Annotated in this window: 51 protein-coding genes (1 of these 51 running past the window's edge); 19 read left to right on the top strand and 32 right to left on the bottom strand. The window is 62.2% G+C overall.

Annotation, left to right across the window (positions count from 1 at the left end; all coding sequences use genetic code 11):
• From cas7c to BUB04_RS13525, 9 genes are all read right to left on the bottom strand, one after another.
• Positions 1–625 carry the 5' portion of a type I-C CRISPR-associated protein Cas7/Csd2 gene (gene cas7c, locus BUB04_RS13560; protein WP_073040394.1) on the bottom strand. 239 nt of this gene lie to the left of the window's left edge, so only the first 625 of its 864 coding nucleotides appear in the window; the start codon lies at positions 623–625; its stop codon lies off the left edge, out of view.
• Positions 618–2381: a type I-C CRISPR-associated protein Cas8c/Csd1 gene (gene cas8c / locus BUB04_RS13555; protein WP_073040392.1), complete on the bottom strand. Its 1764-nt coding sequence runs from the start codon at positions 2379–2381 to the stop codon at positions 618–620. The genes cas7c and cas8c overlap by 8 nt, the downstream gene beginning before the upstream one ends.
• Positions 2378–3025 carry a type I-C CRISPR-associated protein Cas5c gene (gene cas5c, locus BUB04_RS13550; RefSeq protein ID WP_073040390.1) on the bottom strand — a complete coding sequence of 216 codons (648 nt, stop codon included), beginning with the start codon at positions 3023–3025 and terminating at the stop codon, positions 2378–2380. The genes cas8c and cas5c overlap by 4 nt, the downstream gene beginning before the upstream one ends.
• A 19-nt stretch (positions 3026–3044) precedes the next feature.
• A complete protein-coding gene (cas3, locus tag BUB04_RS13545; protein ID WP_218588466.1) occupies positions 3045–5282 on the bottom strand; it encodes a CRISPR-associated helicase Cas3' in 2238 nt (745 codons plus the stop codon).
• 44 nt (positions 5283–5326) lie between these two features.
• Positions 5327–5608 (bottom strand): hypothetical protein, encoded by a 282-nt coding sequence (locus BUB04_RS19075; RefSeq protein WP_143156492.1) that lies wholly within the window; start codon positions 5606–5608, stop codon positions 5327–5329.
• Positions 5609–6894: 1286 nt separating this feature from the next.
• Positions 6895–8100, bottom strand: coding sequence for a quaternary amine ABC transporter ATP-binding protein (locus BUB04_RS13540; RefSeq protein WP_073040418.1), 1206 nt, complete (start codon positions 8098–8100; stop codon positions 6895–6897).
• Positions 8101–8111: 11 nt separating this feature from the next.
• Positions 8112–8864 carry a sulfotransferase-like domain-containing protein gene (locus BUB04_RS13535; protein ID WP_084076495.1) on the bottom strand — a complete coding sequence of 251 codons (753 nt, stop codon included), beginning with the start codon at positions 8862–8864 and terminating at the stop codon, positions 8112–8114.
• Between the two features lie 25 nt (positions 8865–8889).
• Positions 8890–9747 (bottom strand): ABC transporter permease, encoded by an 858-nt coding sequence (locus BUB04_RS13530; RefSeq protein WP_073040387.1) that lies wholly within the window; start codon positions 9745–9747, stop codon positions 8890–8892.
• Positions 9748–9827: 80 nt separating this feature from the next.
• Entirely contained in the window at positions 9828–10763 is a 936-nt protein-coding gene (locus BUB04_RS13525) for an ABC transporter substrate-binding protein (RefSeq protein ID WP_073040384.1), read from the bottom strand.
• 208 nt (positions 10764–10971) lie between these two features.
• Here BUB04_RS13525 and BUB04_RS13520 point away from each other — a divergent pair, with 208 nt between their 5' ends.
• Genes BUB04_RS13520 through nifU form a run of 4 tightly spaced genes read left to right on the top strand, consistent with a single transcriptional unit; the run spans position 10972 to position 13381 of the window.
• The gene (locus tag BUB04_RS13520) at positions 10972–11226 is read left to right on the top strand and encodes a sulfurtransferase TusA family protein (protein ID WP_073040382.1); all 255 of its coding nucleotides are present in this window, start codon (positions 10972–10974) and stop codon (positions 11224–11226) included.
• A gap of 11 nt (positions 11227–11237) precedes the next feature.
• The gene (locus BUB04_RS13515; protein ID WP_073040381.1) at positions 11238–12413 is read left to right on the top strand and encodes a cysteine desulfurase family protein; all 1176 of its coding nucleotides are present in this window, start codon (positions 11238–11240) and stop codon (positions 12411–12413) included.
• A 19-nt stretch (positions 12414–12432) separates the two neighbouring features.
• Positions 12433–12927, top strand: a complete 495-nt coding sequence (locus BUB04_RS13510; protein WP_178371992.1) for an RrF2 family transcriptional regulator — start codon at positions 12433–12435, stop codon at positions 12925–12927.
• Positions 12869–13381, top strand: coding sequence for a Fe-S cluster assembly scaffold protein NifU (gene nifU / locus BUB04_RS13505; protein WP_084076493.1), 513 nt, complete (start codon positions 12869–12871; stop codon positions 13379–13381). Before BUB04_RS13510 ends, nifU begins: the two co-directional genes overlap by 59 nt.
• Positions 13382–13491: 110 nt before the next feature.
• On the opposite strand, the gene BUB04_RS13500 is transcribed toward nifU, so the two are convergent.
• The 5 genes from BUB04_RS13500 to rlmD form a co-directional block, all read right to left on the bottom strand.
• Positions 13492–14649 carry an AI-2E family transporter gene (locus tag BUB04_RS13500; RefSeq protein ID WP_073040379.1) on the bottom strand — a complete coding sequence of 386 codons (1158 nt, stop codon included), beginning with the start codon at positions 14647–14649 and terminating at the stop codon, positions 13492–13494.
• A 96-nt stretch (positions 14650–14745) separates the two neighbouring features.
• Positions 14746–15318, bottom strand: coding sequence for a tetratricopeptide repeat protein (locus tag BUB04_RS13495; RefSeq protein ID WP_073040377.1), 573 nt, complete (start codon positions 15316–15318; stop codon positions 14746–14748).
• 6 nt (positions 15319–15324) lie between these two features.
• Entirely contained in the window at positions 15325–15813 is a 489-nt protein-coding gene (gene tsaA, locus BUB04_RS13490; protein WP_073040376.1) for a tRNA (N6-threonylcarbamoyladenosine(37)-N6)-methyltransferase TrmO, read from the bottom strand.
• 10 nt (positions 15814–15823) lie between these two features.
• A complete protein-coding gene (locus BUB04_RS13485) occupies positions 15824–18094 on the bottom strand; it encodes a transglycosylase domain-containing protein (protein WP_084076492.1) in 2271 nt (756 codons plus the stop codon).
• A gap of 153 nt (positions 18095–18247) precedes the next feature.
• Positions 18248–19678, bottom strand: coding sequence for a 23S rRNA (uracil(1939)-C(5))-methyltransferase RlmD (gene rlmD / locus BUB04_RS13480; protein WP_073040372.1), 1431 nt, complete (start codon positions 19676–19678; stop codon positions 18248–18250).
• 116 nt (positions 19679–19794) lie between these two features.
• Between rlmD and BUB04_RS13475 the strand changes: the two genes are divergently transcribed.
• From BUB04_RS13475 to BUB04_RS13465, 3 genes are all read left to right on the top strand, one after another.
• Complete coding sequence (locus BUB04_RS13475) at positions 19795–20655, top strand: UbiA-like polyprenyltransferase (RefSeq protein ID WP_073040370.1); 861 nt, start codon at positions 19795–19797, stop codon at positions 20653–20655.
• A 12-nt stretch (positions 20656–20667) separates the two neighbouring features.
• Positions 20668–21393, top strand: a complete 726-nt coding sequence (gene ubiE, locus BUB04_RS13470) for a bifunctional demethylmenaquinone methyltransferase/2-methoxy-6-polyprenyl-1,4-benzoquinol methylase UbiE (protein ID WP_084076491.1) — start codon at positions 20668–20670, stop codon at positions 21391–21393.
• Between the two features lie 324 nt (positions 21394–21717).
• Positions 21718–23559: a menaquinone biosynthesis decarboxylase gene (locus BUB04_RS13465; RefSeq protein WP_218588464.1), complete on the top strand. Its 1842-nt coding sequence runs from the start codon at positions 21718–21720 to the stop codon at positions 23557–23559.
• A gap of 465 nt (positions 23560–24024) precedes the next feature.
• Here BUB04_RS13465 and BUB04_RS13460 read toward each other — a convergent pair whose 3' ends face one another.
• Positions 24025–24978 (bottom strand): 2-dehydropantoate 2-reductase, encoded by a 954-nt coding sequence (locus tag BUB04_RS13460; RefSeq protein ID WP_073040368.1) that lies wholly within the window; start codon positions 24976–24978, stop codon positions 24025–24027.
• A 274-nt stretch (positions 24979–25252) separates the two neighbouring features.
• Between BUB04_RS13460 and BUB04_RS13455 the strand changes: the two genes are divergently transcribed.
• Entirely contained in the window at positions 25253–27577 is a 2325-nt protein-coding gene (locus BUB04_RS13455; RefSeq protein ID WP_073040367.1) for a cysteine synthase, read from the top strand.
• Here BUB04_RS13455 and BUB04_RS13450 read toward each other — a convergent pair.
• Both BUB04_RS13450 and BUB04_RS13445 read right to left on the bottom strand, forming a co-directional pair.
• Complete coding sequence (locus BUB04_RS13450; RefSeq protein WP_143156490.1) at positions 27559–28083, bottom strand: hypothetical protein; 525 nt, start codon at positions 28081–28083, stop codon at positions 27559–27561. The genes BUB04_RS13455 and BUB04_RS13450 overlap by 19 nt on opposite strands.
• Before the next feature lie 155 nt (positions 28084–28238).
• Positions 28239–29297 carry a KamA family radical SAM protein gene (locus BUB04_RS13445; RefSeq protein ID WP_073040411.1) on the bottom strand — a complete coding sequence of 353 codons (1059 nt, stop codon included), beginning with the start codon at positions 29295–29297 and terminating at the stop codon, positions 28239–28241.
• Between the two features lie 487 nt (positions 29298–29784).
• On the opposite strand from BUB04_RS13445, the gene BUB04_RS13435 reads away from it, so the two are divergent.
• Positions 29785–31038: an AmpG family muropeptide MFS transporter gene (locus BUB04_RS13435; RefSeq protein WP_073040362.1), complete on the top strand. Its 1254-nt coding sequence runs from the start codon at positions 29785–29787 to the stop codon at positions 31036–31038.
• Positions 31039–31055: 17 nt separating this feature from the next.
• Here the strand turns inward: BUB04_RS13435 and BUB04_RS13430 are convergent, their stop codons facing one another.
• The 9 genes from BUB04_RS13430 to hypA all read right to left on the bottom strand — a co-directional run bounded on the left by BUB04_RS13430 (position 31056) and on the right by hypA (position 41180).
• Positions 31056–31499 (bottom strand): PPC domain-containing DNA-binding protein, encoded by a 444-nt coding sequence (locus BUB04_RS13430; protein WP_073040360.1) that lies wholly within the window; start codon positions 31497–31499, stop codon positions 31056–31058.
• A 169-nt stretch (positions 31500–31668) separates the two neighbouring features.
• Positions 31669–32802 (bottom strand): radical SAM protein, encoded by a 1134-nt coding sequence (locus BUB04_RS13425; protein WP_245795196.1) that lies wholly within the window; start codon positions 32800–32802, stop codon positions 31669–31671.
• Between the two features lie 241 nt (positions 32803–33043).
• Complete coding sequence (gene hypE, locus BUB04_RS13420; RefSeq protein ID WP_073040358.1) at positions 33044–34054, bottom strand: hydrogenase expression/formation protein HypE; 1011 nt, start codon at positions 34052–34054, stop codon at positions 33044–33046.
• Positions 34055–34169: 115 nt separating this feature from the next.
• Positions 34170–34343, bottom strand: coding sequence for a hypothetical protein (locus BUB04_RS19405; RefSeq protein ID WP_178371991.1), 174 nt, complete (start codon positions 34341–34343; stop codon positions 34170–34172).
• Between the two features lie 180 nt (positions 34344–34523).
• Entirely contained in the window at positions 34524–36569 is a 2046-nt protein-coding gene (locus BUB04_RS13415; protein ID WP_073040356.1) for a tyrosine-type recombinase/integrase, read from the bottom strand.
• Positions 36570–36716: 147 nt separating this feature from the next.
• Positions 36717–37817 carry a hydrogenase formation protein HypD gene (gene hypD / locus BUB04_RS13410; RefSeq protein ID WP_073040354.1) on the bottom strand — a complete coding sequence of 367 codons (1101 nt, stop codon included), beginning with the start codon at positions 37815–37817 and terminating at the stop codon, positions 36717–36719.
• Between the two features lie 18 nt (positions 37818–37835).
• Positions 37836–40154: a carbamoyltransferase HypF gene (hypF, locus tag BUB04_RS13405; protein ID WP_218588460.1), complete on the bottom strand. Its 2319-nt coding sequence runs from the start codon at positions 40152–40154 to the stop codon at positions 37836–37838.
• Complete coding sequence (gene hypB / locus BUB04_RS13400; RefSeq protein ID WP_073040405.1) at positions 40151–40810, bottom strand: hydrogenase nickel incorporation protein HypB; 660 nt, start codon at positions 40808–40810, stop codon at positions 40151–40153. The genes hypF and hypB overlap by 4 nt, the downstream gene beginning before the upstream one ends.
• Entirely contained in the window at positions 40806–41180 is a 375-nt protein-coding gene (gene hypA / locus BUB04_RS13395) for a hydrogenase maturation nickel metallochaperone HypA (RefSeq protein WP_143156489.1), read from the bottom strand. Before hypA ends, hypB begins: the two co-directional genes overlap by 5 nt.
• 220 nt (positions 41181–41400) lie before the next feature.
• Between hypA and BUB04_RS13390 the strand changes: the two genes are divergently transcribed.
• Both BUB04_RS13390 and BUB04_RS13385 read left to right on the top strand, forming a co-directional pair.
• The gene (locus BUB04_RS13390; RefSeq protein ID WP_073040351.1) at positions 41401–42396 is read left to right on the top strand and encodes a cation diffusion facilitator family transporter; all 996 of its coding nucleotides are present in this window, start codon (positions 41401–41403) and stop codon (positions 42394–42396) included.
• Positions 42397–42553: 157 nt separating this feature from the next.
• Positions 42554–43087: a bacterioferritin gene (locus BUB04_RS13385; protein ID WP_073040349.1), complete on the top strand. Its 534-nt coding sequence runs from the start codon at positions 42554–42556 to the stop codon at positions 43085–43087.
• A gap of 389 nt (positions 43088–43476) precedes the next feature.
• Here BUB04_RS13385 and BUB04_RS13380 read toward each other — a convergent pair whose 3' ends face one another.
• Both BUB04_RS13380 and BUB04_RS13375 read right to left on the bottom strand, forming a co-directional pair.
• Positions 43477–43869 (bottom strand): thioesterase family protein, encoded by a 393-nt coding sequence (locus tag BUB04_RS13380; RefSeq protein ID WP_073040347.1) that lies wholly within the window; start codon positions 43867–43869, stop codon positions 43477–43479.
• Between the two features lie 48 nt (positions 43870–43917).
• Positions 43918–45213: a helix-turn-helix domain-containing protein gene (locus BUB04_RS13375; protein WP_073040345.1), complete on the bottom strand. Its 1296-nt coding sequence runs from the start codon at positions 45211–45213 to the stop codon at positions 43918–43920.
• A 95-nt stretch (positions 45214–45308) separates the two neighbouring features.
• Between BUB04_RS13375 and BUB04_RS13370 the strand changes: the two genes are divergently transcribed.
• Complete coding sequence (locus BUB04_RS13370) at positions 45309–46385, top strand: enoyl-CoA hydratase/isomerase family protein (protein ID WP_073040343.1); 1077 nt, start codon at positions 45309–45311, stop codon at positions 46383–46385.
• Positions 46386–46455: 70 nt separating this feature from the next.
• Here the strand turns inward: BUB04_RS13370 and galE are convergent, their stop codons facing one another.
• The 4 genes from galE to BUB04_RS13350 are packed head-to-tail and all read right to left on the bottom strand — an operon-like array spanning position 46456 to position 49433.
• Positions 46456–47412, bottom strand: a complete 957-nt coding sequence (galE, locus tag BUB04_RS13365) for a UDP-glucose 4-epimerase GalE (RefSeq protein ID WP_073040341.1) — start codon at positions 47410–47412, stop codon at positions 46456–46458.
• Between the two features lie 28 nt (positions 47413–47440).
• Positions 47441–48016 carry an orotate phosphoribosyltransferase gene (gene pyrE / locus BUB04_RS13360; protein WP_218588458.1) on the bottom strand — a complete coding sequence of 192 codons (576 nt, stop codon included), beginning with the start codon at positions 48014–48016 and terminating at the stop codon, positions 47441–47443.
• A gap of 13 nt (positions 48017–48029) precedes the next feature.
• The gene (locus BUB04_RS13355; protein ID WP_073040339.1) at positions 48030–49178 is read right to left on the bottom strand and encodes a cysteine desulfurase family protein; all 1149 of its coding nucleotides are present in this window, start codon (positions 49176–49178) and stop codon (positions 48030–48032) included.
• Between the two features lie 12 nt (positions 49179–49190).
• Positions 49191–49433 carry a hypothetical protein gene (locus BUB04_RS13350; RefSeq protein WP_073040337.1) on the bottom strand — a complete coding sequence of 81 codons (243 nt, stop codon included), beginning with the start codon at positions 49431–49433 and terminating at the stop codon, positions 49191–49193.
• A gap of 155 nt (positions 49434–49588) precedes the next feature.
• Here BUB04_RS13350 and BUB04_RS13345 point away from each other — a divergent pair, with 155 nt between their 5' ends.
• From BUB04_RS13345 to BUB04_RS13315, 7 genes are all read left to right on the top strand, one after another.
• Positions 49589–50011 (top strand): hypothetical protein, encoded by a 423-nt coding sequence (locus BUB04_RS13345; protein WP_073040335.1) that lies wholly within the window; start codon positions 49589–49591, stop codon positions 50009–50011.
• Between the two features lie 72 nt (positions 50012–50083).
• The gene (locus BUB04_RS13340; protein WP_073040333.1) at positions 50084–50614 is read left to right on the top strand and encodes a metal-dependent transcriptional regulator; all 531 of its coding nucleotides are present in this window, start codon (positions 50084–50086) and stop codon (positions 50612–50614) included.
• Positions 50615–50650: 36 nt separating this feature from the next.
• Positions 50651–50869, top strand: coding sequence for a hypothetical protein (locus BUB04_RS13335; RefSeq protein WP_073040331.1), 219 nt, complete (start codon positions 50651–50653; stop codon positions 50867–50869).
• A 410-nt stretch (positions 50870–51279) separates the two neighbouring features.
• On the top strand, positions 51280–52353 hold the full coding sequence (hrcA, locus tag BUB04_RS13330; RefSeq protein ID WP_073040329.1) for a heat-inducible transcriptional repressor HrcA: 1074 nt from the start codon (positions 51280–51282) through the stop codon (positions 52351–52353).
• A 152-nt stretch (positions 52354–52505) separates the two neighbouring features.
• Entirely contained in the window at positions 52506–53147 is a 642-nt protein-coding gene (grpE, locus tag BUB04_RS13325; protein WP_073040327.1) for a nucleotide exchange factor GrpE, read from the top strand.
• A gap of 72 nt (positions 53148–53219) precedes the next feature.
• A complete protein-coding gene (gene dnaK / locus BUB04_RS13320; protein ID WP_073040325.1) occupies positions 53220–55136 on the top strand; it encodes a molecular chaperone DnaK in 1917 nt (638 codons plus the stop codon).
• A gap of 146 nt (positions 55137–55282) precedes the next feature.
• Positions 55283–57202: a penicillin-binding protein activator gene (locus BUB04_RS13315; RefSeq protein WP_073040323.1), complete on the top strand. Its 1920-nt coding sequence runs from the start codon at positions 55283–55285 to the stop codon at positions 57200–57202.
• Positions 57203–57671: the final 469 nt, after the last annotated feature.

Here is a 57671-nt window from a genome sequence, read left to right as displayed (position 1 = left end):
GAGCCTCCCAGAGCAGATCCAAGTCCTCCTCGGAAAACCCCGTCTGCCCGGCCAGGGCGGCAGACACAAAACCGTGGCACCTGTAAAGTCCGTAGGGTACGGTGAATTTTCGGCCCATGGTTCTGTTCTCCCCCTGCTGCCTCTCAGCCTCCGCTTCCGTGGCCACAGACATTCGGGTGATGGTGTGTTCCAATGGGACGACCGGTTCGACGCTTCTGGCGAAGGTGAGTTGCACGGGACCGCGGACCTGGCCCGCATTCTCTCCCGTCGTCATGACCGCACCGAAGGTCCTCACGTCGTAAAACCTGCGGCACATCACCCCCCGGGCTTCCTCCGTGCGATCAGCACCTTGTTTCTCATCCCCGAGCGCTTGATGAGCTTCCTCGATCAATTTGTTCAATACGGCCTTTTCTTTGATAAACACGTCATAGCCAGGCTGTCCCTGCCTGGTGAGCAGCACGTAGTTTCTTATCTTTCGTTTGAGGCACACGTCGGTCACCAGACCTTGGCCTGTTTCGGGGTCAATCCTGGGAAGATTCCCCGCGTCCGGATCTCCGTTGGGGTTTCCGTCCGTCACATCGAAGAGAAGCACAAACTCATAGCGATTCTCCACAACCTTACTCATCGCGCCCCTCCCTCTTCTCCTCCGTTTCCGGTTTGACGTAGAAGGCCTGCCTTTGATGATAATAGCCCACCGCAAAACGCCCCTGTTCGGCCAAACTCATGTTGGCCGGAAAGCTTTCCAGGCCGTCTATGATTTGCCCGATCAGTCGTTCGAAGTGGGTGACCCGCCTCCGATTTTCCAGTTTGGCCAGGTGATGGTTCTTCAGTTTCATGAGATGGGGAAAAACCGTGACCGGCGTGGCTGAGGCGGCCCCGTAGAACCTTTCCCTAATGGTCGTATTGATGCCGGGGTTCGCTTCCTCCTGGATTTTTTCCAGGACCGCGAAAAGGCGACCCAACCGATAGCCCACATACTCATTGCCTGGATCCAAGGACATACCCACCTCCTTCGTTTCCTTGCCACAAACTCGAGCCTGCCGAACCAAGACGGCCTTGATCAAGGCCGCCCGCGCATAATCCACACCACGCTCTGCACGGGCACGACGCACCGCCGCTTCCAAAAGGCCCTTCGGATAGGGCAGGCCCTGAAGAACCGACCGAAGGAACTCTGCGCCCAAGTTGGGGGGCAGCTTCCCCTTGTCCCGCTGCGGAGCCAAGGAGCCCAGCAGCCGAGACAGACTGGGATAGCGGAGTTCCCCTTTGGGCTGCACCATGGAAATGTCTTCAAAGTATCTGTCCATTTTGGCTGCCAGATCAGCCACGCTCCCCGCATACCAGAATCTCACGATCAAACGGGCGGCGTTCGGGGACAGTCCGAGAACGAAAAAGCGCGTTGCGGGATCCAGATCCGGAGGAATCCCTGTTTGCGGGGACTTGAGAAGCGAGACCAGTTCTCTGCAATCGGCCTCGGAATTTTCCGGTGGGACTTCCCCAAAGAGTTCGAGGAAAGCCTCTTCCATCCTGTGCTTCTTGTCCGCCCAAAAAACGGCCGTAATCTCATCTCCAAGCTGGAATCGCCTGCCAGAATCCTTGGCAAGAAGCGTATTCAGTGCCGTCGTATAGGCAAACTCCGCCCAGCCGCCCACCGGCGCATTAGCCCCTTGTGCTTTCTGATAACTCCAGAAAGCCGGCAGGTTGAACGAAACGATGTTGGTGCCCGATGACTGTCCCCCACGAACTCCCTTGATGGGAGCATGCAGCCGGGCGGGCACATCCAGTTCACCGGTCACGAGACAAGGCTGACGGGGCTCTCCTCCTTGGGAGCAGGTAGCACGGATCGCCTCTTGAACCCGGGGACGTTGGCAGACAAGCCCCCAGTCCCCTTCCAGTTGAAAACTCAGATTCGCCCCGGTTTTTTCGATCTCGGGCCAGCAGGGATCTTGGTAAATGGCCGAGAAGTCCCGCGCTTCCAGGAAACGAAGGACCGCCTGCACCCCCTCGTCATCCAAGACGCTCCGGCATCTTTCTCTGATTTCCTCAACAAAGGCCTCATGCTGCTGCTCGGCTCGCTTCAAGGCTTTGTTGGGATCCTTTCTTTCGTCCTTTTTCGGGCACCCCAGAACATAGGCCGGGTTGTCCCACAAAAGATTGGCGGCAATGCCACTGGTCCTTTTGACAGCTTTGGGAACCATAAAGTTTCGGGCCGTCAAGCCCCGCCCTTCACCCGTGCGCATATCGAGAATTCCACGAAAAACTCCTTCTCGATTCAAAACGATGATGAAGGGGATGGGGTGTTCTTGAAATCCCATCTCCGGAACCCGGATCTCTCCTTCCGACCGCAGTCGTTCATAATACTTGGCGAGAGACTGAAGAATCATCGGCGCACCTCCGGACTGCCGGGGAAAGGGATTCGCATGCGACCGTCCTCGATTCGGGCTCGGAACCAAAGCGGCATGGGGGGCTCACGGGAAAAATCCATGTCATAGAGCATGAAACCCAGGTCCCGGGATTCCGATATGGGCACCGGGTCTGGGGCATTGGGATCCAATAGCTGGAAATGAGCGGCGAACTCGCGGCATCCGAGGTAGGGGCGATGAAAGCATTGGCCCTTGGCGGCCCTTCGAGCAAAGATTTCTTCAAACTTCCGCACATTGTCATCCTGCCCGCTCCGATCCGTAAGCACAAAAGACCCGTGGATGACATAGGCCACGTCTCGAAGAATGAGGCCCGCCCGTTGAACGCGGTTTTCCTCCACAAGCAAGCTGGATCTGCCGGGCGAAATTCGCTCACTGACCTCATTTCTTCTTATGGAGGCCCATCGAATGGGCCGCAAGACGTGGATCTCATGGACTCGCCAGCTCATGGCCGGCTTCCACAAAATGGCTTCCAGGATGCCTCGGGCTGCCGATGGCGTCATCACGTCATAGGAGACTCTTTCCACCTTCATCTCCGGGCGGGTGAAGCAGGCGTTTTCTCCCCAGACCCTGACGCGAAATAGACGGCTCTTTCGTTCGTATTGCATGACAGGCCCCTTCCTTCCATCAAATGATCAGCTCGTCCGGATCGTAAACAGCCGATCCATGCGGATCGAACCCCACGTCCTCACGGTAAAAGGATCCATGTTCAAGTACGTAGACGCCCGGGTGGACTTCGCGGATCACCCCTTCCCGGGTAAGCTCCCGGGCCGTGCGAGGAGCAATGTGAACGACGAAACGTTGAGCTTTCCGGAGGAGTCGCCTATTGGGCTGTTGCGCTTTGAGTTCTTCCACACAGCGTGTCCCTTCCTCACCATAGGGAACCACAACCGGCAGCAAATCTTGATCGATGATCCTGAATCGCTCGGCCGCCGTTCTAAAGGAAAAACGCAGCTCGTCGTCTTTGCCCAAGAGCTTCCCGATGCCTTTGGAGTCCAGCCTCTCATCTCCTTGGATCCAGTAGAGCCGGCGAAAGTATTCTTCAAACGTCTCCGGAGAGGACAGACTGATTTTCCCTTGACTCATCATCATTTGGGCCACATCCGCTGCCTGTCTGAGAATGCCCTGGGGCGGGCGGGACGGGGGGACGAAAACGACCAGCTTTCCTCGCACCAGAAGGCCCTCACGATTACACCGACCCGCCGCTTGAGCAATGGAATCCAAGCCTGCCAAGGCTCGGTAAACAACCGGAAAATCGATGTCCACCCCCGCCTCCACCAACTGAGTGCTGACGACCCGGGTGGGTATTCCATGGCGCAGACGGTCTTTGATCTCGGCGATCCGGCACGAGCGGTGCGCACCACACATGAGCGCCGAAAGATGGTAGGTGTTTTGCGGCAGCAAGGACCACAGTTCCCGGCAGTCGTCTCGTCTATTTACGATGCAGAGAACCGAAGGGTGTTCCATAAGCTCACCGGCGAGATCGGCCCACTCCACCGGAGATGCCGGATGCTCGGGAAGCAAAATGTCCACCCTCTCCATCTCCCTGAAGAGACCCTCCGGATCGGGAATGATCTCCCGTACGTTGCTGAGTCCGTCGAAAGAATAGCCCTCTGCCTTATGGGTCGTCAGGGCAGGTTGGGTCGCCGTGCAAAGAACCAGACTGACCCCGTAATTCTTCACAAGCTCTTTCAGCACCTCCAAGCAAGGACGAAGGAAGGAGACGGGGAGCAATTGGGCCTCATCCAAGATGACCACACTCCCGGCAATGTTATGGAGCTTTCGGCATCTCCCGGGTTTTGCCGCATAGAGCGACTCCAGGAATTGCACGTTGGTGGTCACCACGATTGGAGCATCCCAGTTTTCACAGGCCAGACGCCACAGAGATTTTTCCGACTCGTCATCATCCGGCCCTTCGAAATTGCTGTGATGCTCCACCACCACATCCCCGAAAATTTGCCGAAACTGTTGCGCGGTCTGTTCAATGATACTTGTGTACGGGATTACGTAGATGATTCGTTGGTGGCCGTGTTTAAGAGCATGTTCCAAAGCAAATGCCATGGAAGAAAGGGTTTTTCCTCCGCCTGTAGGCACGGTAAGGCTGAAGAAACCAGGATCATCCAAGGCCTTTTCCCGGCAGCATGCCAGTACCCATCGGCGCAGACGATTAACCGGTGTATCGGGAGCCTGTTCACATTTTTCCCGAATATAACTCGAAAATAGTGGAATCAAATGGGAAAGGGACGGGAATCTGGTACGTCTCCAAGACAGCTCGGGGTCAAAGAATCGCTCCGTATCGAGAAAATCCGCATCCACCAAACAGGAAAAGACCATACGAATCCAGAATGCAGGATCCTTTCCCGTAGGCATTTGGCTTGGGAGTGGTCTAAAAAGAAAGTCCTTCACTTCCCTTTCTTCCCAGATTCCCAAATCCTTAACCCTGCTCAGACGGGCTTTCAATGCCGCCTTGCCCATTTCATCGCCCGACCAATCCGGAAGACCTCCATGGTGCCCGGCTATAATGTAGGCAAGAATTCGGCCGTACATATTGAGCTGACGGACCGCATAGGCGGCACCAGGTGTGGAATGGTCCACTTTCATGGAGAGGGTCAAACCGGCTTTCCCATCCTCCTGGAGCACCGACTGAAGCTTCCGCTGAAAATCGGGCTGCATTTTGCCGAGATCGTGCCAAAGCCCGGCAATTTCGGCCCACTCATTCGATTGAAAAATTCGGGCAAATCTTGCCGCTAAGCGCGCTGTTTCTATCAGGTGATCTCTTAGGAGATGCGTCCGTTTGTCGGACGCTACATGTGCCAAGGCCCGGTCCAGCACCAGTAAAATCCCTCCTGGCTGAATTTGCGCCAAATAGCCCGCTCTTAATAACCATCACGGGTGCATTACCAATTTGCTCATTGCCGAGCCCCGTTGAAACTTCGTTTATGGAGAGCCGCTTCTGACAGACGACTGTCCGGGATCGGCGCGATGCGCAGATTGCTCGCAGATTTCACACTCCAAAGCCCTTTTTCACAGCCAACGGCGTCTTGTTTTGCCAGCGAACGCAAATCGCCGAGGGTCCCATGCTGAGTCGCCCTGATGCCGAGACGGCGCAGATCTCGCGCAACTTGCCTCACAGTGGCCGGTGCCCCACGTTTTTCCAGCACTTGGAGAATCTTTTGTTGAGATTCCGTCATGCCCCCAATTCCCCGTCTTCAAACGACTCGAGAGGTTCCGCCGAAAAGCGCGTCTTGACCGGGAGACTCTAGACGCCCCGCCATGGCTGGCGGTTCAGTACACCGGTGGAAAGTAAGACCTTGGTCCGCTTTCAAGGGATCCCTACCATTTCCGACCCAGCGGCACGCCGTCCGGCACGACTCTCAGAAAAGGCTTGGATTGTTCAATCTCTTCCTGCAGGAGTTCACGAGAGCGTTGGTCCGTCCCCAAAGCCAAGGTATGTGGTGCCCGCTGATGGCCGCATCGCAGTGGCTAGGAAAAGGCCAGATACAATCCCCCCAGCCGACCTTTAAGACCGCAAGATCCAACCACCACAGGAGAACAGCCATTGAAACGACTGGACCGAATTACAAAGAATCTCGTGGTTGGGCGAATTTTCCTATGGAGATCCCGGTCCGGTGGCCCGGCCCCCTGACCTTCCATTGGTTTGTTAAGAATTAAACTACCACGTTGCAGAACCGGGCGCAATGCGGTATCTACCCGTTATTTCATAGCATTATAGTCGAGATTGCCGCCGGATATTTCGGTTCCGATTCGAAAAACGCTTCCGAAAACAACTATTCTTCAAAAAGGGAAGCTTCTTTTGTTCGGTACCGCTCGAACACACGGCGGCAAGCGACACCAGAAACCGGTCCCCAACCACAGTAGGAACGGGCGCCCCTGGGTAAAGGGTGAGTTGGATTTTTTGACGGTCTGGCCCGCTCCGGCCCAGGAACAGTCAGCGGCGACCCGAGAAGACCGGACCGGGGCTTCTTCCGCTTGAGAGTCCATAGTGCGCTCAAAATTCTGGATCCCCGCTTCCGCGAGGATGACGGACGTTTTGAAGAGAGCCGTTCCGAGAACGGAGGAGATGAGCGCCCATTTCGGAGCGCAACCCTTGATATCAACCGCGACCTTGTCCTGTTCATGAGCGCGGCCTGTAGGGGCGAATAATCATTCGCCCCTACAGGGACCTGCTTTCCGACGGTGCGTTTCATCCTTCGTTGTCACGGACTCCCCGTAATGAGGGGTTCGTGTGAAAGAAAACCGCCCACGAGTCTTTTCAATGGCAGAAGCGCCTCGGCCGCAATTCAGATCGCCGGCAGGCCGGTTCCTGTCGAAGAGGACCGCTCAAGGAGGCCTCTTCGATCCATCGGAGATGGCACAAGGACGATCAGGATCGTTCGGGCTGCGAAAGAATCCGACGAGGAGGAGGCCGGAGATTCCCCGGCCTTTGGAAGCGGAAGAGCCATGGTCGGGCAGGATTTTAGGCCTTCAGGCCGTGGGACAGTTCGCGGAGCAGTCGGCTGCGGGAGATGACGCCCAGGATGCGGCCGCTTTCGTCCAACACGGGGATGGGCTTGGACGTGGCGGCCGCCCGCTCCACCACCTCGCTCAGGGGAGCGTCGGGCGGCACGGCCGGCACCCGGACCGAACGGGCGGGAGGCTCGGCATCCCGCGGCGGCCGCCCCTGCCCGGCCAGTTCTTCCCGCGTGAGAACCCCCACCAGTCGGCGGGCGGCGTCGGTGACGAAGACGCACTCCAGGTTGTGCCGGTCCATGTGGCGGAGCAGCTCCCGGGGGTCCCTGTCCTGCGGGGAGATCCAAGGGCGGGGTTCCGCCATGATGTTGCGGGCGGCGATCACGCGGGTGCGGGAAACCGCTCCCACGAACTCCTCCACGTAGTCGTCGGCCGGATCCATCACGATCTGCTCGGGCGTGCCGATCTGAACAATCCGTCCTTCCTTCATGACGGCGATGCGATCGGCCAGTCGCAGGGCCTCGTCCAGGTCGTGGGTGATGAAGACGATGGTCTTCTTGACGATCTCCACCAGCTTGAGGAACTCATCCTGCATCTGGCGGCGGATCAAGGGGTCCAAGGCACTGAAGGCCTCGTCCATGAGCAGGATCTCCGGGTCCACGGCCAGCGCTCGGGCCAGGCCCACCCGCTGCTGCATGCCGCCGCTCAGCTCCGCCGGCAAGTACCTCTCCCAGTCGGCCAGCCCCACCAGATCCAGCACCTCCCGGGCCCGGCGACGCCGCTCCTTCTTGCCCACGCCCTGGAGCTCCAGGCCGAACGCCACATTGTCCAGCACGGAGCGGTAGGGCAGCAGCGCGAAATGCTGGAAGACCATGGCCATCTTCTGCTGGCGAAGGGCCCGGAGGCGCTTGGGCGTCATGGCCCCCACCCCTTCTCCGTCGATGAGCACCTCCCCGCAGGTGGGCTCGATGATGCCGTTGAGGCAACGAAGGAGCGTGGATTTACCGCTTCCCGAAAGGCCCATGATCACGAAGATCTCGCCTTCGTTCACGTGAAAATCCACCGCCCGAACGGCCACCGTGCACCCGTTCAGGGACAGGTCCTCGAGCGCCGCCTCGGGATCGCTCGCCAGCCGCTCCGCCGCCTCGCCGGAAAGGTTTCCGAAAATCTTCCACAGGTTCCTGACCTGGATCTTCACACCGCCGCCCGCCATGGTTTCCACCGTCACACCTTGACCCGCTCGGCATACATGCGCTGGTAGATGGGAAGGGCCTTCTCGTAGGCCTCCGCCAGGTGGGGATGGCCGTCCACGGGCGTGTAGCGCTTGGTCCCGCCCTTCTTGAACCCCGACCGGGACGCGGCCTCATCGTGCCAGCCCTGGGAACTCCACACCTTCCACTCCGGCCGGTCGCCCGGCTGCCATTCCAAAGCCTCCGGCATGAACTCAATGCCCACGAACCGGCAAAACGCCTCCACCAGCTCCTTGGGGTGTTCCAGCAGATCGGCCGCGTCCAGCACCAGGGGAGTCCGGCCGGTGATCTCCGACGCCATGCGAAAGGCGCGGTCCAAGGCCTCGTAGCCCGCCTCCTCCCAGGTGAAATCGGGCCATACGTGAAAAAGGGACGGAAGCGCCCTGGCAGGGTCCCGGATGAGAAAGACGTTGACAAAGCGCCGCAGAAGGTCCTCGTCCAGATGAGGCCCCACGTGGTAGGCCATGTCCTTGAAAAAGACCGGGCCGTCCTGGGCCTTCCGTTCGATGGATTCCAGGACCCGAGCAAAGGCATATTCCGGCCTTCCGGGCTCCTGGTCGAAACGCCGGCTGACACGCTCGGTGCTGTAATAGTAGTAATGGGAAAAAGGCTCGTGGAGGACCGTAAAGTCCCCCCGCTCCATCATCATCCGTTCAAAGGCCGTGGAAACCGACCGGGGTACGGCCCACAGGGCCACGATCTTCGTCTCCGCTCTTGGCAACGTCACCCTTCCTTTCCTTCCGCAGGGCCCCTCACGCCCTGCCGCCCGTTCCTTCCGAACGCACGATCCGGTCCAGCAGCATGGCCAGCACCACGATCCCCAGACCGGATTCGAAGCCCATGCCCACATCCACGATGGCCAAAGAGCGCATGACCGCCCCTCCCAGGCCTTCGGCGCCGATCAGGGCGGCGATGACCACCATGGAGAGGGCCAGCATGATGGTCTGGTTGATCCCCATGAGGATGGACGGCATGGCGCTGGGAAATTCGATCTTGACCAGCAGCTGCCAGGGGCTCGCCCCGAAGGCCTTGCCCGCCTCGATCCGCTCCGTGGGCACCTGCTGAATCCCCAAGCAGGTCAGGCGGATGACCGGAGGCATGGCGAAAACCACCGTAGCGAAAACGCCGGGCACCGCCCCCAAGCCGAAGAACATGAGCGCGGGGATGAGATAGACGAAAGCGGGAATGGTCTGCATCAGGTCCAGGATGGGGCGAGTGATCAGGTGCGCCGTGCGGTTGTGGGCGGTAACGATCCCCCAGGGGATCCCCAGCGCCAGGCACAACACCGTGGCCGTGGCGATCAGGGCCAGGGTCTGGATCATGGCCTCCCACAGGCCCAGGTTCAGAATCAGGGCAAAGCCCGCCAAGCAAAAGACCACCACGGCCTTCGACCGCCTCACCACCCAGGCCAGGACGGCAAAGAGCGCGATCAACACCAGGGGATGCACGGCCCCCAGGCACCACTCCAGAGCCCCGATGGCACTTTCCACCCCCTGGGACAGCGCCCTGAATTCGGAACTGAACCGGGTGGTGAAAAAATCCACCATCCAGGCCACCCCCTCGCCCAAGGGAATCTTAGTGGTGAGGACGTCCAGAAGCGAAGACATCATAGGTCAAACCCTTCCCTCCGCCACCTCACAAAACCCGGGACACCGCCGGCCGATCCGGCGGACGGCCTCCGCCGTCTCCCCTATCGGGCAAAAGCCCGGCGCACCACGTCCCGGGCCCGGCTGCCGTCGGCCGCTTGGACGCCGTAGACCCACTGGTCCACAATCCCCAGGTTGGAGGCGATCCAGCGCCGAGCCACTTCCTCCGGCTTTTCCTTGTCGTGGCTGAACTTCAGGATCCATTCGCTCTGTATTTCGGGCGTGACCCGAAACTGGCGCAGGAACTCCACCACCTCCGGGAAATCCTCGTCCAGGCCGGCCCTCGCCAACGTTTTCACCACCTCAGGCTCCGTTCCCCAGACCCCCAGAGGATCCTCCAAGTACTTCATGTCGTAGACCAGGTTCATCCAATGGGGCATCCAGCCCAACCACACCACCCAGTCGCCCTTCTTGATGGCCGCGTTGACCGCGATCATCATGGCCTCGGCGCTGCCTTCCACCAGTTTCCACGATCCCAGCCCGTACGTGTTGTTGGCGATGGCGTCCAGGACGATCTGGTTGCCGTCGTTGCCCGGCTCGATCCCGATGATCTTCCGGCTGAACCGGTCGCCGAACTTTTCCAGGTCCGCATGAGAACGGACCCCGGCGTCCCACACGTACTTGGGGACCGCCAGGGTGTAGATGGTCTCGTCCAGGTTCGTGGTCACCTCCACCACCTTGCCCTGCTCGATGTAGGGGTTGACCAGGCTTTTCATGGTGGGAACCCAGGCACCCAGGAAGACGTCCAGATCCCGGTTGGCCATGCTTCGGAGCAGAACCGGAAGGGCCACGGACTTCATGTCGCACGGATAGCCCAGGGACTCCAGGATCTGGCGCGCCACGTGCGTCTTGACCGTCACGCCGGGCCAGTTGACGTAGCCGAAGGTGACCTTGGAGGAGGCCGCCCCGGAAACCGACGGAAGAAAAAGGAAGAGAACGACGACCCACACCAGAACACGAAACCGACTCCGAACTCCCACAGTGTCCTCCTTCCGATTCAAGGATGTAAAAGGCGCTGGATTCATCCAACGGTAAAAGGTTCACATGGTGCATTTCGTATACCAACGTTCGGCGTACGTCAAGAACCGGGGCCCATCTTTTTCACCGGCCGCCATTGCCCAGGCGCCGAAGGGTTTCTATACTATAGTAAATTACTAGGGATTAAACCGCGCACCTTAGGAGGCGGCCATGAAGTTCGTGAAAGATTGTCAAGCCGATGCCACGGTGGATTTGGTCTACCGCATGTGCCCCATGCACCTGCTGGAGCCGGTGGAGCTGATCCGGGATCTCCGGGAAGGGCAGGTCCTGGAGATCCTGACCGACTACGACGGCGCCCTGGAGGATATTCCCGCATGGTGCGCCAAGAACGGCCAGGAGTTCATCGGGATCGGCGAGGACGAGGAAAACGACTGTTACCGGCTTTACATACGAAAGCGCCATTAGAGGAGCTTCTGATGAAGAGAGTCTATTTGGACCATGCGTCCGCGACCCCGGTGCGCCGGGAGGCCTTGGAGGCCATGATGCCGTATTTCGCGGAGGCGTTCGAGAACCCGTCCAGCGTCTACGACAGGGGTTTCGCCATCAAGGCGGCGGTGGACGAGGCGCGCGAAAAGGTGGCCTCGCTCATCCACGCGAAACCGAAGGAGGTGCTCTTCACCTCTTCGGGCGCGGAGAGCAACAACCTGGCCGTCAAGGGCGCCGCTTTGGCCAACCTGAGGAAGGGGCGCCACATCATTGTGTCGGCCATCGAGCACCATTCGGTACTCAACGCGGCCCGCTACCTGGAAAGGTTCCACGACTTCGAGGTGACGTTCCTTCCGGTGACCGAGACCGGTCTTGTGGACCCGGAGCGGCTGCGGCGGGCCATCACGGACGACACGGTGCTCGTGTCCATCATGCACGGCAACAACGAGATCGGCACCCTGCAATCCGTGGCGGAGCTCTCGGCCATCTGCCGCGAAAAAGGCGTCCTTTTTCACACGGACGCGGTGGCCACGGTGGGCCAGGTGCCCGTGGACGTGGAAGCGCTGGGGGTGGATCTTTTGAGCCTTTCGGGCCCCGCCCTGGGCGCGCCGAAAGGCACCGGAGCCCTCTTTTTCAGGGATCGTCTCCGCTTTGTGCCCCTCATCCACGGCGGCATCCAGGAAAACGGGCGCCGGGCCGGAACGGAAAACGTTCCGGGCATCGTGGCTTTGGGCAAGGCGGCGGAACTGGCCCAAGGCGAACTGGAAAAGAAGGCGGCGCACCTGCAGACGCTGCGCCATGCGCTGGTGGAAGGCGTTCTGGGAGCCGTCCCACGGGTGCATCACACCGGGCATCCGGAACAGCGCCTGCCGGGCCATGCCAGCTTCTGTTTCGAGGGCGTGGAGGGGGAAGCCCTGATCTTCCTGTTGGCTCAAAACGGGGTGTACGCCAGCACCGGATCGGCGTGCGCCTCCAAGGCCCTGAAGACCTCCCCCGTACTGATCGCCATCGGAATGGACGCCGCCGTGGCCCAGGGGTCGGTGGTCTTTACGCTGGGCCCCGACAACACCCTGGACGAGGCAACTTACACCGTGGATGTGCTCACCAAGGTCGTGGACCGGCTCCGCTCCTTTTCGCCCGTGTGGCGGAAAAAGACCGCGGCCTGAAAGTCGGGGGGAGAAGACGATGGTGAAGATGTCCACCAAGAGCCGCTACGGCACCAGGCTGGTCCTGGACATGGCCCGCCACTACGGCCAGGGTCCCGTTCAGCTGGCCGACATCGCCAGGCGGCAGCAGGTATCGGTCAAGTACCTGGAGCAGTTGGTAATTCCATTGAAACTGGCCGGCCTGATCGAGAGCGTGCGAGGCGTCAAGGGCGGTTACCTGCTGACCATGGAGCCCCGCCTCATCACAGTGGGCCGAGTGGTGGACGTTCTGGAAAGGGGTCAGAACCTGGTGCCCTGCACGGACGACCCCGAAAAGTGCCGGAGGGCCCCCTTCTGCGCCACCCGGTGCGTGTGGGTGGACGTCGAAAGGGCCATCCGGGACACGCTCGATTCCTACACCTACCAGGACCTCCTGGAGATGGAAGATACCCTCATGGGAGGAAAAGGAGAGGACCATGTACAGCCAGATCGTGATGGATCATTTTACGAATCCGAGGAACGCGGGAGTGCTTGAAGACGCCGATGGCGTGGGCGAAGTGGGCAATCCCGTCTGCGGCGACATGATGACCTTCTATATCAAGGTCAGGGACGGGCGCCTGGAGGATGTGAAGTTCAACACTTTCGGGTGCGTGGCGGCCATCGCCGTTTCCAGTATGGTCAGTGAGATGGCGAAAGGGAAAACCCTGGAAGAGGCGAAGAAGATCACCAACAAGGCCGTGGCGGACGCCCTGGAGGGGCTTCCGAAAAACAAGCTCCACTGCTCCAATCTGGGAGCGGAAGCACTGAAGCTGGCCATCCGAAACTACGAGGAGAAGCAGGCGCTCGGGCCTTCGTCCCACCTTCAGAGTGCATCTTCGGCTTCCAAGCCGGACTACTGCACCCATTGCGACACGGAAGAGCCCGTGGGGGCCGCCTTCTGCATGGAGTGCGACAACGACACCGGTTGCGAACTGATCGAGGTGAAATAGGCCATGGGATGCGGAGAAGCTTTCCCCCCGGGCGATGTGATGCGCAGGGTCGGCTCCCCGCACGGCACGCCCCCGAAACGGGACTCGCCGCAAAGAGGCCGCCCCCGCGGTCAGGGCGAAGCGGCCTCTTTTTCTCCAAGTTCTTCGCCTTCAGGCGGCGGCCCGGCGGGCGGGCGTTCCTCCAGAAAGTCCCGATACTCGATCTGGTAGATGTAGAGCATGACCCGGGCAAAGCCCAGAATGAGCGGCCCGTAGATGATCCCCGCCAGGCCGAAGAACTGCACGCCGCCCAGGATGGCCAAAAAGATGTAGAAAGTGGACATATCCGCCTGGCCCCGCATGAAGAAGGGCCGGAGGAAGTTGTCGATGGATCCCACCAGCACCGCACACCAGGTCGCCAGGAAAATTGCGGACTTGATCTTTCCCAAAAGGAGCAGATATCCCACCGCGGGCACCCACACCAGGGCCGTTCCCACCACCGGGATGAAGGAGGTGAAAGCCATGAGCGATCCCCAGAACAGTCCGGGGATCCCCACCAGCATGAGCCCCACGCCGCCCACCAGACCCTGGCTCAGGGCCGTCAGGAAACTTCCCAGGATGGAAGAGCGGGCCACCGCCTTGATCTTTTCCAGGATCCGATCTTCCTGTTCCTCCCGAAGCGGGGAAAGGTATTTGACGGTCTTCACCATCTCGGCCCCGTCCCGCACCAGATAGTACGTGATGAAGATGAGGATGAGAAAGCGCGAAACCAGCGTGGCCGCATCCCCCAGCAGACCCGCCCCCCGGTTGATGAGGAATTGTCCCAGGTTCTTGCTCAGCGCCAGCAGATGGCTTTCGATATCCAGATGGGAGAAGTCGATGAAGTGGAGCCGTTCCCTGACCCACGAGACAGCCGTCACCACCGTGGGATGGGCCGCCACCTTCTGGAGATTCCCCTGCCGGATCCATTCGGTGACCCGGCCCACGGACTCCACCCCCTGGCTCACCAGCTGGGACAGGAAAAAGAAGGTGGGTAGAGCAATGACGAAGACGATGACGCAAAGCACCAGAAAGGCGGCCAGGCTCTTGCGCCCCTTGAACCACCGCACCAGCCGGTCCTGGAGCGGCGAGAAGAGGCTCGCCAGCAGGATGGAAAAGATGATGGTGTGCAGAAAGGGCTGGAGAATGCAGTAGGCCAGATAGAGCGAGAAAAAGAGAAGGACCAGCAGAAAAGGCCGGTAGCCTTCCAGGATGTGTCGAGGTCCGTCGCGACCGCTTTCGCCTTTCATAGGGCCTCCCTCTGCCAAAGGCGTTGGTTCCGTGGGCGTCCACCGGCGCCCCTTCACGGTTCTCCAACCCGGCACACCGCCGCCTTTTCCCCAAACTTACGGGAGTCGCTGGGCCTTGCGCTGGTAGGCCGCCTCCATGGACGCATCCCCCAACCGTCCGTAGAGATCGGCTTCCAGCAGGTAGGTCTCCTTGAGACGCGCCGGATCGTGCTGGAGAAGGATTTCGGCCTTACGGGCGAATTCCAGCGATCGGGCGGCGAATCCCTTGGCCCGCCACGCCTTGGCTAGGCCCAGGAACGCACGCCCGTTGTACCCGTCCACCTGCACCGCCTGCTCGTAGAGGGCCACCGCTCCGTCCACATCCCCCGAACCCAGGGCCCGATCCCCTTCCTCCACCAGCCGAAGAGACGCCAGATACTGAGGACTCGGTTCCGGCGCCTTTTTAAGGGCCGGTCCCTCCGCGGGGGATTCGATATCCTCCTCACGAATTTCGCCCCGTGCCGGCGGTGCCGGAATCGCCTCCCGGGGGGCTTCCACCGCAGGCCCCCGGGGGGCGGGCGTCCAGGGCCCCGGCAGGGACACCATGGTTCGGGGGGCGCATCCGGCAAGCACACTTGCCGTGAAGAGGGTCAGGACCTGCAAACAGACCGTCCTCAGCTGTGGTTTCATGGAAGGTCACTCCTTCAGAAAGCGATCATCGGCGCGCACGTCCCCCACACGCCTTTCCGCCCCCTCCAACCATCCGGCCCGGGCGTTGGCCGGCCGGTCGAAGGCGGGCACATACGGCTTGATGTCCAGAAGCGGCGTGCCGTCCACCACGTCCACGCCCCGCACATGCAAAACGGCCCCCTCCCGGCCCAGCAGTTCCACAATGGAGAGGCCGATGGGATTGGGCCGCGCCGGGGCCCGGGTGGCGAAGACCCCCCGCTCCACCGTGTCCAGAAAGGGCACCACCAAGGGCTTCCACGGAGCGCTCAGGTGGAAATGGTACAGCAGGATCAGATGGGAAAAGCCCTCGATGTCCTTCAATCCTTCGGCGTAGGGTTCGCGCACCTCCACGCGCCCCACCACATCCGCCGCACCGCTGGGCTGAATGGGAACTCCCTTGGCATCCGGAAAAGGCGAACGGATCCGTCCGATGGGCCGATAGACGATATCTTCCATACCTCACCTCTCACCATCCGTGCACCGTGCAGGGCCTTTGCGGCACCTTCTCCTCCAGGAAAAACTCCCGGTCCGTCCGGGGGCAGGCCCTGGTGGCCAGATCCCCCGTATCGAGACAGACAGTGCGTTCCACCACTCCCGGGGGCACCGGAAAGTCCTGCGGGTGCATCCAGGGTCGAATGCGAGTCATGAACCGTGCCCAGATGGGCAGGGCTCCGCTGGATCCGCTCAGCCGCGTGGAGCGGTTGTCGTCGAATCCCACCCACACGAGCGCCAGAAGATCGCTGGTGTAGCCCACGAACCAGGCGTCCCGGTAATCGCTGGTGGTTCCCGTCTTACCGGCGCAGGGAAAATCCACCCCGTAGGTCGCCAGGCGCCGCGCGGTGCCTTCCGTCACCACCCGCTGAAGCATCCGGGTGAGCACAAAGGCCTTGGCGGGAGTGGTCACCGTGGTCATGGCCACGTGCCGACGTTCCAGCACGGCCCCCTGGGGTGTCACTACTTTCTTGACGGTCAGCAGGTGGGGTCTCTGCCCTTCATTGGCCAGCGCCGCATAGGCCCCCGCCAGCTCCAGCGGGGTTACTTCGAAGGCTCCCAGGGCCAGGGACGGATAGGGTTCCAGACGGGACCGCAGGCCCAGGCTCCGGGCCGTTTCCACGATGTCGGCAAGCCCCACCCGAACAGCCAACTGGACGGTGGCGGCATTGAGGGAGTGGGCCAGCGCCTCGCGCACCATGACCGCCCCCCGGTAACGACCGTCGTAGTTTCGTGGCGACCAGGCCCTCCCGTCCACCCGATAGGCCGTGGGCATGTCTTCGATGAAGCTCACGGGCGTCACCTCATCCAGCGCCGCGAGATAGACGAAAGGCTTGAAGGCGGAACCCGGCTGCCGATGAGCCTGAACCGCCCGGTTGAAGGGGCTCTCGGCATAGTCCCTTCCCCCCACCAGGGCCACCAGGGCACCCGTCTTGGGCTGAACCACCACCAGGGCGGCCTGGAGCTTCCCGGCGGCATCGGAAACGGTCAGGGCCGGCCGTTCCTTTTCCAGGGCCGCCAATCCTTCGCGAACGGCCCTTTCCGCCTGGGCGGCCACTTCCGGCCGGAAGCTGGTATAAATCACCAGGCCCTCGGACGAAAGGGTCTCCTCCGAATAGAGTTCTTCCAGCTGCCGGTTCACGTAGTCCACGTAGTAGGCGGTGGTCTTTCCGGACAGGGCCGGCGGAACGGTGCGCAAGGGCTCCGACAAGGCCTCCTGATAGGTTTCCTGGTCGATCAGCTCCAGTTCGCGCATGCGAGCCAAAACCACGTTTCGACGCTCCCGGCAGGCATCGGGATGTCTCACCGGGGAATAGCGGTTGGGCGCCTTGATCATGCCGGCCAGGGCCGCCGCCTCGGCCGGCGTGAGGTCCTCCACGTTCCGACCGAAATAGGTGAGCGCCGCCTGCCCCATACCGTGAATGGCCACACTGCCCTGTTGGCCCATATAGATCTCGTTCAGATACATCTCCAGGATCTCTTCCTTGGAGTAACGGGCCTCCACCACCAGGGCCATGGCCGCTTCCAGAAGCTTGCGCTTGAGGGTCCGCTCCGGCTGGAGGAAGTAATTTTTCACCAGTTGCTGGGTGAGGGTGGAGCCGCCCTGCACCACGCGACCGGCGCGCACGTCCGCCCAGAGCGCCCGGGCGATCCCACGCCAGTCGATGCCCCGGTGTTGAAAAAAGCGATGATCTTCGATGGCGACCACGGCATCGATGAGATGTTTGGAGGCCGCCCGGATGCTGATCAGATGCCGGCTTTCACGCTCTTTCCCGAAAAGCCGGGCCACCACCACCGGTTCCACTTCCAGGTAGGCGAGCGTTTCACCGTCGGCCTGGATCTTTTCGATTCGGTTTCCCTGGAATCGAATCCGCACCTCCCGAGCAGGCAGATCCTTTCCCGGGTAGGAAAAGGCTCGAAAGAAAACGCGCAACTCCCACTTGCCTCTCCGATATTCCCCCGGCTGCAATCGCCCTCCCACGGCGGGGCGGTATCCCCGGGCCACGAGCACCTCCTCCATGGCGGAGACCCCCAGATCCTGGCCCGGATAGATCATGACCGAATCGCTCAGCACCGTGGCCGGCACGCTCCAGAGCCGACCGGAAAAGCGCCTTTCGATCTGGGTGGCCAGATAAATGTACCCTCCAAACCCAATCAGCAGCGTGAGCAAGCAGAGAATCGCCGCCCATCGGAGCCACCGGGGGCCGCCCCGTGACAAGTTCTTCCTTTTCCCGCGTTTCGCCATGACGCATCCGCTTCCCAAACAGCGTTCGATTACAGACTTCCATCACGAGTGGGCAGAGGCACTGACATCTTCTCGTAGCCGCGGGGCTTCAGCCCCGCGGGAACACCCGTTCTGAACCCGCTGGGTAGGAATGGGGCTTATTGCTGCGCCGTCTCACGCCTTTGCCTTCCGGTCCAGTTGCACCACGCACTCGATATGGGGCGTGTGAGGGAAAAGATCGAAAGGCTGGACCCGGCACACGTGGTAGCGTTCCGATAGAAGCGCCAGGTCCCGGGCCAGGGTGGCCGGGTTGCAGGAAACCGCCACGATACGCCGGGGCGCCAGCTCCAGCAGCGCCTTGATCACGTTCGGGTGCATCCCGGCCCGGGGCGGGTCCGTAATGACCACGTCCGGCAACGCCACTCCGGGGCCGCGGACGGCGGGGTCCCGGATCACGTCCTTCAGGTCCCCCACCCGAAAGACGCAGTTATCCACCTTGTTCAGGGCCGCGTTGCGGTAGGCGTCCTGGATGGCCGATTCCACCACCTCAAAGCCCGCCACTTTCCGGGCATGACCGGCCACGAAGAGCGCGATGCTTCCCGTGCCGCAATAGAGGTCCCAGACCGTCTCCGCCCCCGTGAGGCCCGCAAAGTCGCGAGCCGTCCCATAGAGGTTTTCGGCGGCCAGCGGGTTGGTCTGGAAAAAGGACTGGGCGGAGATGCGAAATCGAAGGTTTCCCAGTTCTTCCTCGATGGCCCCGGGACCCCAGAGCACCCGCTCCTCATCGCCCTGGGCCACCTGGGCCCGGGTGCGGTTTACGGAATGGACGAGCGTGGTGATGTGAGGGCCGGACTCGCGAAGAAATTCCGTCAGGGAATCCACGGCCTTTTCGGCTCCTGGAAAGTCGCCCGTGATGACGTGCACCAGGCGCTGGCCCGTCCGTTTCCCCTCCCGGATCACCAGAAAGCGCCAGCATCCTCGGTGCTCCCGGATGGAATAGGGAGGAAGACCGCTTCGGCGGGTAAAGTCTCGGACCGCCTCCACAATGGCCATGGCTTCGGGGGATTCCAGCCGACAGTCGCCGATGTCGAACACCCGGTCGAAATGCCCCCGGACATGCAAGCCCAGGGCGAACGAGCGGTCGAAGGCCTCCTCCTTCCGCGCGATCTCCTCCGGCGATAGCCAGCGATACCCGGAAAAGGTGAACTCCATCTTGTTCCGATAGCACGTGGTCCGGGGCGACGGGACCACTTCTCCCACGGGCGTTTCCAGCACGTCGCCCAGATGCTCCAGGCACTCTTCCACGTGCCGCCGCTTCCAGACCAGCTGCTGCCCGTAGTCCAGGTCCTGCCAGCGGCACCCGCCGCACACGCCGAAATGGGCACACACGGGCTCCACCTGGTGGGGAGACGGCTCCAACACATCCAGGACCACCGCTTCCGCATAGCTCTTGCGCTTCTTGACGATGCGCGCGCGAACCTTCTGACCCGGGAGGGCGCGGTCCAGGAAGACCACGAAGCCGTCCACCCGGGCCACGCCCTTGCCCCCGAAGGCCAGTTTTTCCACGGAACAGGTCAGTTCCGTTCCCTTCTTAAAGCTCGTCATGAAATGGTTCCCTTCCGAATCCTCTGAAATCCCTGTTGATCGTGCGGGCTCCTATGCTAATAGATACGGGCTTGGATGACCAGTGACTTTGCCCCAACGGATCGCAGGAACCTGAAATGTGGATTCGATCCCTACACACCTACGGACGGCTCATTAAGTTCAGCCACACCGTCTTTGCGCTTCCCTTCGCCCTGGCGGCGGCCCTTCTCGCCCACCGCCACACGCCGCTCACGGCGAAGACCCTCTTCTGGATCGTCGTGGCCATGGCCGGGGCCCGGTCGGCCGCCATGGGATTCAACCGCCTGGTGGACCGCCGGTTTGATGCGCTGAACCCCCGCACGGCATCCCGACCGTCGGTGACGGGGGAAATCTCCACCCGGGCCATGACGCTGCTGGTGGTTCTCTCATCGGCCGTGTTCGTGGCCAGCGCCGCCATGCTGGGAGACCTCTGCCTCAAGCTGTCGCTTCCCTGTCTGGCGGTTCTTTTCCTCTATTCCTACACCAAGCGTTTCACGGCCTGGTCCCACCTGGTGCTGGGATTCGCCATCGGGCTGGCTCCCGTGGGGGCCTGGATCGCCGTCACGGGAACCATGGACTGGGGGATCCTGCTGCTTTCCGCGGCGCTCATGACCTACATCGCCGGGTTCGACATTCTCTATGCCTGTCAGGACGTGGACTTCGACACCTCGGCGGGCCTGCACAGCCTGCCGTCCCGATGGGGGATCCAAAAGGCGTTGGCCTTTTCGTCCGCCCTCCACGTGACCACCGCGGCGAGCCTGGCGGGCTTGGGCTTGGCCTTCGACCTGGGCGGCCTCTTCTTCGCGCTTCTCGCGGTCATCTCGGGCCTCCTCTTCCTGGAGCACCGGATGGTGCGCCCGGACCGTCTGGAAGCCATCCCCGTGGCCTTCTTCCATGTGAACAGCGTGGTGAGCGTCCTTCTCTTCCTCGCCGTCTGGCTCGACCTTCGCCTCTCCTAAGGAGTCGCTCCGGTGAAAACCGTCTCCCTGGAAAAGACGCAGCGGCGCATCGGGTCCATGTTCGACCGCATCGCCGCCACCTACGACTTCCTCAATCATTTCCTTTCCGCCGGGCTGGACCTCTGGTGGCGGCGCCGGGCGGTGGCAGCCCTATCCGTGCCGGCCGGCGGAGTCATCCTGGACGTGGCCACCGGAACGGGAGACCTGGCCTTTGCAGCTCTGAAAGCCCATGAAGGCGTGCGGGTGGTGGGGCTGGATTTGGCCTTCAACATGCTCCGGATCGCAAAGGCGAAACGGGAGAAGAAGGGGACACCTCCCCGCCGCTACCAGCTGCTTCGGGGAGACGCGCTGGAACTGCCTTTTGCGGCGGAAAGCTTCGACGCCGTCATGATCGCCTACGGGATCCGAAATGTTCCCGACATGGGAGCGGCTCTGGAGGAGTTTCACCGCGTGCTCAGGCCCGGCGGCACCCTTCTCGTCCTGGAATTCAGCCTTCCGTCCGCCGCCCTGCTGAAGAGGCTCTACCTGTTTTATTTCGAAAAAATCCTGCCCCGTCTCGGGGGTGCCGTGTCGCGGGATCCGGAGGCCTACGCCTACCTTCCCGCATCCGTGGGAGCCTTCGTCACACCGGAAGACCTGGGAGGTTTGGCCCGAGGCCGCGGATTTCACCGCCTGGAGGTCCGGCGCCTGACCGGCGGTGTCACCTACTATCTTCGCGCCGTCAGGGATTCCCGCTGAACGGAAGAGGGTTTCGGATCGGGTGGAACGCCGCAGTGAGACAAGAACTTGCCCTTAAAGGGACGGGTTTTTCTCAGAGCGGGATATGGACGGCCTGTGGGGGCGAATCATCATTCGCCCCTACAGGGGCTCGCTTTCCAAAGGTGCGTTCACCCTTCGTCTTCACGGGCTACCCGTGATGAGGGTTGATGTGAAGGACAACCGCGAATGAACGCGAATAGACGCCAATGAGTCTTTTCGATTGGAGGGGCGGCGCCCGGCCCGATCCATCATCGATGCGGGGTGGCGCACGGGCGACCATCACCGTAGGGGGGAGTCAACGAGATGATGAAGACCGCGTATCGAAACCTGGGTGAGTTCGTGGAGGCGCTGGAACGGGCCGGAGAGCTGCTGCGGATCAAGGCGCCCGTCTCCCGGGATCTGGAGATCACCCAGATCACGGACCTGGCCAGCAAGAGCCCGGGGGGCGGCAAGGCGCTCCTCTTCGAAAAGGTGGTGGAATCTCCCTTCCCTGTTCTGACCAATGCCTTCGGCAGTCCGAAACGGATCTGCATGGCCCTGGGGGTGCCGGACCTGGAAGCCCTGGCCGCCCGGCTGCGCCGGTTCATCGAGATGGAGCCGCCCAAATCCCTGGGCGATGCCCTTCGGTTGCTGCCTCTCGGGCTGGATCTCCTTCGGTTCTTTCCGCGAAAGGCCCGCAAGGCCCCCTGCCAGGAAGTGGTGCTCACCGGATCCCAGATCGACCTGGACAGGCTTCCCATCCTCAAGTGCTGGCCCCTGGACGGGGGGCCCTTCGTCACGCTGCCGGTGGTGATCACCAAGAGCCTCAAGACCGGCAAGCGAAACGCCGGCATGTACCGGCTTCAGGTTTACGACCGCACCACCACCGGCATGCACTGGCACATCCACAAGGACGGCTCCCACTATTTCCAGGAATACCGCAAGGCGGGCAAGCGGATGCCGGTGGCCGTGGCCATCGGAACAGATCCGGCCACCACCTACGCGGCCACGGCGCCTCTTCCCCGGGGCGTGGACGAGATGATCCTTTCCGGGTTCATCCGGCGGGCTCCCGTACCCATGACCAGGGCGGTGACGGTGGATCTGGACGTGCCGGCGGAAGCCGAATTCATCCTGGAAGGCTACGTGGATCCGGAGGAACTGCGCGTGGAAGGTCCCTTCGGAGACCACACGGGATACTATTCCCTGGCCGACCTCTACCCCGTCTTCCATCTGACGGCCGTCACCCATCGACGCAACCCCATCTATCCGGCCACCATCGTGGGGCGGCCTCCCATGGAAGACTGCTACCTGGCCAAGGCCACGGAGCGGATCTTTCTGCCCCTGCTGCAGGCGGTGCTGCCCGAAATCAGGGACTACTGGCTTCCGTGGGAAGGCGTGTTCCACAACATCACCGTGATCGCTCTCGAGAAGGAATACCCCGGGCACGCCCGCAAGGTCATGAGCGCCCTGTGGGGGCAGGGGCAGATGAGTTTTTGTAAGGCTTTGGCGGTGGTGGACGCGGATGCGGATCTGTCCCGGCCCCGCGCGATCCTGGAAACGGTCCTCAACCACCTGGATCCGGACCGGGATGTGTACATCACGGAAGGCGTCCTGGACGTGCTGGACCACAGTGCACCGGAACCCCTTTTCGGCGGCAAGGTGGGCCTGGACGCCACGCGGAGGCTGCCTTCCGAGGCGCCGCGGCCCGAGAGACCCATCCGGACCCAGTGGCCGGGAGACGGCGCACTGCTTGAACACGCCCGCCGGGTGAGCGAACGCATCACGGACGCCCACCGGCCGGATCTGGCGGTCAGAAACCCCTTGCTCCTTCTCTCCTTCCGGAAGGACGGCACCACACCGGCCCCATCGGCGGCACCGGGGCTTCTGGCATCCGATGCATTGAAGGATTTTTCCATCTTCGTCTTCTATGATCACGACATCGATTTGCGGGACGGCTCCCTGGTGCTCTGGAAGCTCTTCAACAACGTGGATCCCAAGCGGGATATCATCCGGGAGCGAGGCCGCATGGTGGTGGACGCCACCAAGAAGGGACCCGAGGACGGCCATCTGCGGCTCTGGCCCGACGACATCGTCATGGACCCTCAGGTGGTGGAACGGGTAGCCCGGCGCGCCAAGGAACTGGGGATCGAAGAGTTTCTTCGCTAGGAGCTTGCCCGAGAACTCCTCAAACCGTCACTCCCGCGCAAGGGGGAATCCATAACCTACTGGAAATCCTGGATCCCCGCTTCCGCGGGGATGACGAATGGACGTTGGAAGGGGCAAATGGGCCATTTTCAGACAGGCTCCTCGGAGCCTGCCTGTAAACGGTGGGAACGACCGTTTTTTTCGTAGCGCAGCCCTTCAGGGCTGCGGAGGAATCCCCGGATGTCGGATGGCCCATCGGGTACTGCCCGTCAGTTCATTGGGTTGTGATGACCCCTTATTCCCCGGGACGGAAGCCCCGCGGCCACGAAAGAGATCAGACTCCTTAGCGGTTCCAAACGGAAGCCTGTTCTCGGACAAGCTCCCAGGGGCGAAAGATCTTTCGCCCCCATATCTCAACCGACGGCAAATGGTCCTTAGGGTTGGCTGGGAAGGTGCCGGGAGACAGCGGCGGGAAGATGCGTTCGATCAATCGCCGGTAGACAGTTGGCTGGCCCAGACCGGGTTTTCGATCTTCTTGTTTTCCAGGCGCATCACCGCATAGATCACTTCATTGTAGGGGGTGGGCACCTCCAGATCCCTGGCCATTCGCACCACCATGCCGTTCAGCGCTTCGATCTCCGTCTTTCGATGCCACTCCAGATCGCGCAGCATGGAAGGCTTGAAACGCTTGTTGTAGGACTCGGCCAACGCCATGGCCTGGTCCACCGCATCGGCGGGAAGATCCACGCCGCGCTTTCGCGCCAGCGACTCCACTTCCCGCATGACGCCCGCCAGGAGCTCTCGGGTTTCGGGACAGGCAAGCACCAGCCCCAGGGAGGACCGCGACAGGGTGCTCACCCCGTGCACGCCGCAAATAAAAAGAAACTTGGACCACAGAACCTGATGGATGTTGTCGGAAACTTCCGCCTGAATCCCGGCCTTCCGGAAGAGATCCAGGATGCGCTCCACACGTTCCGTGCGCTCCCCGGTCAGCTCCCCGAAGACGATGCGCCCCGGCTGCCCCGAGTGGGCGATGACCCCCGGTGAGGCAATGGTGGATTCGATGTAGGCGGTGCCGCCCAGGATCTTCTCTTCCCCGAAGTACTGGGCCAGCTTCTCCACGTTGTCGATTCCGTTCTGGAGGGTGAGGATCACGGTGTCCTCCTCCACCATGGACTCCACGTACCGGGCCGCCTGTTCCGTATCATGGGCCTTGACGCAGAAGAGGAGCAGATCCACCGGGCCGATGTCGTCCGGTTCGCTGGTGGCGTGGATCCGCACACGGAAATTTTCGTTGTTGGTCACGACTTCCAGGCCGTCTTCCTGGAGGGCCTGCAAATGCTTTCCCCGGGCAAGAAAGTGGATGTCCATGCCGGCACGTGCCAAATACCCTCCAAAATAGCCCCCAACGCCACCGGTTCCCATCACCCCGATCTTCATGGATCGCTCCTTCTGGCTCCATCCTTCCATCTGTCTGAGTTCTCACAAGCCGCTCAATGGGCGTATTTATAGCGCCTCCCTCCCGGCTCGTCAAACATCGGAATATACGCAGATCCATGCCCTACAAAGGGGCCTTGTACGCTCCTTTTTTCACAAATATCCTGAACTTTGACAAAAGCTCCGAAAGTGGTCACTATAGCCGGGACTTTGCCGGCCGGTGGATTCCGTCGCAAGCACCGGCGCCATCGGAAAGACAGTGCGGGAGCCGAAGGTCATGAAGAATGTTTTCGACAACGTCTTGGAGCTGATAGGCCATACACCCCTTGTCCGCATCAACAAGCTCAACCCCAATCCCCGGACAACCATCTACGTGAAACTGGAAGCCAAGAACCCGGGAGGATCCATCAAGGATCGGCCGGCCCTTTACATGATCGAGGCGGCGGAACGCAGCGGGGAGCTAACTCCCGACAAGACCATCATTGAAGCCACCAGCGGCAACACGGGCATCGGACTGGCGGTGGTGGCCGCCGTCAAGGGCTACCGGCTGGTGCTGGCCATGCCAGAAACGGCCAGCCTGGAGCGCCAGAAGATCCTGAAGGCCCTGGGTGCGGAGCTGCTGCTGACTCCCGGTTCCTTGGGCACGGACGGCGCCATCGAGGAAGTTTACCGCATGGTGCGGGAAAACCCCGACAAGTATTTTCTTGCCGACCAATTCAACAACCCCGCCAACCCGGAAGCCCACTACCGCGGGACCGGCCCCGAGATCTACGAGCAGACGGACGGCAAGGTGAACGTGGTGGTCACCACCCTGGGCACCAGCGGCACCGCCATGGGAATCCTGCGGGCCATGAAGGAACGGGATCCCAACATCCAGGTGGTGGCCGTGGAGCCCTACCCGGGCCACAAGATCCAGGGCCTGAAGAACATGAAGGAATCCTATGTTCCGGGGATTTTCGACCGGTATCGTCTGGACCGGATCGTCCACGTCAAGGACGAGGACGCCTTCGAAATGGCCCGGCGTCTCGCCAAGGAGGAAGGCATCTTCGTGGGCATGAGCTCGGGGGCGGCCATGGCGGCGGCGGCCCAGATCGCCGCCGAGCGAACGGACGGGATCATCGTAGCGGTCCTGCCCGACGGCGGCGACCGGTATCTGAGCACCAATCTTTTCACCACCATGCTGGAACCCGACTTCCAATTCTTCGACTTCCTGAGACGGAAGAAATCCCCCTTCAAGCCGGTTCAGGAAGGCAAGGTGCGCATCGCCGTGACGGGTCCCCCGCTGGATTCGGGCCTGGAACTGGAAGCCGCTCGCCGCTTCATCCTGGCCGACCTTCTCACCCGCTTTCTTACGGTCAAGGGGTTCAAGGCGGAGGCCTTCGTGCTCATCCCGGACCTGGACAGCCGCTCCATCCAGTGCGCCTTGGATCGCGGCATGCCTCTCGACCGGTATGTGGAAGAAAAGGTATCGGATCTCACCCGGGAATTTCGCCGGCTGGGCATCACCCGGTCCCTTCGGACGGCTTGCACCTCGGAGCACCTGAACGCCATCGTGGAAACCGCCCGGACTCTCCTCCAAAAGGGGATGGCCTACGAAAAGCTCCGCTCCGTCTATTTCAGCCTGACGGGCTTCGCCGACTACGGCACCCTTTCCGGGGTGGATCCCAAAAAGATCCGGGTGGGCACCACCGTGGACCTGGACGCCTACGAAAAGCTCAACCCCAGGGACTTCGCCCTTCTCAAACGGGCCACCCTGGCCGAGCTCAAGCGCGGCGACTACCTGAAGACCGAATGGGGCAACGTCCTGCCCACCTGGCACATCGCCGCGGCCGCCGCCGTTTTCGACCAGTTCGGCTATCCGCTGGACATCCATGTGAGCAGCATGGATTTTCTCTTCCCCCACTTGGAAAACGTTCGGGCCATCGCCGAGGCGCTCACCGGAAAGCCGTACGCCAACACGTGGCTGCTGGCCGAAAGGGTGCACCTCAAGGAAGAGGGTCAAGAATTGCCGGGCGGGGAACCCAACCTCCAGGCGCTGTACGAGCGCGGTTTTTCGCCGTCTCAGATCCGATTCTGGCTGCTGGGTTCCCATTACCGCAAGCCCATGAACGCCTCCCTGGAAAGCCTTCAGAGCGCCTCGCGAGGCCTCAAGCGAATCCGGGAATTCATCGGGCGAATCCGGCACAGCCCCGCCGATGGAGTGCGCCATGCCGCGGTGGAAGAGGCCGTCTTCGCCCTGGAGCAAGGGTTTTTCGACGCGCTGGCGGACGATCTCAACACGCCCAAGGCCCTGGCCTCGCTCTTCCAGTTCATCCGTACCCTGAACCCCCTTCTGGAAAAGGAACCCTTGAGCGCCGAACAGAAGGAGCAGATTCTGGCCTCCCTTCGCCACCTCGACCAGGTGTTGGGACTCTTTCGGCTGGATCTCAGCCCCTTAAGCGGTGAGGAGAAGGCCCTGCTGGAAAGAAGGGAAGCCGCCCGGAAGGCCAAGGATTGGGCGACGGCCGATCGGCTTCGGGATGAGCTCCTGGGAAAGGGCATCCGGGTGGTGGACACGCCCCTGGGACCGCGCTGGGAGAGGATTCAGGAGGAGGACCTGTAGCGGATCCATACCAATAGCACTGCCAGGATGCTGATCGCCAGGATGGAAAATTTGGCCGTGGAACATGTTGCGGCGATCGGTGGCCACGATGGACCATCGGAGCTTCCCATCATTTTCAGGAGGGCCACGTTTTCCACCATGTCCAGGAAGGCCGCAAGGAGGGGCAGAAAACAAGCATAGCGCCCGAAAAGCGAGGATGTGGCGGAAATTCCCTTCAGCATGCGGCACACCCGGGAAAAGATGACACTCAAGGTTGTGCCGTAAGCCAGGGCAAAGGGAAAATCGAGCCAGATATTCCAGAAAGCCGCCTTCAAGACACCCGACTGGGCCCACGACGCTACAATGGTCCTGGCAGCTTCCTTGGTCCACGCCCATTGCAGGGAAAGGATCCCAAAGGGGGCCGCTTCCGTTTCCAAGGGCCGGTTCAAGACGCTAATGAGCCCGAAAAGGGTGAAGGTCATCGCACCAGACAACCAAACGGCCCAACGACTATGAAAGATCCTCATGATTTTTCCCGCACCCGGCCGGACATCCCCTCATCCCGAAGGCCCCCGCTCCGTTCTAAGGCCCCCTTCAGATCTCTCCTTCTGTGTCGTTCTCGCGCAATCGGGGATGCACGTCTTTGCAGCGGGCGGAATCCGCGTTGCCGGCACGGGGCTCCTTACGGTTCCTTTCCGAGAAGTTTCGCCAATTCCGGCCCTTCCCCGTCGTCCAGCGGATAACTGCAGGCTTTTCCCTCGTAGTTGCGAAAGACGATGCGATCCGCCTCAATCCTCTCAACCGCCTGAGGCGAGAGCGGCACCTTGCCGTATCCGCCGGGAAGGTCCACCACGAACTGGGGCAGAGCCAGGCCCGAGATGCGGTTTCTCAGCCTTTGCAGAATGCGCAGCCCGTCCCGGATGCCGGTGCGGAAGTGGGCCGTGCTCTTCATGAGGTCCATTTGAAGCAGGTAGTAGGGGCGGAGGCGCAGAGAAAGAAGCTCGACGAACAGTTCCTCCAGAACCGTCGGATCGTCGTTCACGTCCTTAAGGAGCACCGTCTGGCTCCCCAGCGGGATGCCCGCATCCGCCAGCCGGGCGCAGGCCTCCCGCGCCTCAGGCGAGATCTCCCACGGGTGATTGACATGGATGTTCATGTAGACCGGATGATGTGTCCGGAGAACCTGAACCAGCTCATCGGTGACCCGTTCCGGAGCCGCAAAAGGAACGCGCGTTCCGATGCGAAGGATCCGCACATGGGGGATGCGCCGCAGGCGGGCGCACAGATCGTGGAGTTTCTCCAGGGGAAGCATGAGGGGATCGCCGCCGGAAAGGAGCACATCCCGAATCGCCGGCGTCGCGGAAATGTATTCCTCGGCTGCCCGGGTCATCCCATCGGTGAGGGGCACAGGGCGGGTCCAGCGCCTCTTGCGGGTGCAGAACCGGCAGTGAACGGCGCACACGTGCGATACGATCCACAGCACCCGATCGGGATACCTGTGAACCAGATTGGGAACCGGCGATCGGGACTCTTCGCCCAGCGGGTCCTCCATGGCGAGAGGCCCGTCGTCCAGAAGCTCCCTCTCGTCGGGCATCACCTGACGCCAGATGGGATCCCCCGGCTTTTCCATCAAGCGTTGGAAAAGAGGGCTCACCTTGACGGGATAGACCCGGTGCACTTCCTCGTGGAGAGAAGCCCCCCCCGGGCCGGCACCGGGCCGTTTTTCATTCTGGTCAACCATTCCTTCCGAAAGCACTTTCTTGCCTTCCTCCGTCCATTCTCACCCCCCCCCGGCACCGCCCAACCGGGACGATGGCGGGCGGGAGGTTACTGGAGCTTGTCAGAAAACGCCAGGGCAAACCGCTTCTTTTGTGGCGCAGCCCTTTAGGACTGCCTAAAGATCCCCCCATGTCGGATGCGCCGTCGGGTATGGGCTGTCTCGTCATGGGGTTACGAGCCCCCTTTCCGCGGGGCTGAAGCCCCGCGGCTACGAAAGAGGTCAGATCCTTTACCGGTTCCAGACGGAAACCTGTTCCCGGACAAGCTCCTGTAGATTATCGCTTTCGCGGGAGTGGCGCCGCCGTTTGATCGCGGGGCTCCGCGCTGCGACCGGATGGTGCGCCGAAAATCCTCCCCGCACTTGCAGGAAGGACCTTCCTCGTGCGAAAAGAGTCCTTCCGGAAACCCGGCCGGATACGGCCTTCCAATCCTTTCGTGCGTGGAACGACATGAACCCTTCCTGGCTTTCCGTTTATGGACGACGTCGGGTCCTGTGCCTCCTGGGCCTGGGCTTTTCCTCCGGCCTGCCGCTGGCTCTCACCGGTTCCACCCTCCAAGCCTGGATGGCTTCGGAAAAGGTGGATATCCGCCTCATCGGCATCTTTTCCCTGGTGGGACTGCCCTACACCCTCAAGATCCTGTGGGCTCCCGTCATGGACCGGTTCGTCCCTCCTTGGCTCGGCCGCCGCCGCGGATGGATCCTCCTGACCCAGCTCCTCCTGGCCGGAGCCATTCTGGCGCTGGGCTCCTTCTCCCCCGCCCGTCATATTCTGATCGTGGGCATCCTGGCCCTCTCGGTCGCGTTTCTGAGCGCCAGCCAGGACATCGTCATCGACGCCTATCGGGCCGACGTGCTTCCCGATGAGGAAAGGGGAGCCGGAGCCGCCACCAGCGTGGTGGGCTACCGGCTCGCCATGCTGACGTCCGGGGCCCTGGCCCTCATCCTTTCCGATCACCTTCCATGGCCCCACGTCTACGGGCTCATGGCGGCGGCCATGGGCGCCTGCGCCCTTTTCACCTTCCTTTCCCCGGAACCCCGTAACCCTCACGAAGCCGCGCCGGTGCCGTCGACCCTGCGGGAAGCCGTCTGGATGCCGCTAGTCGACTATTTCAGGCGGTCCGGCGCAGTGGAAATGCTCGCCTTCATCATGGTCTTCAAGCTGGGAGACGCCATCGCCGGGGCCATGACCACCCCTTTTCTGCTGGACATCGGATTTACCCGAACCGAGGTGGGGACGGTCAACAAGGCCTTCGGCCTGGCCGCCACCATCCTGGGCACCCTGGCCGGTGGCGGCATCCTCTCCCGGATCGGGATCCACCGGTCGCTGTGGATCTTCGCCTTTCTACAGGCCGTCTCCAACTTGGGCTTCACGGGCCTGGCCCTACTGGGCCGGAACTACCCCGCCATGGTGGGGGCGGTGGCGGTGGAAAACATCTGCGGGGGCCTCGGGACCGCGGCCTTCCTGGCCTTCCTCATGAGCCTTTGCAACAAGCGTTACACGGCCACCCAATTCGCGCTCCTGTCGAGCCTCATGGCCGTCACCCGGGTGCTGGCCGGAGCCCCCACAGGCTTTCTCGTATCCACCCTGGGCTGGCCTCTCTTCTATGCGGTGAGCACCCTGGGGGCCGTTCCCGGCATCTTGCTGCTCCCCCGGTTTGCTCCCTGGGCCCGCAGTGAGGAGGCCACCGCCGGCCGGGATTGAGCCGCACCGAAAGCTTTTCAGATCTCCAGCAGGGACAGCCCGCTTCGAGGGTCTTTCTTCCGGACCGCGTCGATCCCCTGGATTTCCAGGATGACCACTTCGCCCACGAGCCACACGTCCACTCCGGCGCGGGTGCACCCCACCGACGCGCCCCCTTCCCGCCCGGACGCCCCGTGGAGATGCAGGACGGGGCGCCCCTGTTCGTCGGGAAAGATCGTGCCCACGCCGAGGATTTCCTGAATACCCTTGAGGGTGTGCACCAGGGGAACGATCTCGTCGCCCCGGCCTTCCTCCGGCCCCACCACCACTTTGCTTCCGTCATCGATGCCGCCGAGGAGCAGCACGGTGGCCCGCTGCACCCCTTTGGCCTCGGCGAATTGCTCGATCACGTCGGGAATCCTTTCCCCTTCCTCCAGACGCAGCACGAAAACCCGCCCCACATGACCTTCGCAGTAACGCATGGTTCCTCCTTTTCTTCGCCAACATTCGCCCCCTCATCGCGGCTCGCGCCGCTCTCGCGGATTCTCGCACCGTAAGGGCGAATGATGATTCGCCCCTACGGCCCCGCCCGTGGGGGAACAACGTCCTGTTCCGCACGAACCCTTGGATCCCGGGGTTCGTTTGGGGATTTTAGTGGAGAAGGTGGCGATTGGCCAGACGGACGCGTTTCAGGCCGGCCTTTTGAGCCGCCTCCAGGCAGGCTTCGGCCTGGCTGCGCGATGTGGTGGGGAAGTCGTTCAAGTAAAACTGGGGGGCGAAACCCAAGAGAGCATAAGGAATGTGGGGATCCAGGGAGGCGATGAAGCGGGCCAGATGAAAGATCTCTTCCTCGCCCACATAGCCAGGAACCAGCAGAGTGCTGGCCACCAGAAGCGGCGGGTCGCGACGCAGCGGAACGAAGCCGGCGATCCTGGCGAAGTTTTCCAGCACCTGCCGGTTGCCGCACCCGCACAGGGCCTTGTGGACATGGGGATCCCAGGCCTTGAGGTCCACCTTGATGCATCCGCCGGAACGAAGCGACAGGTCCACCATGGGCTTGATCCAGGCCGGATGCAGACTCCCGTTGGTCTCCCAGCAAATCCGAAGAACGGACCCGGAACGTTTTTCCAGGGCGCGCCGGGAGAACCGAATGGCGAAAGGAAGCTGGGGAACCGGATCCCCTCCGAAGTAACAGATGCAGGAGGTCCGGTCCGTGACGGCGGGCAGCAGATCTTCCACAACGGTCCAGGTGCCGCCGGGCCTGGCGCTCTTTTTGAAACTCCAGTTCTGGCAATAGAGACAATTGAAATTGCAGGCTTCGAAGAAGACCGCCAGGTTGTAACAGCCCACCTCGGGACCTCGTTCCCGGCTGTAGGCAGGGTATCCGCTTCCGGTCCCCGCGGCGCACACCCAGTCCGCCACGCAATTGGTGGGAATCGGATCGTGGTAGTAGGAAAGCAGCGCGCGGTGTCGGCCGTCCCGGCGAAGACTTTCCTCGCCGCCTTGGCGGATCCCGCAGTAGCCTTTCTGCCGGGGCTCCATTCGGCAACGATGGAGACAGAGCGCGCATTCCACGCCGACGGGGACTCGGGGGACCCGGGGCGGGAGATCAAAACGCTCCCGGGAACGCCTGTGAATGGTTTCCACCACGGGCTCCGCCTCGTCCCAGCGGCTCCGAAGGCATTCCGGACAGACCCCCAGGCCCGGCCCGGCGTCGGTGACCAACCGCCGGCAAACCGCACACTGGAAATGACGCGACTTTTGATGGAACCAGCTTCCGCTCAATGGATGGCCGCCTTCCGTTCGGAGCCAACGACATGGGATGGGAGAACAAAGGTTCATGGGAACTCTAATCGATGGGACGATGCACCGACAAGGTGCGGCGGCCGCCATGGATGGAAATCCTCCGTGGAAGGAGCAATCCCCCGGCCCCTTTCCCGTGATCTGTGATCTGTGATCTGTGATCCGTGAGTCGTGAGTCGTGAGTCGTCACTCATCACCCGTCACTCGTCACTCATCACGGCCGTCAGCAGATGCGGGGCAGCTGTTCTCCCCGAAGCATGTCCAGCAGACGATGCCCTCCGATGCGCGTGCACAAAACCACGCGGCCCGGATCCCGGTCTGTCACTTCCCCGATGAGCCGGGCATCCCGCCCCAGAGGGTGGCCCCGCAGCACATCCAAAGCCTTCTCCGCCACGCTCCTCGGAACGATGGCCAGGACCTTTCCCTCATTGGCCACGTACAGAGGGTCCAGGCCCAGAAGTTCACATGCCCCGGCCACGTCGTCCCGGATGGGCAGCGCCTCCTCGAAAAGTCGGATCCCCACTTCCGACTGCCGGGCGATTTCATTGAGCGTGGTGGCCACCCCTCCCCGGGTGGGGTCCCTGAGCACCCGTACCTGGGGGCAGGCTTCCAGAAGCTCCGCCACCAGATCATGCAGGGCCGCCGAATCGCTTTGTATTTCGCCTTCCATGGCGATCCCTTCCCGGGTGCACAGGATGGCCATGCCGTGATCTCCGATGGTGCCGTTGATGAGCACCACGTCTCCGGGGCGGGCGTACTGGCCTCCCAGCTCCAGTCCCTCGGGCACCACGCCGACCCCCGCGGTGTTGATGAAGATCTTGTCCGCCTTTCCCTTGGGCACCACCTTGGTGTCCCCCGCCACCACGGCCACCTGGGCGTCCCGGGCGGCGCGGGCCATGGCCTCCACGATCTCCTCCAAAAGCGCCAGGGACAAGCCCTCCTCCAGCACGAAACCCGCCGTCAGGTACAAGGGCCTGGCGCCGCTCATGGCCAGGTCGTTGATGGTCCCGTGGACCGCCAGGCTTCCGATGTTGCCGCCGGGAAAGACAACCGGATCCACCACATAGGAATCGGTACTCATGGCGATGCGCCCGGCCGGCACTTGAAGCACCGCACTGTCGTTCATCTGTCCCAAAAAGGCGTTGTCGAAGGCGCGAGCGAAAACCTCCCTGACCAGCTCATGGGTCGCCCGGCCACCGCTGCCATGATCCAGCGTAATGGTGCGTTCCTTCAATCGACGTTCCTCCTTGTTCAGAGCGATCCTCCTCGACGCCAAACCGAGGGCTGGATCCTACTACATGGTGCGGGCGGGAGGTGACAAGGGCAAAATGGAGGCGGGCGTCTTGGATTCAAAGAGATTCCAAGAGATCTTCCGACAGCTCACGGCCGCATTGGGGGCAGCGCTGGATTTCCCGATGCTGATCGTCGAAAAACCGATGGGTCCACCTCTTTTCCGCAGAAATCAGGTACTCGATCCAGACTTGCGCTCCGCACGAGCAATAGCCCACGGCGCTGTAGACCATGGCGACTCTCCGCCTAGGAGGTTGTCCGAGAATGGGTTCTTTGCCTCGTTTTGTCTCCATCAGTCATCCCCGCGAAGCTTGTCCCCGGCTTGAACGGGGAGCGGGGATCCAGGATTTCCGGGAACCTATGGACTCCCGCTTGCGCGGGAGTGACGGGTGGCGGAGTTTTCGGACAGGCTCTTAGTTCCCATCGGAGGTTCTCAGAAAAACCGGCAGGACCCGGGCCACCTCCTCCGGATCCCGGCCGGGTCCCGGCGGGGCCACTGCCCCGTAGCGGCTGAAAAAGGACCCGTCCACAGGGCCCGCCACCTGCTCCAGCGCCGACAACCGAATCCCCTGGCGCACCAGGAAGAGCAGGTAGGTATGGCGCAACGCATCGGGAGTCACCGCGCCGGGGGATGCCAGGCCCGCATCCTGGGCCAGGAAGAGCAATCTCGCCCGAATCTCCTCCGCCGTCATGGGAGCGCCGTCTTCTTTCACAAAAACCGGCGCCGACTTGTCCGGAGGCTCCCGGTGATAACTTTCCAGCAGCCCCTTCAGGGCCTCCCGGCCCCGTCCTTCCAGGGGGATGAGTCGGGGCGGATTCCCCGAAAGACGGACCCATCCCTTCTCCAGATCCACTTCCCCCCAGCGAAGGGTCGCCACCTCATCGGCCCGAAGGCCTGTCAGGAGGAGATAGACAAGAGCACCATCCACCGGATCCGCCGCGCCCATCATGGCTTCAATCTCCAGGGGCGACAGCTCCCGAGCCGGCCCCGGAACCGCCCCGCCTGCGGAATCCTCCAGCAGGGCTTTGGGTGGGGGCGGTTCCATGCTCCGAGAGACGTTGGGCTGGAAGATGAGCGTCGGGCCTCCGGCGGCCTCCTCCTTTCGGGGAGAACGAAGGAGAAATTCGAAGAGCCACAGGCCGAAGAGCGAGACCACCAGAACGCCCGCCATCCCGATCCCCGCATCCCTGAGATAATGGGGCCGCACGGGGTTTTCCCCCGCTTCCGGCTGTTCCAGGACGCTCAGCCTGGGCACATGCTGCGCCGGGGAAACCTCCCGCTGGATCCTCTGTTCCTTGCGACGGCGATAGAGCGCTTCCAGATCCTTCAGTTCCTCCACCAAAGCCTGGTGGCGCGCAAACTTGGCATTGAAATCCCTGGCCTTCTCTTCGTGCTCCGCCACCTGAGCTTCCAATTGCACGACGCTTCGGCGGGCGGTCTCCACGTCCTGGCGGGCCTTGTCCAAGGCGGCGGCCTCGGCTTCCGTCCGGGTTTGGACGATTTTCCTTTCAATCCTTTCCAGCTGGGCCCGGAGGCCCCGGACCCTGGGGTCCAGGTTCATGTATTTTTCCGTGTAGCGTTCTCGGAGATCCCGGAGCTGATCCCGCAGTGCCTCGGCTTTTTCCTGCAAGGACAGCACGGCCCTCAATTCCCGCCCTTCCAGGATGTCTTCACCACGGGCCCGGGCCTCCAGAAGGGCCTTCAGACGGGATTCCGCGGTCACCAGTGTTTCCCGGGCCCGGGCCAGCGACTCGTTCAGCCCCCGGAGGCGCGAGACCAGCTGGTTTTCCTCCCTTTCCAGAGAGACAATGTCATGGACCTGCCGATAGAGCTCCAGTTCCTGCCGTTTGCTTTCCAGGCGAGCTTCCAGGGCCCGGACTTCTTCGTCCAAGGTTTCACTGTCCATGGCCAAGGCCGCCTTCTGGGATTCTTCGAACGTCGCCAGATAGACCCGGATCCAGGTGCGCAGAACGTGGAGCAGCACGGTCCTGTCCGACCCCTCGGCGAACAGCCGGATGAGGTTGCCTTCGGGGACCATCCGGGCGCCCACCATGCGAGCGATCTCGTCGGTGCCCAATTCCCTCACGGGTTCCGGCGATCCGTTGCCGGACGAAAGCTCCTCCCGCACCTTCTCCAGCATGGAGCGACTCAGGAGGACCTGGTGTGCCACCACCAGGTCCGACTTTCCGGCGGGCGAAGGACCCGGCGGCGATATTTCCGTCGCTTGGGGGGGCGTGGGTTTGAGAATCAGAGACGCCTCCGCCCGGTACACGGGCGGACGTAGGAAGCAATAGGTGAGTGTCAGGGCGCCGAGGCATCCGAAGAGGCCCAGAAACACGGAAAGACGGCGCCCCCGCCGGCCATCGGAAGGAGCGGAGCCGGCACCCGGCCGCTCTTCCGAAGCCCCTTCAGGAACTCCGTGGGCCGTTACATCGATGACCTGCCTGGATTCGCCCATGGAACGCCTCCCTCTTTTCGCAGGACCCGTTCAATGCACATGCACGACCTAAGAAACGTTATAGGCCACCGAGCGTTCCCACGGCAACGTTCTCCCAACCGCCCCCGACTTCACGACTTCACGACTTCACGACTCACGACTCACGACTCACGACTCACGAAAATACCGGTAGTAGGCGCCGCAGGTGCCCTCACTGGACACCATGCAGGGCCCTTTGGGATTCTGGGGGGTGCAGACCTTTCGAAAGAGCGGACATTGGGGCGGGCGAAGAGCGCCCCGTAGCACGTCCCCGCACCGACAGGCCGGATCTTCCTTTCCTTCCATAGGCGGCAGGTCGAACCGTCGCGCCGCATCGAAGCGGGCCCACTGGGGCCGCAGGGCAAGACCCGAACCCGGAATCTTTCCCAATCCTCTCCAGACGGCGTCCGCAGGTTCGAAAATCTCGGCCATCAGTTTCTGTGCCGTCGGGTTTCCTTCCCACGTGACGCCTCGCCGGTATTGGATTTCCACCGAAGGCTTCCCCTCCGCCCGCTGTTCCACCAGAAGCGTCAAGCCCTGCAGGATGTCCAGGGGTTCGAATCCCGTGACGACGCAGGACAAGCGGTAGCGTTCCGCAACCGCCTGGTAGGCCTTGGCTCCAATCACGGTGGTCACATGGCCCGGGCACAGGAAACCGTCCAAAAGGAGATTTTCCGATTCCAGCAGGGCCTCCATGACGGGGGGAAGCACCTTGTGAGCGGAAAAGACGGAGAAGTTGTCCACGCCGTCCCGGGCGGCCATCTGGACGGCGGCCGCCACCGTGGGAGCCGTCGTTTCGAAGCCGATCCCGATGAAGACCACCTGTTTGTCCGGATTTTCTTTGGCGATCTGGACGGCGTCGAAGCTGGCGTAGACCATCCGCACGTCGGCCCCGTTGCCCCGCTCCTGCAGAAGGGACGACCGGGATCCCGGAACCCGAAGCAGGTCTCCGAAGGTGGTGACGATCACGTCCGGCCGGCCGGCAAACCAGATGGCCCGGTCGATATCCCCGTTGGCTGTGACGCAAACCGGACAGCCGGGACCGCTGATGAGCTCCACGTTGGGCGGCAGCAGATCCCGAAGGCCCGAGCGAAAGATGGACACGGTGTGGGTGCCGCAGATCTCCATGAACCGCATGGGCCCCAGGTCCCTGCAGCGGGTCTTCAACCGCTGGAGAACGGCGCGCGCCAGCTCCCCGTCCCGAAACTCGTCGATGTATTTGAGAGCCATGGGGAGTCCTTTCCCTTCTCACGTCAAAGTCTTCAGGTATTCCCGCCCCACGTGCACCTGGCCCAAGGCGATGCACGCGTCGTTGGGCGGCACCTCCTGGTGAACGAGCACCTCAAAGCCCCGATCTTCCAGCTCCTGCTCCACCTTCCCGGAAAGATAGACGTTCTGGAAGACGCCTCCGCTCAGAGCCACGGCGGAAAGTCCCGTTTCCTCCCGCAAGATTTCCACCATCCGCACGACGGCTCGTGCCAGGCCGTTGTGAAACCGGGCGGAAACAAGACCCGGGCGGACGCCGCGGCGCACGTCCCGGACCGTTTCTTCCAGGAGCGGCAGGGTGTCCAACACCCAAAGGTCTTCCTCTTTTACGAGGCGGGCTTCGTAGGCCCCGGAATCCGGCTCCAGGGCCTGTTCCAATTCCACGGCCGCCTGTCCTTCGTAGGTGATCCGATCGCGGAGTCCCGCGAGAGACGAGACGGCATCGAAGAGCCGGCCGCACGAGGAGCTGAGCGGCGAGTTGAATCCCTTTTGGAGCATCCGGAGCACCACCCGCCTCTGCCTTTCCGGCCACCGGGAAAGGATGTCGTCGTGGACGCGTTCCGCCTCCTCCCCCGCCAGGGACCAGAGGGCGGCCACGGCCATGCGCCAGGGCTCCTTGATGGCCTTCTCGCCGCCGGGAAGGGGAAGCCGGGAAAAGCGGCCCAATCTTTCATAGCGGGCCCCGTCCACCCAAAGGAACTCCCCGCCCCAAAGGGTGCCGTCCGCCCCGTAGCCGGTGCCGTCCAAAGCCACGCCCAGCACGGGGCCGTTCCATCCCCTTTCCGCCGCCACGGAAGCGATGTGGGCGTGGTGGTGCTGAACCGCCAGGCGGGGAAGGTCCGTGCGGGCTTCGGCCCACTGGGTGCTCAGGTAGTCGAGGTGCAGATCGTGGACGATGAGCTCCGGGCGTACCTCCAGGATCCTTTTCAGGTGGTCGATGGTGTGCTCAAAGGCCCGAAGGGTTTCCAGGTTTTCCAGGTCCCCCACGTGCTGGCTCAGAAAGGCGTAGCGGCCCCGCGTGAGGCAGACTGTGTTCTTGAGTTCTCCGCCCACCCCCAAGACCGTGGGGCCCGGCTCGCGAAGAACCACCGGAACCGGCACATAACCGCGGGCCCGTCGGATGGGGCGGGGTTTTCCCCGTGCAGAGCGCACCACGGAATCGTCGCAGCGGATGTAGATGTCCCGGTTGTGGAAAAGAAAGGCGTCGGCGATGCCCCGGAGCCTCTCCCGCGCGGTTTGGTCTTCCGTGACGATGGGCTCATCACTTTGGTTTCCGCTGGTCATCACCAGGGCCCGGTAGGGGGCGTCCCGAAAAAGCAGCGCGTGGAGCGGCGTGTAGGGAAGAAAGGCTCCCAGGAATCGGTTGCCGGGGGCCACGGACGGAGCGACGGGGGGACATCCCGGCTTCGGCTCGGGACGTCTGGCCAGGAGCACAATGGGGCGCTCCCGGCTCATGAGGAGCGCTTCTTCCTCGGGACTCACCCGACAAACACCCCGGATATCCTCCAGCGACGAAAACATGACCGCAAAGGGTTTTTCCTCGCGGATCTTGCGGCGCCTCAACCGGGCCACCGCCTCCTCGTCGCCGGCCGCTACGGCCAGATGGAAGCCTCCGAGGCCCTTGACGGCGGCGATCTTTCCTTCGGACAGGAGCCGGATGGTCTCCCGTACGGCCGCATCCCTTTCGGCCAACCGGCGCCCCTCGGGATCCTCCAGCCACACCGTGGGGCCGCACTCCCAGCAGGCGTTGGGCTGGGCGTGGAACCTTCGATCCCGGGGGTTCTCATATTCGGCGCGACAGGCCGGACACATGGGAAAGGAGACCATGGTGGTCTTGTCGCGGTCGTAGGGGATGTCTCGGATGATGGTGTAGCGGGGACCGCAGTTGGTGCAGTTGATGAAGGGGTAGCGGAAGCGGCGGTCGTGGGGGTCGAAAAGCTCGCGCAGGCAGTCGTCGCAGATGGAGACGTCCGGGGAGATGAGCGTGGTACGGGATCCGGTCCGCTCGCTGGCCTGGATGAGAAAGCCATCTACGGGCGAGTAGGGCCTCTCCTCCACGTCCATCCGGACGATTTTCGCCAGCGGCGGGGCCTCCCGGGGCAGGCGGCGCAGGAACTCCGCCACCCGGTCCTCGGGGCCCGCCACCTCGATCTCCACGCCTTCCGAATCGTTGCGCACCCGGCCGGCCAGATCCAGGCTTCGGGCCAGCTGGTATACCGTGGGTCGAAAACCCACTCCCTGGACGATCCCGTCCACCTGGACACGAACGCGCCGCAGCCCCCTCTCTCCGGAAGGGTTCACGCGTTCTTCACTTCCCGGATTCGATCTTCCAGCCATGCGTACCAGGCGTCCAGGCCCTCTCCCGTTCGACACGACACTTCGAAGACGGCCTGGTTGGGATTGAGTTGGGAAGCGCGCTGCCGGATGACGGCCACATCACAGTCCACATAGGGCAGCAGGTCGATCTTGTTCACCAGAAGAACCGATGATTGCTGGAACATGAGGGGATACTTGAGCGGTTTGTCGTCGCCCTCGGCCACGCTGAGGATCATCGCCTTGTGGTGTTCTCCCAGGTTGAACTCGGCGGGGCAGACCAGGTTCCCCACGTTTTCGATGACCAAAAGGTCCACCGAATCCAGATCCAGAGCGTTCAGGGCCGACTGGATCATGTTGCCGTCCAGGTGACAGGCCCCGTCCGTGTTAATCTGCACGGCCTGGACCCCCTTTTTCTGGATCCTCTCGGCGTCGTAGGAAGACTGGATGTCCCCTTCGATGACCGCGATGCCGAACCGTCCCCCCAAGCCCTCCACCGTGCGTTCCAGCAAGGATGTCTTTCCCGCCCCGGGAGAGCTCATCAGGTTGATGGCGAGAATCTTTTTTTCGTCGAAGAGCCTTCGATTTTCCGCCGCCAGGCGTTCGTTGATCTCCAGGATGTTTCGAACCACGGGAACCTTAATCTCCGTCATGACCGTGCGCCCCCTCTTCATCTCCCTGTCCTTCGATGGACAGAACCGTCATCTCCCGTCCGCTCACCATGTGCATTCCCGACACCACGGGCCCGCAGTCCGGGCAGGCGTCGAACCGATCTTCCACCTCGAAGAGCTCCCCGCACAGGGGGCACCGGACTACCACCGGAACGGTCTCGATGTCCAGTCGGGCGCCCGCCGCAAGGGTGTCCTGAGACACCGCCTGGAAACAGAAGGTCAACGCCTCCGGCACCACCGCCGCCAAGGCTCCCACCTGCACCACGATGCGGTCCACCCGGCGAATGCCGTGCCGGGCGCTTTCGTCCAGTACGATTTCCAGTAGATTCTCGGCAATGGCCATCTCGTGCACGTCGTTTTCCCCCCGTGCGGCCCTGGATTCGGGACCCGTTGCTTCCTCTCCAAAAGCAAGAGGCACTTTACACACGGCTTCCCATGCCGGTCAAGTTGACTCCCGCCCCGCCGCCTTCCCTGCATTTTACAATCTGCTGGATATGCTGGTAGAATGTTTTAGTTTGGATCGTCACGTCACGCTTGCTCGAACCCTGTCGGGACCAAGACCCATGGAACAAAAGCTTTTCCGCCAGCGCCTGACGGCCGTTTCCCTCTCCGTGGCCGTGGGCGCCTTCCTCCTTCTCTTCAAGTTCTACATCTACCGACTGACCCGCTCGACCGCTGTCCTTTCCGACGCCCTGGAGTCCATCATCAACGTGATCGCCAGCGGCTTCGCCCTGTGGAGCGTCGTGCTCTCGGCCAAGCCCCCCGACGCCGATCACCCCTACGGTCACGGCAAGATCGAATACTTTTCCGCCGGCTTCGAAGGGGCTCTCATCGTGATCGCCGCCGTGGGTATTTTCCTCTCCGCTTGGAAGCAACTGGGCGCCCCTCGGCCCCTTTCCCACCTGGACCGGGGGCTCCTGCTCCTCCTGGCCGCAAGCGCGGTCAACCTCGGCCTCGGAATCTTTCTCATCCGGACGGGCAAACGAACCCAATCCATTCCCCTGGTGGCCGACGGCACGCACGTGATCACGGACGTGGCCACCTCCGCCGGAGTCATCCTGGGGCTTCTGCTGGTAAAGTTCACGGGATGGTACTGGCTGGACGGTGCCGTGGCGATCCTCGTGGGCGCCCATATTCTTTATTCGGGAGGCAGGCTCTTGAAGGAATCCTTCTCCCGCCTCATGGACGCCTCGGATCCGGCGCTGCTGGAAGAGATCGGCCGCCTGCTCACCTCCCGAAGAAGGGAGAACTGGATTGATATCCACCGCCTGCGGGCTTGGCGTTCCGGGCAGCGCCTCTATGTGGACTTTCACCTCATCCTGCCGAGGGATCTGAGCATCTACGAAGCCCATCGGGAGGTGCTGGAGCTGGAGCAAGCCTTTCGGAACCGGTTCGGAGAGCAGGCGGAGGTCTTCATTCACATCGATCCTTGCCGGGATCCCCAATGCCCCATCTGCAGCCGGGAAAGGTGCAAACAGAGGAGCAGACCCACCCATGCCCTCCAACTGTGGGATCAGGAGCACCTGACCACGGAGTTTCGCAAAGGCCAGAGCTCCTAAAGAAAACGCAGGGAAAGCCCGGACACCTTGAGCGCGCAGGTTGCCGGCCGATCACGGCGGCCTTATAAATCAACCCGAGATGGTTTCAACGACCGGAGTGAATTCCTGAAGGAGAAGTTTCCAAAACAGACCGCAACGAACAACGGAGGAGGAAGGAATGGAAAGCAAAGAAAAGCGGCGGGAAAAGGTGATCGAGGTGCTCAACAAGGCCCGCGCCATGGAGCTTCTTGCCATCCACCAGTACATGAATCAGCACTACAATCTGGACGACATGGACTATGGGGAACTGGCCGCCAAGATGAAGCTGATCGCCATCGATGAGATGCGCCATGCGGAGATGTTCGCCGAGCGCATCAAGGAATTGGGCGGAGAGCCGGTCACGGGCCATGACGGCCAGGTACAGAAAGGGCAGGACGTGCGGCAGATCTTCCCCTTCGATGCCGACCTGGAAGACGACACCATCGACGTGTACAACCAATTCCGCCTGGTCTGCCAGGAAAACGGCGATGCGGTGACCATGAAGCTCTTTGAACAGATCATCGAAGAGGAGCAGATCCACTACAACTACTTCGACAACATCCATTCCCACATAGAGAAACTGGGCGACACTTTCCTGGCCAAGATCGCCGGAACGCCTTCCGAGACGGGGTTGCCGCCCCGCGGATTCGCCTTGGGCACCGAAACGGCGTGAGCCGCGCGTTCCTTAGGAGGCTGTCTGAGAACTCCGGGGATGACCGCTTTTTTCGTAGCGCAGCCCTTTAGGGCTGCGAAGGAATCCGCGAACTTCGGGCGGACCTCCGGGTATTCCCTATGACTTCATGGGTTACGATGATCCCTTTCCGCGGGGCTGAAGCCCCGCGGCTACGAAGATAACACAAATCTCCGGCATCTTGAGCCGAGGAGCCATTGTCGGACAGCCTCCTAGTCATGCATCCTGGGGGCTTGAGGGGGCGAAATCCCGGGCGACCAGGTTGCAGGGCGGACAGATGGCTTCTTGAACTGTAGGGGCGAATGATCATTCGCCCCTACAGCCCGCATGCACGGAAATCGAAAGGTCTTGTGGGAACTACGGGAAGGACTTCAGCCCGCCTTGCTGCGGACTCGGCTCACAAACTTCTCGCGGTGCACCACGAACCGTTCGTGCACCCCCTCTCCGATCTTTTCCCTTTCGTCGTGCGCGGTGACCTTGAAAATCAACCGGCGACCGTCCACCTGTTCCAGGACGGCTTCCGCCCGGACCTTCATCCCCACCGGCGTGGCCGCTATGTGGGAGGTGTGAATGGAGGTGCCCACGGAAGTGTTCTCATCCCCCAAAGAGTCCCGCACGCAGGCCACCGCCGCTGCCTCCATCAGGGCCACCATGGCCGGAGTGGCGAACACATCCACATCCCCGCTCCCCATGGCGCGGGCCACGTTGGTTTCCGTCACGGTCGCTTCCGCTCTCCCCGTCATACCGGGCCTCAGTTCCCCCATCTTCTTACCTCCCTCTCAAGATGCCCAATTCCTCCCGCCCTTGCCGCCTCACCGAAAGAGAACCCAGAAAAGCCGCGCCGGCTCATCGCCCAGGTTCCTCCACTCCGTGGCCGTGGCCCCGCCCAGGTAGATGGCATCCCCGGGACCGGCCTCTTTGGTGCCCGTTTCCGTCTGAAAGATCAGGCGCCCCTGGAGAACATAGCCCATCTGGTCGGTTTTTCTGGAAAAGAAATGGGACGGCACAACGGATCCCGGCGGGATTTCGATCAGGTAGGGCTCGCCCTTGCCCGCCATGTCTTCCGGAGCCAAGGCCCAGATGGTGAGCCTCTCCCGATAGTCCTCCGGGAGGTCCAGCTTCCTGGCGTCGTCCCGGGGTAAAACGGGCTTTCGATAGCGTGCGGGCGGCTCAGTGAAAAAGGCGCTCACCTCCACGTCGAGAACCTCCGCCATGCGCACCAAGGCCGGTATGGAAGGGTAGATCAGGTTGCCTTCGATCTGGGAGATGCTGCTGGGCGTCACACCGATCATCTGTGCCAGTTCGGTCTGGGAAATGCCCCGGCGCATGCGGAATTTGCGCAGCCGCGGGCCCAGCTCGCTCTTCAAGGGCGATCGCTTCTGCGTTTCCACGGACACCCGTCCCTCCACCTGCCAATAACGGATCGGGTTGCCCAGCTCCGCCAGATCCTCCCGCCCCGCGGCCTTCAGGAGTGTCAGGTACGGCCGGTTCCGCTTCGAGCCCAGTTCCACCACCACGCTGGCCCTGGCCTCCGCTTCGTCCAGAAAACCCCGGGAATGGACTTTTGTTCGGGTGACCCAGTAGCTGAGGGTGTTGTGGCCGCCCAAGGCATCCTGGACCCGATCCATGAATTCAAGGGCTCCGGATTCCTTCCACAAACCCACCATCCCCGTCAAACTCTCGAATACCAACCCCAGGGTTTTCCTGCGTGGGGGGAGGATGGAAAGAAGAAGCTCCACCAGGGTCTCGGGAGTGGAAAGATCCGAGGCCGTATGCAGGCGGGCATGACGCGGGGCGCCGTTTCGGTCCTGCAAATGCGGCTCGCCACCGATCGGAGACCTGCCGTGGGAGAAACAGTCCAGCAGGCTCAGGCTGGAGGTATCGGCGCCTTGGCCGAATCCCGCCAACACGTCCCGGGGAGACCGGTCGAAAACCACGTAGATCAGGGGCTTCTTCGTCAGAATCTGTTGACGCACGAAGGCGGTGCCGAAGAGAGGAAAGCGATCTCCGGCCTCATCCACCCAGAGAACGGTCTCCGGCGGGCGGATGCCACCCATCACACGGTCCAGATCCTCGATGCCTGTAGTTAAGACAGCCTTTCGCCCCATGAGGGTTTCCTTTCCCGGGCCATGATCTTAAGCTAGATGTGGAAGATTTCTCAAGCAGGACGGCACCATTCGCCACAACCTCAGGAGATGACGACATGGGCTTCGTTCAGGAAGAACATGAAGAGCATGTGCGAATCAAGAGTGACGGTCCCTTGATGGAAATAACGCTGAACCGACCTCGAGCCATCAACAGCCTCACGCGCCCCATGGTCCGCCGACTGGCGGACGCCTTCCGACGGGCAAGGGAAGACGACGGCATCTCCATGGTGCTTCTGACCGGTTCGGGCCCCAGGGGATTCTGCGCCGGAGGCGACATCAAGGAGCTTGCGCAAGCCGTACGAGAAGGAGATGCGGAGAAGGCGGAAGCCTTCTTTCGGGAAGAATATGCGCTGGATCTTGCCATCCACCGGTTCCCGAAACCCGTTGTGGTCCTTGCCCACGGGGTGACCATGGGAGGCGGGCTGGGCCTGGCCGCCGGAGCCGATGCCGTGGTCGTTACCGAAACCACCCACATGGCCATGCCGGAAACCCGCATCGGTTTCTTCCCGGATGTGGGATCCACCGGCTGGCTTTTCCAAAAGTGCCCGCCCGGCTATCCGGAATATCTCGCCCTTACCGGCTACGACCTGATGGGCGGGGATTGTGTCCGCGTGGGCCTGGCCACTCACTACATTCCCGGCAGCCGCCTGGAGGCCCTCCGGGACGCCCTGCGGAGGGCCGCGCTCCAGGCTGCCACAGACCCCCAAGACAGATCCTGGTGCAGGGTTCTAGAGAAACTGTCCGAACCGGTCGGCGAAAGGGATCCCGCTGTGGACGCCTGGGTGCGCACCTACTTTTGCGGAAAATCGGACATCCTGGAGATCATGCGGGAACTCTCCGCCTGCTCCCTCCACAGCGAGCTGTGCCAAGGCGTTTTCCAGAGGCTCTCGGAAAGATCCCCCACCGCCGTGGTCCTCACCCTGCGCCTCCTTCGCCGCAATGAAGGTCGGCCCCTGGAGCAGGTCTTCGCCACCGAGGAACGGGCGGCCGCTTGGATCATCCGGCATCCGGACTACCTGGAAGGCGTCCGGGCCCGCCTTCTGGACAAGGACGACAACCCCCGGTGGCAGCCCCCCACCCTGGAAGAGGTGGGTTCCCTGGATTATCTGGATTTCTTGGAAGCCGATCCTTGAGCTTCAAAGGCGGTTCTTTTCCTACAAAACCCCGGTGGATCCAGGGGATGTTCCCTTTGGCATGAAAGTCTCATGCGTAGGGAGGCCGCCCCGCCATCTCCCGGATCACGTCCGGCAGTTCCTTGAATTCCCTGGGAAACCAGGTCCTCAGAAAGGTGTTGTCCGCCACCAATTCGGGCGGATCCCCGGCCCGAATGGGTCTTTCCTGCACGTTCACCCGAACGTTCAAGACCTCCTCCACGGCCCGAACCATCTCCCGCACGGACACGCCCCGGCCGCGTCCCACGTTGGAAACGAGGCGGGGCTGATTCCGGATCACATCCAGGGCCTTCAGGTGGGCTTCCGCCAAGTCCATCACGTAAACGTAGTCGCGCACGGCCGTTCCGTCCGGGGTGTCGTGATCCGTTCCGAAAAGAAAGAAAGGCTCTCCGGACCGGGCGGCCCTCAACAGGTTGGGCAGGACGTGGGTTTCCGGCTCGTGTCGTTCGTAGAGTTCCCCGTCGGGGTCGTTACCCACCACGTTGAAGTAGCGCAGCGCGGCGAAATGGATCCCCTCGGCGGCCGCCACGGTTTCCACCACTTGCTCGCACTGCCACTTGGAAAGACCGTAGGGGTTGGTGGGCTCCCTGGGATGATCTTCCCGGATGGGGCGGGTCCGGGCCTTTCCATAGACGGCCGCCGAACTGGAAAAGACGAGCCGGCGCACTCCCGCCCGGGCCATGGCCTGCACCAAAGCGATGGTCCCCCCCACGTTGTTGTCGAAGTAGAGCCCGGGACGCCGGGTGGACTCTTCCACGCTGGCCAGGGCCGCAAAATGGATCACCGCGTCGATCCGAAAGGCCTGCAAGGTGCGAAAAAGGGCCTCCTCGTCCCGGATGTCTCCGAAAACGAAAGGCCCGAACCGGGCCCATTCCGCCCAACCGTTGCTCAGGTTGTCGAAAACCACCGGGGTGTGCCCCCGGCCCTTGATCAACTTGGCCGTGTGGGAACCGATGTAGCCGGCGCCGCCGGTGACGAGCACGTTCATGGATCCGTGTCCTTCTCGAGTCCGACGATCACTTTCGAGCGTGGAGGGCCATCACGTCGTCGCGCAGAATCAAGGCATCCACAGCGTCCACTTCACGAAGGATGTTCTCGCGCCCGTTCATTTCCTGCCGGTCCACCAGGACCACCACTCGCACCACCTTGAGGCCCGCCTCCCTGCACGCCGCGATGGCCTGCAGGGTGGATCCGCCGGTGGTGATCACGTCGTCCACCACCACCACCCGGTCCCCCGGCCGGAGGTTTCCTTCCACGCGGGCCGCGATCCCGTGGTCTTTCTGCGCCTTGCGCACCACAAAGGCCTGGATGGGACGCCCCTGGAGCCACGAAGTGTAGGCCACGGCGTTGGCGATGGGGTCCGCGCCCAGCGTGAGGCCCCCGATGCCCTGCACGTCCAGGTCCCGGATGCGCTCGAAGATGAGGTTTCCGATGAGGACCTGGCCTTCGGGATCCAAGGTCACCCGCTTGCAGTTGAAGTAGAAGTGGCTGGACGCCCCCGACGCCAACCGGAAAGAAGGGGTTTCGGAATACTGGAAGGCCTGGTGATAGATCTTTTCTTTGAGCCTTTGGAGCATGGCCTCGGTGTTCATGGACGGGGTTTCCTCACTTTTTGTTCTTGAGATCTCGCACGGCGCGGACGATCCCTTCGGCCGCCCGGTCCACATCGTCCTGGTCGGTAAAGCGCCCCAAGCTGAGGCGCAGGGTCCCTTTGGCCACCTCCGGATCCAAACCCATGGCCTCCAACACGTGGGAGATCTTGACGGTATCGGAGTGGCACGCGGCCCCGGCCGAGGCCGCCACCTGGGGGAGAGCGGCGAGAAGCGCATCCGAAGCCAGTCCGGGGAAGGAGATGCTGAGCGTGTTGGGAAGGCGTTCCCGGGGATGCCCGTTCACCCGCGCTTCAGGCACGGCTTCCAACAAGCGGCGTTCCAGTCGATCCCGAAGCGACCGGACGCGCTCCATCTCCCGGGGAAGATCGTCTGACGCGCACCGGGCGGCGGCGCCCAGGCCCACGATCTCCAAGACATTCTCCGTTCCCGGCCGACGGCCACCTTCCTGGCCCGCGCCGTAGAGCACCCGGGCCAAGGGGGTTCCGGTCCGCACGTAGAGCGCCCCTATCCCCTTGGGGGCATAGAGCTTGTGACCCGCCACGGTGAGCAGATCCACCCCCAGCTCGGAAACCCGCGTGGGAACCTTTCCCACACTTTGCGCCGCATCCGTATGGAAGATGACCCCGCGGGAACGCAGGGGGCCGGCCAGCTGGCCTATGGGCTGGAGGGTTCCCACCTCGTTGTTGGAGTGCATGAGGCTCACGAGGATCGTATCCGGGCGAAGGGCGCGCAGGATGTGGTCGGGATCCACTTGTCCATGCCCGTCCACGGGGACGAACGTCACATCGAATCCCTCTTCCAGCAGCGCCAGGCAGGGCTCCAGGACGGCGGGATGTTCGATGCGGCTCGTGACGATGTGACGTCCCTTGGATGCCAGCGCCCGCGCCACGCCCAGCAGGGCCATGTTGTTGGATTCCGTCCCGCCGCTCGTGAAAACGACCTCGCCGGGATCGCAGTCCAGCAGCGCCGCCACCTGCTCCCGGGCCTTCTCCACCGCTTGCCTGGCCCTCCGCCCGTAGGCATGGGAGCTGGACGGATTGCCGAAGATCTCATCCAGACACGGCCTCATGGCTTCCGCCACCCGAGGATCGATGGGGGTGGTGGCGTTGTAGTCCAGGTAGATGGGATCCTTGAGCTCCATGGGAACTCCTCGTCAGGAAGGCAACGCGCCCGTTCGCTCGAACTCCTTCCATTCCCGCCTCTTGAGGGTTCGAAACCGGGTCCCGGAACACTGGGGGCATCCCATGTATTTGCCGTCGGTGGACTGGCGCCACAGGGTGTAAAAGAGCCCCGGCAAGAACAGACAGCACCACAGGGCGATTTCCTTCCTTCTCGACCCCTTTTTCAATTCCACGGCGTTGCCCACGTAGCGGCAATCTGAACAAACGATCTTCATACAATACTCCTTTCAAGGTTGGTAATGGGCTTCTTTATAGAATGCGGCGCATGTGTTATCAACCTTTCGAGGATTTCTTTTCGCATCGGCCGCACGATCCCGCCGAACCGAAACGGCGCGGGTGCTTGCTCTGGTTCAAAGGAAGGAGGCGAAGGATGCAGTCCCTTTTCGACAGAATGAGCGTGGTCTTTGCGGCGGGTTGTATCGGCGCGCTTGTCAATTCGGTGCTCGTCTGGTATCTGGGCCACCAAGGCATTCCCCAGCAGGTGGGCGTCCACATCGCCCCCGTGTGGAGCAAGCATTTTCTATATCCGCGGATCGTCTGGGGAGGATTGTGGGGGTTTGTTTTTCTCCTTCCCGTACTGCGGGGAGGCTGGCTCATCAGCGTTTTCACGCGGGGCATCTTTTTCAGCCTGGGCCCCACCCTCGTTCAGCTCTTCTACGTGTTCCCCTTCCTGGCCCACAAGGGGATGATGGGCTTTTCCCTGGGGACCCTCACCCCGCTCTTCGTCTTCTTCTACAATGCCGCCTGGGGACTCACGGCGGCCCAGTGGATCCGGATGTGCGGAAAGCCCTGACCCAACCGGCTTTTCTTGACCCGATCCATCGGGAACGCTATTTTGTCGAAAACGAAACAGTAAGGAACCGCCATGCCGACGGATATCCTGGAAGGGCTTTCCGCAAGCCTGGAAGATTACCTGGAAGTCATCTATCACCTGGAAAAGACCAACCGGGTGGCCCGGGCGAAAGACATCGCCGACCAGATGAGCGTGCAGAGGGCCTCGGTCACCGGAGCGCTCAAGGCCCTGGCCGGCCGGGGACTCATCAACTACAGCCCCTACAGCTACATCACCCTGACGCCCGAAGGGCGAAAAGCGGCCAAGGAGGTCATCCGCCGCCACGAGGTGCTCAAGGAATTCTTCACCACGGCCCTTCTGCTGGACCCCAACCAGGCGGAAGCCAACGCGTGCCGCATCGAACATGCCATCGGCCCCACGGCCTTCGAAAGGCTCGTGCAATTCTTGGAATTCATCAAGAACTGTCCGCGGGCCGGCGAAGACTGGCTCCAGGCCTTCGCCGACTTCTGCCGGGAGACGGGACAGGCTCCGGACTGTGAGGCCTGCGTGGCCCGATGCCGCAACAAGCTGGCCCGGCAGGCAGAGACAGAGAATCGGGAGTAGTCCTTCCGCCCTTACCCGCTGAAACAAGGAGACGCCATGAAGCGACTTTGGATTCAGCTCAAGCCGGACTGCGACGAAAAGAAGATCATCAAGGAGCTGCAGGCCATCGGGCGCGTCGAAAAGGACCCCCAGCATCCCGACCGCCTTCTCCTCACCTTCCACAACCAGTCCGACGCGGGCGTCAAGATGAGCTGCTTCAAGCTCCAGGAAGACTTCATCCACTTCTTCCACGATTTCGACATGATCCGAAGTTAGAGGCGTGTCCGAAAAGGCCGAGGATGACCGTTTTTTCCCGTAGCGCAGCCCTTCAGGGCTGCGGAGGAATCCCCGGATGTTGGATGGACCAGGTGGTGTTTCATGTCATTTCAGCGAGTTGCGATGGCCCTGTCCCGCGGGGCTGAAGCCCCGCGGCTACGAAAAAGGGCGCTCGTTTGGCGGGCGGGGATAAACCCCGCCCCTACATCCCGCGCGCCCTAACTTTTTATCCCTCCCTCCCCCTAACTCCCCACTCCCTATCCCATACCCCATATCCCTTACCCATCACTCATCACCCGTCACCCATCCCTCCTCCACGCCATCCACTCAGCTTGACAAAGAAAAGGGCGCGCACTATGTTCTCTTAGCACTCTGCCAAACAGAGTGCTAACATCAGGGGTGAGGACGCCATGGAACTGAGCGAAAGGGACCAGAGGGTTCTGGAAGCGGTCATCTCCGGCTACATCCGGAGCGGGGAGCCCGTGGGTTCGAGGACCGTCAGCAAGCACTATGGGCTCAACGTGAGTTCGGCCACGATCCGAAACATCATGGCCGACTTGGAGGACATGGGTTTCCTCCAGCAGCCGCATACTTCGGCGGGCCGCATTCCCACGGACAAGGGGCTCCGCTTCTACCTGGATTCCATCCTCAAGATCCGCCAGCTGGAAAAGCGGCAGCAGGCCCTCATCCGCAAGGCATTTGAAACCAAGAAGGGCGACATCGACGACCTGCTCCGGCGGACGTCCCAGGTCCTGTCCCGATTCTGCGAACAGGCGGGGGTGGTGCTCTGGCCGAGGCTGAGCGCCACGCGCTTCAAACACATTGAGTTCGTTCGCCTGAGGCCGCGCCAGATTCTGGTGATCCTGATCTCCAAATCCGGCCTGGTGCAGCACACCCTGTTGGACTGGGAAGAGGATCTTTCCCAGGACGATCTGGACAAGTACGCCCGCTATCTGAACGAGCTCCTGGAGGACGTCCCGCTGGCGGAAGTGAAGGACCGTATCCTCAGGGAGATGGAAAACGAGAAGGTCCTTTTCGATCAGCTCTTTTCCCAGGCCCTGGAGCTGAGCAAGCGCGCGTTCCAGGAAGCCCTGGAGAGCGCGGACGTGCACATCGAAGGCCATACCCAGCTTCTGCGCAACCCGGAATTCGCCGACGTGGAGCGCATGCGGCGGATCCTGGAGGCTTTCGAAGACAAGACGCGCATCATCCGGCTCCTGGACAAGGCGCTGGACCCGGAGCGCCAAGTGCAGATCGTCCTCGGCACGGAAAGCGACGTGAACGAGCTTCAGGAAATCAGTCTGATTTCGTCGCCCTACCGGCGCGGCGAAACCGTGCTGGGAGTTCTGGGAGTGATCGGCCCCATGCGCATGGACTATTCCCGCATCATTCCCATCGTGACCTTCACGGCGTCCCTGCTCAGTCAGCTCCTGGCGGATCCGGACGAGGCCCCATCGGGAGAAGGCGCCCACGAATCGAGTTGAGATATTCCGACCCCGGTGACCGGGTGGTTCGGCGAGTCGGCGTGCCGAAACGCCCGAGCGAAAACCGGGTTTTTGCATGAAAAGGACTGGCACAAGCGTCAGAAATGATTATATGTGCCTCATTGTCATTAGGAACCGGGGGGTGATTTTTCATGAGTGATGAACGGAAACCCAATGAACAGATGGAAGAATCCGGAGGTGCCGTAAACGGTCAGGAACCAGGGCAGACATCCAAGCCCTTCGATCCGGATACGGCCACCGTGGACGAATGGAAGGCCTTGCTGGCGGAAAAGGAAGCGGAAATCGCGGCGCTGAAGGACAAACTGTTGCGGCAGGCGGCGGAGATGGAAAACACCCGCAAGCGGCTGGAACGCGAACGCACCGAGGCCATCACTTTCGCCAACGAGAACCTGCTGCGCGAGCTTTTGACCGTGATCGACAATCTGGAACGGGCCATCCAGCATGCCGAACAGGAGGCCGAAAACCATCAGTTGCTGGAAGGGGTCAAGATGACCCACAAACAATTCCTGGACACGCTGGCGCGCTTCGGCTGCAAGCCCTTCGAATCCAAGGGAAAAGATTTCGATCCCTGCTATCACGAAGCCATCCTGCAGCAGGAAACAGACGAACATCCGGCCAACTCGGTGGTTCAGGAGTTCCAGAAGGGGTACATGCTGCATGACCGGCTGTTGCGTCCGGCCATGGTGGCGGTGGCCAAAGGATCCCGCACGGCGGGACCCGACGCAGCAACCGCGGAAGAATCCAGGGCTGGCGGCACAGATACGGCCCATTGAACGGGGTAATACTCTGCTCAAAGAACCAGGTTCTATCTGACTTTCAATATCCCTATAAGGAGGCACATTCTCATGGGCAAGATTATCGGAATCGACTTGGGCACAACCAACTCGGTTGTGGCCATCATGGAAGGCAAGGAACCCAAGGTTTTGACCAACGCGGAAGGCGGCCGCACCACCCCGTCCATGGTGGCCTTCACGGACAGCGGGGAACGGCTGGTGGGACAGGTGGCCAAAAGGCAGGCCATCACCAACCCGGAAAACACCATCTTCGCGGTCAAGCGCCTCATCGGACGCAAGTTCAAGTCCAAGGAAGTCCAGCGGGACCTGGAAATCCTCCCGTACAAGATCGTGGAAGCCCCCAACGGAGACGCCCACATCGAGATTCGGGGGCGGCAGTACAGCCCCACGGAAATTTCCGCCTTCATTCTCATGAAGATGAAGCAGACGGCGGAAGATTACCTGGGCGAGAAGGTGACCGATGCGGTCATCACCGTTCCCGCCTACTTCAACGACAGCCAGCGGCAGGCCACCAAGGACGCGGGCAAGATCGCGGGCCTGAACGTGCTTCGGATCATCAACGAGCCCACCGCGGCGGCCCTGGCCTACGGCCTGGACAAGAAGAAGGACGAAAAGATCGCCGTCTTCGACCTGGGGGGCGGTACCTTCGACATCTCCATCCTGGAAATCGGCGACGGCGTCTTTGAAGTGAAATCCACCAACGGGGACACCCACCTGGGCGGCGAAGACTTTGACCAGCGGATCATCGACTGGCTGGCCGACGAATTCAAGAGGGACCAGGGTATCGATCTTCGAAACGACAAGATGGCCCTGCAGCGCCTGAAGGAAGCGGCCGAAAAGGCCAAGATGGAACTGTCCTCCACCACGGAGACGGACATCAACCTGCCCTTCATCACGGCGGACGCCACCGGCCCCAAGCATCTCAACATCAAGCTCACGCGGGCCAAGCTGGAAGCCCTCACGGATGACCTCATCGAAAAGCTCGTTCCGCCCATGCGCCAGGCGCTCCAGGATGCCGGCCTGACGGCGTCGGACATCAACGAGGTGATCCTGGTGGGCGGCATGACCCGGATGCCGAAGGTGCAGCAGAAGGTGAGGGAGTTCTTCGGCAAGGAACCCCACAAGGGCGTGAACCCCGATGAGGTGGTGGCCATCGGCGCGGCCATCCAGGGCGCCGTCCTTTCCGGCGACGTGAAGGACGTGCTTCTTCTGGACGTGACGCCGCTCTCCCTGGGCATCGAGACCCTCGGCGGCGTGATGACCAAGCTCATCGAACGCAACACCACCATCCCCACGCGCAAGAGCCAGATCTTTTCCACGGCCACGGACAACCAGACGGCTGTCTCCATCCACGTGCTCCAGGGCGAACGCCCCATGGCGGCCGACAACAAGACGCTGGGACGCTTCGACCTGGTGGGCATCCCGCCGGCGCCGCGCGGCGTGCCCCAGATCGAGGTAACCTTCGACATCGACGCCAACGGCATCGTGCACGTTTCGGCCAAGGATCTGGCCACGGGAAAGGAACAGTCCATCCGCATCACGGCTTCCAGCGGCCTGAGCGAGGAAGAGATCGAAAAGCTGGTCAAGGAAGCCGAAATGCACGCGGAAGAGGACAAACGCCGGAAAGAGCTGGTGGAAATCCGCAACCAGGCCGATGCGCTCATCTACAGCACGGAAAAGAGCCTGCGGGATCTGGGCGACAAGGTGGACGCGGCCACGCGCCAGAAAATCGAATCCCAGATCGAGGCTCTCAAGAAGGCCATGGAAAGCGACAGCAAGGACGCCATCCAGAGCGAGATGGAAAAGCTCACCCAGGTCTCCCACAAGCTGGCCGAGGAGATGTACAAGCGCACGGCCGAACAGCAGGCCCAGGCAGGAGGCGAAGGGGCTCAGGCGGGCGGCAACGGCGGGACCAAGCCCGACGACGATGTGGTGGATGCCGATTACGAAGAAGTGAAGGACAAGTAACCCTTCGCTCAGAAATCCGGATCGCTCCAGGATGCAAAGGGGCACGTGATGCCACGTGCCCCTTTGTGCTATAGTGCCCCCGCAGATCGCTCTCGCCGAAGGACGGACCGACAACCGATGGAAACCCCAAGGGAGGAGACAAGGGCATGGCGCGCCGTTTCGCTCTTCTGCTCGTTCTGGCTCTGCTGAGCGTCCACTGGGGCTGTGCTTCGCTGCAGCGCCAACCAAGGGTGCTCATTCCGCCCGAAATCTTCCACGGTGAGCCTTCTCCGGAAGCCCAGGCCCTTTACCGGGAAGCCCAGGAACTGGAAAAGGAAGGTCGGTGGCAGGAAGCCGCTCTGGCCTACGAGCGCATCGCCCAGTTTTTCCCCACCAACGCCGTGGCGCCCCGGGCGCTCACCCGGGAAGCCGCCGTGTGGCTCCAGGCGGGCGACCCGGAAAAGGCGGAAAAGGTCCTGGAGCGGGTACTGCGGGAGTTTCCGCAATGGAAGGATTCCGCGCGGGCCCGAGTGGTGCTGCTGGAAACCCGGTGGGTTCAGAAACGGGACCCCAAGATCATCGAGGAGGGCGTCGCTCTCTGGGACGAAACGGCCCAAGACCCTCAAGCCCGTCTGGCCCTGTGCCGGGCCCTGGCTTCCTTCCACCGGGACCTGAAGGATCCGGACGGAGCCCTGCGCTGGCTGACCCAGGGCTACCGGCTCTCCCCTTCCCAGGAAGACCTGGGACTTCTGGACGACCTGGCTCTCCATGTCACATCCGATCTGGACGTCGAGACCACGGAAAGGCTTCTCCAGACCGTCTCGGAACCCAGGCTCGGCCCGTTTCTGGCCTATCGCCGAGCGGACCTCCTGCCCCCGGAATCACGGCGCGAGGCGCTCCTGGACGTGCTGGCCCGAAACCCCGAACACCCGGTGGCGCGGGAGATCGAAAAGCGCCTGCACGGCACCGTGGCGGAGCAGATCCCGGCGGATCCGGGCACCCTCGGATGCCTGGTCCCTTTGAGCGGCCCCCACGCCAAATTCGGACAACGCATTCTCACCGGAGCCGCCCTGGCCCTGGACCAGTGGCATGGGAGCTTCCCCCACGATCCCGTGAGACTGGTGGTCTTGGACAGCGGGGCGGATCCGGATAAGACCGTCGCCGCCTTTTCGGCTTTGGCGTCGGATCACGCCGTGCTGGGGGCCCTGGGCCCCGTGAGCCCCCGCTGCGCCAGCGCCATCGCTCCGCTCATGAATCGCTGGGCCATTCCGGTGGTGAGCTTCACCGAAAAGCGAACGGTGGACAACGCCACGCCCTTTCTCTTCCACGCCTTCGTGGACCACCGGGACATGATCGAGGCCCTGGTGAGCTATTGCACGGACGTACGGGGCCTCGTCCGCTACGGCGTTCTCTATCCCGACGACTCCTACGGACGGTCTTTGAGTCGCCTCTTTGCCGAGGCGGTGGAACGCCGGGGCGGCCGGCTGCTGGCTCAGGTCTCTTATGAACCCGGGAGCACCGATTTCAAGGAACCGATCCAGAAGTTTCTCGACCAGGCCCAAAAGGCTGCGGGCGCCCCGGCGGACAGTTCTCCCGTGGAGGCCGTCTTCATCCCCGACACGGCCAAGACGGTGGCCCTTCTGGCCCCCCAGCTTCCTTACTACAACGTGGTGGGAGCCACTCTCCTGGGAACCAACCTGTGGGAGGAGAGCTCTCTGGTTTCCATCGGAGGCGTGTATGTGGAAAACGCGCTCTTTCCTTCCGCCTTTCACAGGGAAGACGCCGTCTATCAGGATCCGGCCACCGGGGCGTTCGTGGAAGAATACAAGCGGGTTTACGGCAGGGATCCGGACTACCTGGCAGCCCAGGGCTACGAAGCGACCCGGCTGCTCCTCCAGGCCCGCCGTGAGGCCCTGGATGCTGGCGGAGGCACCTTGGATCGGCTGGCTTTGCGAAGCGCCCTTCTCGGCATCACCCTCTCCCAGGGGCCCCTGGGCACTACCCGCGTGGCTCCCGACGGCCATCTGATACGGGACTACCCCATCCTTCAGGTCCAAGGCGGGACACTCCTCCGCGTCTATCCGTAGGCCGCGATCCGGAACGGCGCCCATCGTGCCGGAGCCGTAACGGTGAAGCTCATCCCTGGATTGGACGACCCTTTCCGATCGCGAGATTCCGGCGGGCGGGCGTAAAGCCCGCCCCTACAGCCGCACATGGCCACGCGCCCGTAAGCCGGAAGACGGTTGGTCTTTTTATGCCAACGATTGATAGGGGTAGGAAGGACTCGTTGCCGAGTCCCTCCCCCCTCCGAACCGTACGTGCGGATCTCCCGCATACGGCTCTCCGGTTGGTGGTTTTACCCCGCTGAGGACTGGAGCATTGCGCGATGGGCTGCCACGAGGCTGTACAACCCATGGCGCTCAAAGAAAACATTCGGCCATCTGTTATGATCGCGGCCTCGGCTGATCCCCTTTCGTCCGCTGCGCTTACGCAGAATACTGCGCAGCCGCCGACGAACCCATGAGTCGAGACGGGGAAACGTCCACCTGGAGGAGT

The sequence above is a fragment of the Desulfacinum infernum DSM 9756 genome (assembly GCF_900129305.1).
GTDB lineage: Bacteria > Desulfobacterota > Syntrophobacteria > Syntrophobacterales > DSM-9756 > Desulfacinum > Desulfacinum infernum.
Note: the sequence above shows the minus strand (reverse complement) of the source record. Positions and strands in the feature narration are given on the sequence as shown.

What these genes read in the sequence shown, in the direction of transcription:
- BUB04_RS13530 (WP_073040387.1), bottom strand. Translation starts at nt 9,747, where the DNA reads ATGATGTCTTCGCTTCTGGACGTCCTCACCACTAAGATTCCCTTGGGC.
- pyrE (WP_218588458.1), bottom strand. Translation starts at nt 48,016, where the DNA reads ATGAACACCGAGGCCATGCTCCAAAGGCTCAAAGAAAAGATCTATCAC.
- BUB04_RS13475 (WP_073040370.1), top strand. Translation starts at nt 19,795, where the DNA reads ATGTGGATTCGATCCCTACACACCTACGGACGGCTCATTAAGTTCAGC.
- BUB04_RS13485 (WP_084076492.1), bottom strand. Translation starts at nt 18,094, where the DNA reads ATGGCGAAACGCGGGAAAAGGAAGAACTTGTCACGGGGCGGCCCCCGG.
- hypD (WP_073040354.1), bottom strand. Translation starts at nt 37,817, where the DNA reads ATGGCTCTCAAATACATCGACGAGTTTCGGGACGGGGAGCTGGCGCGC.
- BUB04_RS13450 (WP_143156490.1), bottom strand. Translation starts at nt 28,083, where the DNA reads ATGAGGATCTTTCATAGTCGTTGGGCCGTTTGGTTGTCTGGTGCGATG.
- BUB04_RS13500 (WP_073040379.1), bottom strand. Translation starts at nt 14,649, where the DNA reads ATGAAAGGCGAAAGCGGTCGCGACGGACCTCGACACATCCTGGAAGGC.
- BUB04_RS13460 (WP_073040368.1), bottom strand. Translation starts at nt 24,978, where the DNA reads ATGAAGATCGGGGTGATGGGAACCGGTGGCGTTGGGGGCTATTTTGGA.
- BUB04_RS13445 (WP_073040411.1), bottom strand. Translation starts at nt 29,297, where the DNA reads ATGGTTGACCAGAATGAAAAACGGCCCGGTGCCGGCCCGGGGGGGGCT.
- BUB04_RS13465 (WP_218588464.1), top strand. Translation starts at nt 21,718, where the DNA reads ATGATGAAGACCGCGTATCGAAACCTGGGTGAGTTCGTGGAGGCGCTG.
- grpE (WP_073040327.1), top strand. Translation starts at nt 52,506, where the DNA reads ATGAGTGATGAACGGAAACCCAATGAACAGATGGAAGAATCCGGAGGT.
- galE (WP_073040341.1), bottom strand. Translation starts at nt 47,412, where the DNA reads ATGAACGTGCTCGTCACCGGCGGCGCCGGCTACATCGGTTCCCACACG.
- nifU (WP_084076493.1), top strand. Translation starts at nt 12,869, where the DNA reads ATGTACAGCCAGATCGTGATGGATCATTTTACGAATCCGAGGAACGCG.
- dnaK (WP_073040325.1), top strand. Translation starts at nt 53,220, where the DNA reads ATGGGCAAGATTATCGGAATCGACTTGGGCACAACCAACTCGGTTGTG.
- BUB04_RS13375 (WP_073040345.1), bottom strand. Translation starts at nt 45,213, where the DNA reads ATGGGGCGAAAGGCTGTCTTAACTACAGGCATCGAGGATCTGGACCGT.
- BUB04_RS13495 (WP_073040377.1), bottom strand. Translation starts at nt 15,318, where the DNA reads ATGAAACCACAGCTGAGGACGGTCTGTTTGCAGGTCCTGACCCTCTTC.
- hrcA (WP_073040329.1), top strand. Translation starts at nt 51,280, where the DNA reads ATGGAACTGAGCGAAAGGGACCAGAGGGTTCTGGAAGCGGTCATCTCC.
- BUB04_RS13340 (WP_073040333.1), top strand. Translation starts at nt 50,084, where the DNA reads ATGCCGACGGATATCCTGGAAGGGCTTTCCGCAAGCCTGGAAGATTAC.
- BUB04_RS13510 (WP_178371992.1), top strand. Translation starts at nt 12,433, where the DNA reads ATGGTGAAGATGTCCACCAAGAGCCGCTACGGCACCAGGCTGGTCCTG.
- BUB04_RS13540 (WP_073040418.1), bottom strand. Translation starts at nt 8,100, where the DNA reads ATGGCGGGCGGCGGTGTGAAGATCCAGGTCAGGAACCTGTGGAAGATT.
- BUB04_RS13385 (WP_073040349.1), top strand. Translation starts at nt 42,554, where the DNA reads ATGGAAAGCAAAGAAAAGCGGCGGGAAAAGGTGATCGAGGTGCTCAAC.
- BUB04_RS13455 (WP_073040367.1), top strand. Translation starts at nt 25,253, where the DNA reads ATGAAGAATGTTTTCGACAACGTCTTGGAGCTGATAGGCCATACACCC.
- tsaA (WP_073040376.1), bottom strand. Translation starts at nt 15,813, where the DNA reads ATGGAAGATATCGTCTATCGGCCCATCGGACGGATCCGTTCGCCTTTT.
- BUB04_RS13370 (WP_073040343.1), top strand. Translation starts at nt 45,309, where the DNA reads ATGGGCTTCGTTCAGGAAGAACATGAAGAGCATGTGCGAATCAAGAGT.
- cas8c (WP_073040392.1), bottom strand. Translation starts at nt 2,381, where the DNA reads ATGATTCTTCAGTCTCTCGCCAAGTATTATGAACGACTGCGGTCGGAA.
- BUB04_RS13315 (WP_073040323.1), top strand. Translation starts at nt 55,283, where the DNA reads ATGGCGCGCCGTTTCGCTCTTCTGCTCGTTCTGGCTCTGCTGAGCGTC.
- BUB04_RS13335 (WP_073040331.1), top strand. Translation starts at nt 50,651, where the DNA reads ATGAAGCGACTTTGGATTCAGCTCAAGCCGGACTGCGACGAAAAGAAG.
- BUB04_RS13435 (WP_073040362.1), top strand. Translation starts at nt 29,785, where the DNA reads ATGAACCCTTCCTGGCTTTCCGTTTATGGACGACGTCGGGTCCTGTGC.
- BUB04_RS13380 (WP_073040347.1), bottom strand. Translation starts at nt 43,869, where the DNA reads ATGGGGGAACTGAGGCCCGGTATGACGGGGAGAGCGGAAGCGACCGTG.
- BUB04_RS13390 (WP_073040351.1), top strand. Translation starts at nt 41,401, where the DNA reads ATGGAACAAAAGCTTTTCCGCCAGCGCCTGACGGCCGTTTCCCTCTCC.
- BUB04_RS13355 (WP_073040339.1), bottom strand. Translation starts at nt 49,178, where the DNA reads ATGGAGCTCAAGGATCCCATCTACCTGGACTACAACGCCACCACCCCC.
- BUB04_RS13430 (WP_073040360.1), bottom strand. Translation starts at nt 31,499, where the DNA reads ATGCGTTACTGCGAAGGTCATGTGGGGCGGGTTTTCGTGCTGCGTCTG.
- hypA (WP_143156489.1), bottom strand. Translation starts at nt 41,180, where the DNA reads ATGGCCATTGCCGAGAATCTACTGGAAATCGTACTGGACGAAAGCGCC.
- BUB04_RS13520 (WP_073040382.1), top strand. Translation starts at nt 10,972, where the DNA reads ATGAAGTTCGTGAAAGATTGTCAAGCCGATGCCACGGTGGATTTGGTC.
- BUB04_RS13350 (WP_073040337.1), bottom strand. Translation starts at nt 49,433, where the DNA reads ATGAAGATCGTTTGTTCAGATTGCCGCTACGTGGGCAACGCCGTGGAA.
- BUB04_RS13515 (WP_073040381.1), top strand. Translation starts at nt 11,238, where the DNA reads ATGAAGAGAGTCTATTTGGACCATGCGTCCGCGACCCCGGTGCGCCGG.
- cas5c (WP_073040390.1), bottom strand. Translation starts at nt 3,025, where the DNA reads ATGCAATACGAACGAAAGAGCCGTCTATTTCGCGTCAGGGTCTGGGGA.
- BUB04_RS13345 (WP_073040335.1), top strand. Translation starts at nt 49,589, where the DNA reads ATGCAGTCCCTTTTCGACAGAATGAGCGTGGTCTTTGCGGCGGGTTGT.
- BUB04_RS19075 (WP_143156492.1), bottom strand. Translation starts at nt 5,608, where the DNA reads ATGACGGAATCTCAACAAAAGATTCTCCAAGTGCTGGAAAAACGTGGG.
- BUB04_RS19405 (WP_178371991.1), bottom strand. Translation starts at nt 34,343, where the DNA reads ATGGTCTACAGCGCCGTGGGCTATTGCTCGTGCGGAGCGCAAGTCTGG.
- rlmD (WP_073040372.1), bottom strand. Translation starts at nt 19,678, where the DNA reads ATGACGAGCTTTAAGAAGGGAACGGAACTGACCTGTTCCGTGGAAAAA.
- BUB04_RS13415 (WP_073040356.1), bottom strand. Translation starts at nt 36,569, where the DNA reads ATGGGCGAATCCAGGCAGGTCATCGATGTAACGGCCCACGGAGTTCCT.